Here is a 54,314-nt window from a genome sequence, read left to right on the forward strand (position 1 = left end):
CAGGAACGTGGAGTTGAGAAAGCGGTACAGCGACCGAGTGTCGTCGAGTTCGCCGGCAATCGTCGAGCAGAGGAAGATGCCGGCCCGGAATCCGTCCGCTTCCTGCTGTGAGTTAGCCGCGAGCGCCGAGAACTCCATCCCCATTCCGGTGAGGTCCGAGAGGTCGTCGACCGCCTTGATGTCGTCGCCGCTCGAACGCCCTGCAGCAGTGAGTATCGACGACCGGTCCCCGGCACCGTGTTTCGCGCCATCCAGCGACTGTTTGACCGCGCGGCCGCGGGTCTCTGTGGCGATGACGACGCTGCGCTCGCCGTCGGTGGGAGCGACGATGCGGGCGAACACCGATTCCAGCGCGCCCACGTCGTCGCCTGTCAGCAGGACGCTCGTGCCGCTTTCCAGCGGACCGACGGCGTCGGACACGTCGAACTCATCGGCCGAGAGGGTACTCATTGTGCAACCTCCGTTCGCTCGGCGTCACGAACGCTCTGTCGGAGTTCCAGGATTTCCATGGCTGTGGCGGCAAAGTCCTGCAGTTCGGCCTGCTCCTCTGCGTCGTAGCTCCGCGGCACGTGGTCGAGCAGACACACCTGCCCGATGACCTGCCCGTTGCTCGCGGTCATGTTCGCGCCGGCGTAGGAACGGATCCCGAGGTTCTGGAGCTGCTCGTTCTCGGCGAAGCGGGCGTCCTCCATGATGTCCTCGACGACCATCACGTCCTCCTGAAGCATGCTGTGCGTGCAGATGGTGTTCTCGCGGGTCAGGGTGTCCAGGTCGCCGCCGTGACAGGCCAGGAAGTTCTCTTCCTCTTCTTCGATGAGTCCGATGAAAGACACCGCAGCGTCGAAGTGGCTGGCAATGAGGTCCGTCAGGCGCTCGAAGCTGTCTTCGATTGGGAGGTCGTCTATATCGTACTTCGCGAGCGTCTCCAGCCGCTCGTCCTCGTCGTCCGGGCGGATGAAACTCGCCTGGGCGCTGTAGTCGATGACGTCGTTGACGACGAACGTCAGCCGATCTCGGGCGTCGGGGAGGCTGCGATTGAGGTATTCGACGATACTCTGCTCGAACGATGCCGTGTCTATCTCCGCAGGCTGAACGTCCGTAAACAGAACACAGGGGGTCTGGGGTGCGACGTCGCGGATCTCGCCGACGACTTCGAGACCGGTTCCGTCCGAGAGTTCGTACGCCGTAACCACGCAAACAATCGGTTCGGCTTCGAGCGTCTCCCGTGCCGCCTCGACCGTCGTCGCCGTCCGCGCCGTCAGCGACTCGTCGGCTTCGACCGCCGCCGCCACGTCGTCTACTCGTCCCTCAGTATCAACACAGAGAACTGTACGTGTCATAAGCTTGAATGACAAAGTAGCCACAAAGTAGTTAGTGTCTTATTATCAATGATGATTTTCGGCGACTGGAGTTCACCGCCGGTCAGTCCGGGCCGCCGTCGGACGAGCGCCGCCGAGCGCCCGTGCCGGCCGTCACCGCCGTCAGGTCGAACACGTCGCCGTCCAGCGGAACGCCGTCGTAGGGGTCTGACGCCAGCAAGAGCGCCCCGTCGAGGTCGAGGTAGTCGACGAGCGGCGCGAGGTGGACGGCGGCGGCGATACTGGCGTTCGACTCCACCATGCACCCGAGCATCGAGTCCAGGCCGTGTGCGTCGGCGGCGTTGAGCAGCCGCGTTGCGGGCCTGATGCCGCCGCATTTGACTAGTTTGGCGTTGACGATGTCACAGGCGTCAGCGACCCGTGGCACGTCTGACGCAGTCACACAGGACTCGTCGGCGGCGACGGGAATTGCAGTCGCGTCGGTCACGCGGCGAAGGCTGTCAATGTCGTCGGCTTCGACCGGCTGTTCCAGCATCGTCACGCCAGCGTCGGCGAGCCAGTCCGCCTTGTCGATAGCCTCCTGAACGGTCCAGGCGGCGTTGGCGTCAACGCGTATCTCGACGTCCGGGGCGGCATCCCGAACCGCGTCCAGTCGCGCCCGGTCGTCGTCGGTCCCGAGTTTGACCTTCAGGTGGCCGAAGCCGCTGTCGGCCGCCTTCCTTGCTTTCTCGGCCATCCGTTCGGGCGAATCGATGCCGACCGTGTAGGTGGTCGGCGGGACCGCGTCCGGGTCGAGGCCCCACTGGCGGTACAGCGGCAGATCCAGTTGCCGAGCGGCGAGGTCGTGGACGGCGATAGAGAGTGTCATCCGTGCGGCGGGCTGGTCCGCCGCTTGTTCGTCGAGTTCCCGCTCGATGCGTTGCTGGGCGTGGGGGTCGCCGATGCGGTCGACAGTCTCACAGAGTGTGGGGAGCGTTTCAGCCACTGACTCGGCGCTCTCGTCGTAGTACGCTGACGGCGTGACGGCTCCGACACCCGTAGTTCCCTCGTGGGTAAGTTCGACCACGACAGTCTCGCTGGTCTCGCTGGTCTCCCGCGAGATGCCAAATGGGTTCGACAGCGGCAGTTCGAGGCGGTCGACGCGCCAGTTCATAGGATAGCGTCCAGTACCTCGTCGGGGACGCCGTGGCGGACCGGGTCGGTCGCCGGTGCGTCCAGAGCGTCACTGTACCCTGCGACAGCATCCGCGGCCGCACCGTCGTCGAGGTGGCGCGTGTTCAACATCCCCGCAACGACAGATGCGTCCGAGATGGGCGCGGCCAGGCGCTCGTAGATGTCGACATACTCGGAGAGCGGCGGGAGATCGAACGACTCGTAGCCGTGGATGGCCTCGCGGCCGGCCTCGTGGCACATGACGAGCGCGTCGGGGACCGAGCCGTGGAGGATGCTCGTCGTCACGCCCGAATAGGCCGGATGGGCCAGCGCACCCTGCCCTTCGACGACGAGGAGGTCCGCCGCCTGTGCTTCTTCGACCAGCCGCTCGACCGCGCCGGCGGCGTAGTCGGCGATGACGCGGTCGATGACGATGCCCCAGCCGGTGATGGCGATGCCGGTCTGGCCGGTCGGGACGACCGCGGCGTCGAGGCCGCGCTCCCGGGCGGCGTCACGAATCTCGAACGACGCAGTCATCTTCCCCGTCGAGCAGTCGGTCCCAACAGTCGTGACGACTGTCGCATCCACGTCGCCGGCGGTGCCCGCCGCCACGGTCAGGTCTTCGGGCGGCTTGCGGAGGTCGTGCAGTTCGGCGTCGTGTTCCGCGGCGAGGCGGGCGAACTCCTCGTCGTCGGCCAGGAAGTCGTGCAGGCCCGAGTACACGTCGCAGCCGCGTTCGAGCGCTGTGCGAACGTCTTCTCGCCAGGACTCGTCGAACTCACCGCCGATGGGAGAGATGCCAATGACGAGCGCGTCCACCTCTGGCGCGTCGGCCATCGACGCGACAATGGGGGCATCCTGTACGTCCGGGAGCGCCTCGTTGACGCGCTGTCCGGCCCGCTCGCGGTCGACGAGGGCATGTACTGCTCGGTCACCGTACCGCAATAACCCGACGGCCGTCTTGGCCCGGTCGGGAAAGGCGTCGTGTGTTAAAATGGCTACGGCCATAGCCGGAGAGAGTCCCCGCCCCGCGAAAAAGCTACGGAACCGTCGCCGGCGGAACTGCGACGAGCGCCCCGGAGCTACGGCACGCGCAACCGAACAGTCCACAGTGACCGAACGGCGTCGTCCAGTGCCTCGGCCGGCTCCCCGGTCGCGTCGACGGGCTTCGTCGCCGTCGCGAGGTCCTCGAACTCGTGGATGACCGACCCCTCACCGACGACGTACAGCCGGTCAGGCGACACCTCTTCGATAGCGGCCCGACAGCGGTCGAGGTGGGAGTCGATCTGCTGGTCCCGGAGCCGCTCGAACCGGCTCTGTGAGAAGCCGCCTTTGGAGTGCTGGCTTTTCAGCTCCGAGTCGAAGCCGTGGAACGCCGTCCGCTCGCGGCCGTCGTACTCGCCCATGGCGAACAGGTCCGAGCGGACCAGCGCGACGACGTGTTCACCAGTCGGTTCGAACCACGACCGCTCCAGCCGAACGGTGTCGCCCCACTCAGTGAACGGCGACGGCGGCGCAGGGACCGACAGGCACGCCGACAGGAGGCCGGCGTCATCCGTCACAGCTAGACACGGCGCGGCGCTGGCGACCAGCGATGCACGGTCGCCGAAGGCATCCCGGACCGGGCCGGGCAGGGAGCGCTCCGCGTCGACATAGGCGGTAAAGACGCCTTCCGGCTCTGTCTCAAAGGATTCCAGCCGGTCGAGTACGTCACTCAAGCGCGCCCGACTGAGCGCTTCCTCGGCTCGGAACGTCGATTCTCCCTCCGCGTCTTGGAGCCGTTCGACCCGGTCCTGGAGTTCGGCCACGCGGTCCTCCAGCCGATTGACCTCGGCCTCGGCCCGCTGGCGCTCGGTCGCTGCGTCAGCACGGCGCTCCTTCTCGGCGTCGAGCTGTCGTTCGAGGTGGTGGTTCTCCTCCTCGAGTTCGGCTACCCGCTCTTTCAGCGACGCTCGTCCCAGCAACCGGTCAAGCATCGACTGGATGGGGGACGGGGACGGGCTTAAAAGTGACTTCCCGGACCGCAACTACGTCGAAGCGTTACCACTCAGTCCGGCGGTTCGTCGTCATCTCTCAGCGAGGCGATGATGAGTCTCCTGATGCCTCGCCGAAGGCGACCGCCGGCCGCGGGTTGAGAGATATCCAGATCGGCGGCGACATCGCTGAGCGTCGCGTTCCGCGGCTCTTCGAAATACCCGGTTTCGAGTGCGACGAGGAGCGCCTCCCGCTGGCTGTCAGTCAGCCCTGCGTCCGTGTTCCCCAGACTGGCGTACTCGTTCACGCGCAGCAGATCGATGTCGATGTCGTTCTCTTGAGCGTAGTCCCAGAGCCGAGCGAGAGCCGTCCGTTCGGGCATCCATACCGTCAGTATCCACGCGCTCCCGTCGTTTTCCATATCGAGGATAACCCCGTTCGCGGCGGAGATGACGGGGGAGAGAATCTTTGCTTCGTCCGTGTACTCGAAACTGTAGATGGCCTCGTCGTCTCTGGTTTCGATGACGCGTTCGAACTTGCCGACAGTGCTGTCGTTCCGTAATCCGTCCTCAAACTGCTGGAAGTCGGACGATTCGATGTGGTAAAAGAACTTGCCCGACGTCGGGTCCGTGCCCGCTTCAGACACGGACCTGACTTTCGAGCTCCGGTCGTGGGAAACGGTCTGTGTGAGGACGATGTCAGGGTGTTCGGCTCGGACGACCGCCTTGATATCGGTCATTTGTCTGTAGAGTGGTGTGGGTGTGCCAACGCGTGCAGTTGTAATGGTGGAGACGCTCGGCGGAACTCTGTCTCAAATCCCTGTTACTAGATGGGGGTAGTCGTGCGCTAATTTAACTGAGTCGGTTGATCGTGTGGTCTGAGTACAGGCGCCTGATCTCTGTGTCTCGTCCGTTCGGTCCGAGCGGGCTACTCGCCCGGTGAGCCAGCGGGTTCCCATACGGCGGTGTCACCGGTTCAGACGCGATGGGAGAACAGCAGCGCCCAGAGACGTTCGGGCCAGCCGGCTCCATACGCCGGGGATACCCCGGCGGGGAGGTAGAATTTGGATTCAGTAGCGCGATCCCGCTCCTCAGCGTGGTTTCGCTGTGACATACATGTGAAGGGAGGCTCCCGAACCGCATTGCTCTGTAGCTTAAGCGTATAACCTACTTATCCCACGTTTCAAAATTCCGGTCCGTCCGGTACCAGTGAAAACCCATCAAATCGGGGTTTCAATCGCTCAGACGGCAGTGTCAGGGAGTGTCGGCGCGCCCTCTGAGAGAGAGAGCAGTTGTGCGGCGTGGTCCGCTTTCGCCAGAAATACTTCTTCGAGGCTGGGCGGGTTCCGGACGTTGGCGTCTTCGAGCATCGGTTCGGGAACGACGAGTGTGTCCGCCGGGACCTGTTCGTCCCCGTGGACGGCAAAGTGCTGGGAGCCGAGTTTCATTACCAGCGGATAGTCTGTGCGTTCGACCCCTTCGCCGGAGGCGTACAACTGTTCGTTCACTCGTTCGTGCTGCTCGCGACACATCGCGGCCGCCGCGTCATCTCTCGGTTCGATGTAGAGGCGGCCGAGGTAGTATCCGCGCGAAAACTGTTCGAACATCGGTGCAAGTGTATGTGTGCCATTCACATACATAAGTGTTCGCCGGCAGCCTTTTGCCGCCGTGCAAACAGCGGCAACTCACAGTCGATGACCCGATAGCGACTCCCGTCCGACAGGGCTTTGCCGCGAGCGGTCCCGAGTCGACCCATGAGCGAGCAGCGGGGGCCATTGCCACGTCGGTACGCGCGGTACTATCTGGAACAGACGCCGAGCCTCGTGTGGCTGCTGGTCGTCAACGCCGTCGCAATGCTCGTCGGTATCCGGTATTATGTCGAGACGATGCCCGAGGTGTCGACGTTTCTCTGGCCGCTGTACGCAGATTCACCGGCCGCACTATTCCTGATGACGCTGTCGGTGGCTACTCTCCTGCCGTTCCTCGGCAAATCGCTCGACGAGGTCCCGCTGACGGTGCCGCTCGCGTACCTCCACACGATTGCGCTGGTCTGGCTGGTCAAGATGGGGCTGTGGACCGTCGTGGCGTTAAATATCGGCTTCGACGCGTACTTTCCCGCGCCGTGGGCGTATTTCGGCATCATCATCACCCACCTCGGTTTCGTCGCCGAGGGGCTGTTAGTTCCTCACTACGCCCGGACGACGAGGGGCGCGCTGGTGACCGCGCTGGTGTTGGCCCTGTGCAACGACGTACTCGATTACGGCTTCGGATATCATCCGCCGTTGCGATACGACCCGGGTCTGGTGTTACCGCTCGCCACTGTCGCGCTATCGGTGCTGTCGGTTGGACTCGCCTGGCGACTGCTTCCAATGGAAAAACCGACGCAAAGGACATCTTAAACACTCTTGGACTATTTGAAGTTGTTTCATTCGTTTGTGAACAACACGAACGAAGGCGTTTCTTTTTGACGTGGGAGGGTCGAAGTAGAACTAGGAATGAGTCCACGCCAGGCCACGCTCCTCACAGTGCTGGTCTTCGTCGGGACTGTCGCTATCGGCCTCCCAGCCGTGACAGCGCAGGAGACCGCAACGGAGACAGTGGCCACGCAGAACGAGTCTGCCAGCGGAATGGGAACGCAACTCACGGCGTTCCTCCAGTCGAACGCTGCCGCCGCGAACGATACGGTCAAAAACGGGATGTGGCGGTCGACATACAACCAATCGAACGGCACTGAACGAGCCGAACTGGTCACAAAGCGAGCGGGCTCGCTCGAACGCCGGCTCGAACGGTTACAGGAGCGCAACGCCACGCTCGAACACCGATACGAGAACGGAAGCATCAGTGAGCAGGCCTACGTGGCACAGCAGAGCCGACTCACCGCGGAGATTGCGGGCCTGCAGACTGCGATTAACGATACCGATGCGGCGGCCGAACAGACCGGTGTAAACGACACCGCGCTGGAGCGGTTGAAACAAAACGCAAGCAAGCTGTCCGGTCAGCAGGTCGCATCGATTGCTCAGGGTATCGCCGGACCGCCGGCGACTGCCGGCCCGAGTGAGCAGGGACCGCCTGATGACGCCGGAGTCAACCGAAGTGAACAGGGCCCGCCCGAAGTCGTGGGAGCCAACGAGAGCGACCGAGGACCGCCCGGCGATGCCCCCGGACAACAGGGGAACGGTAGCGAACGAGGCCCACCTGACGATGCCCCCGGACAGCAGGAAAACGAGACCGAGAGCGGCCCACCCGCTGACAGGGGTACCGACGGCGATAGCGAGGGGTCCGACGACGCGGCCGAGAGCGAGGGAAACGGGTCTGACAGGGGGTCGGAGCGGGGCAACGGGAACGAAAACGGGGAGCGTGGAGCGTCCGGCACCGAGGACAGCGACGGGAACGACAGCGGTGACGATGCCGGGAACGGCGCTGGTGGCGAGAGCGGCTCTGATGCGGACGAATCCGGAGATGACGGGGCCGACGGGGATGCAGACGATGCGAACGATGGGGGCAACGACGAGGGAAACGATACCGGGAGCGAGCAAGGCAGCGACGGGGATGACCAGGGCAACGACCAGGCCGGGGACCAGGGAAACGGTGACGAGGGTGACCGGGGAAACGACCAAGGCAACGACGGGGAGACCAACAAAGACGGTAACGAAGGCGAACAAGGGAACGACAGCGGAGAGGGGCAGGGAAGCGGTAGCGGAGACGACCAGGCCGGGGAGCGAGGAAACAACGGAGACGACGGTGGCAACGACGGCGGTGACCAAGGAAACAGCGGCGGAAACGACCAAGGCAGTGACCGAGGAAACAGCGGCAATCAGGGCAACGGGAACGGCAGCGCGTAGGGCACGTGGCGGACCTACCCGGTAGCTGAGCGGGTGACACACCAGCAAACCGCCCGACGAGAGTCATACTTTTGAACCGTGACCCGCTACCTACGTATCGATGGACTCCGCCGAGCTACTCAATCTCCTTGGAAACGCCAATCGCCGGCGGATTCTCAAACTACTCGCACACAAACCCTGCTACGTCACCGAGATCAGCGAGTACATCGGCGTTAGTCCGAAAGCCGTCATCGACCACCTACAAAAGCTCGAAGACGCCGGCCTCGTCGACTCCCGGACGGACGACCAACGCCGAAAGTACTTCTCTATCGCCCGGAACCTCCGTCTGGAGGTCCGCGTCTCTCCGTACGAGTTCGGTACCAAAAGCGCCTATCCAGCAAACCCCGAGTTCGAGATGCCTTCCTGTCGCCACCTCTCGATAGACGTGGGGGCCGCATCCGACGGGGACTTTCACGACCTGGCGCGCGAACTGGAGCATCTCCAGCAGCTAGAGAACGAACTGTCGCTGGCCCAGCGATGGGTGCAAGCCCGCATGACCGACGTACGGGACCGCATCGACTCCGGCTTCGAGAACGGCGACGGACGACTGTACGCAGAACTGGTCAGCGGGCTCGCAAACGGTATCGATACCGTTCCAGCGCTGGCCCGAGAGATTGAGGCCCCACCCGAGATCGTCGAGGAAGCGCTCACGCGGCTGGCGGAGGACGACGTGGTCGAACGGACCGACGACGGCTGGGAAATCGTCTGAGCGAAACGGTGTTTCAGAGAGTGGCCCGTCTCAGTCCGCGTTCGAACCGTACGAACTTGGGACTTCGACCGAGAGTTGTTCTGAGAGCAGGTACGTCACAGACCCGACAGCGACCAGTCCAGCAGGGAGTGCAATGTACGCCGAAACGCCGTAGCCGGCCAGCAGGAACAGCCCGGTTGCGACGATGCCGGCCAGCACTGCGTAGGGAATCTGAGTGTTCACGTGGTCGACGTGGTCGCTCGCGGCGAACATGCTTGACATCACTGTCGTGTCGGAGATGGGCGAGCAGTGGTCGCCGAACAGCGCGCCGGTCAGGATCGCTGCGATAGCTGGGGCAAGCGGCGCGCCGAGGGCGTGTCCGAGCGGTATCGCGACAGGGAACAGAATACCCATCGTCCCCCAGGACGTGCCGATGCTGAAGCTGATAATGACCGCGCTGAGGAAGATGATGGCGGGCAGCATCCCGGCCGTGATAATCCCCTCACTGATGGCGACGACGTAGGGACCGACTCCGAGTGTCTGGCTCACGGCACCGATAGACCACGCGAGCGAGAGCACCGCAACGGGGAACATCACCATTTTGAATCCCTCAAAGATGGCGTCGCTCACTTTATCGACCGCAATCCGTGCGTGTCCGACCAGAATTGTCAGAATGACCAGACAGGCCGAGAACGAGGCCCAGACGATTGCGTCAGCGGTGGCCGCGTTCGACAGTGCGTCGGTGAGACTCCGGCCAGCGAACCCGCCGCCAGAGTAATACAGCGAGAACCCAGTCACGGCCACGAGTGCGGCGATTGGCGCAGCGAAGTACCACCACCGCGGCTCGACGTGGTCGGGCGTCACGATATCGTCCTCTTGCGTTTCCATGAGTGGGTCCGCGTTGTCACCGAGGACTTTGCCCTCTTCCTTTGCTCTGCGTTCAGCCTTCGCCATCGGACCGAAGTCCAAGTCTGCGATGACGACGATGAAAACCATCGCAAGTGCGAGCAGGCTGTAGAACCGATAGGGAATCGGTTCAAGAAACAGCAGGAACGCGCTTCGCTCCACCCCAATCGTGGTGAGTTGCTCAGCGATGAGTCCGACCTCGAACCCGAGCCATGTCGAGACGACCGATATCGACGCGGTCGGTGCAGTGGTGGAGTCAAGGATGTACGCCAGCTTCTCGCGGCTGATGTCGAATTTATCCGTGATCGGGCGCATGACCGACCCGGTAATCATCGTCGAGGCGTACGAGTCGACGAAGATAGTCATCCCCAGTAGTGAGGTCCCAAGCGCCGCCTGCCGGCGGGTTCGAATACGCTTGACCATCTGTGACGCCAGCGCGTTCATGCCGCCGGAGAGGAAGATCATCCCCAGCATTGCCCCGATGAGGAACGTGAACAAGAGCAGTTTGACGTTAAACGGCTCGGTCACGTTATCCACAACGAACTGGAGGCTCCGGGCGGCTCCAGCGGCCGGATTCCAGCCGACGAGCACCGTCGCACCGATCCAGATGCCTGCAAACAGCGAGAGGAGTACTTGGCGAGTGAGCAGCGTCAGTACAATCGCGAGCATCGCCGGAAACAGGCTGATAAGCCCGTATGTCTCTGGTGCCATACGTTCCGGTCCGGGGATTTACATACGAGAGTTATAAGAGTTGTCAACTCAAGATATTGTGGTTAAAGGAGGATATAAGACAGCAGATAGTCACACTAGCGTTTAGTTTTTGGGCAATCACACACATCATAAACATATTCGACGAGACGGAGACAATCGGTTGGACGCAAAAACGTCCGTTCACGCCGAAATCGTAGCGGCCCGTCTCCCACAAACGAGAGGCCAACAGGGGTATCGACAGCGCTTGTCCGATACCTCTATTGCAGCCCGGGCGACTGGACGGGAAATACACTGCAGCAAATGCAGCAAGCATGGTCACGGCACGGCCCGACACTGTCGCCTGAAGAGCTACAGGTCTCTCGTCAGCCCACTGCGAAGGTCTCGGCCGAAGTAGTGTCCAACGAGCGCGAGTACGAGGCCGACCCCACCGGCGATGGCGAACAGTCTGGTACCGTTCAGTCCCGCAGCGAGCTGTGGGAGGAGGGACAGAACGGCCGTCGCGCCGCCGCTGACACCGCCCGCCAGCCCCAGTTCGGCGTATCGGCGCTCGCTGGCGAGCAGTCCGTAGACGAATCCGCCGAGTACGATGCCGAGCAGTTCGGTGAACGGCACGAGCGGTATCAGCCCGCCGAGCACCATCCCGCCGCCGACCGCGCCGAAGGCGAACAGCAGCGCCCGCAGTGAAAAGTAGCTGCCGCTGTCTGTGGTGGACGGTTCGGTGACAGACGACGCCGTGTCGCGTGCTTCCCCGACAGCAACGTCCGTCTCTACCGACTCCGTCGTGCCGACATCGACGCCGAGGTCACCGTCCGACTGCGCGTCCGCGTCGCGGGTCCGTTCCTCGGTTCGTTCGGCCATACAGAGTATGGGGCGGCGAGTAGTATGGTCCTTTTGGGGGCCTGTCGGCAGTCAGGGAGACGGCGGTGTGTCGCTCAGACACCGAGCCAGTCGTCGCTGCGAACCGAGTAACCGTTCGACCGGCAGAACTCCGATGCCCGTCGGCGCACGTCGCGAGACTTCGGTAGCGTCTCGTTCTCGTGAACCCGCTCGATAATCCAGTCGGCGACGGTCCGGATGCCCTCGTCCTCGTCATCCGCATCGATAGCTTGCAGCGCCCGGAACGTCCGCTCGTACCCGTCGCGCTGAGAGGCACCGAACGACGCACCCTGATACTTGTCGACGGCCTCCACGATCCGTTTCATCGCCCCCGCTACGGTCGGCCGCTGGACTCGGATCCGGACCTCGGCTGGCGAGTCGAACGACTCGACCGCTGCATCCGGCACGAGGTCCGCAACGGTGTGCGTTCCCTCGGCCGACTCGATCTCGTGATCGCCAACCGCATCGACCACTGTCGCCGCTGCTGCCGGGAATTCGAGCGTTTTGAGTGCAGTCTCGAAGGACGCGAGTTCCGTCGAGTCGACTGGCGGCTCAGGCTCGTCCGCGCGCGCAAGGTCCTCGGCGATAGCGCGCTCGCGCTGGCGGCGCTCCTCGTTTCGAGCCTGCGCTTCGCGGCCGTTCTTGTTGTCTGCCATACGTGTTAGAAGAATGTCGGACGAGATAACATTGTGGTTTGGTAGCGTGTATATTGGTCGTCCGGAGCTGAACTGCCCCAGACACTGGAACCGCCCCGTCGGCAGAGCCGGCGTGCGACCGAGACCGCTCGCCGAAACGAGTGGGTTCAAGTCCCACCGGCGGAAAGTGCCGCGCATGAACGCAGGCGACCGGGTCCGCGTCGAGCGCGCGGCCCAGACATACGAGGGCGTGTTGCTCCCGTCGAGTACGCCCGACCACCTCGTCGTCAAGCTCGACGGCGGGTACAACGTCGGTATCGGCCGCGAGGACGCATCCGTCGACGTGCTTGAGTCGGACGTGTACGACGTCGAGAGCGCACAGGACGAACAGAGCCAGTCGGCAATCGAATTTGACGACGACCTCCCGACGGTGTCGCTCATCTCCACCGGCGGGACCATCGCCTCGACCGTCGACTACCGCACCGGCGCGGTGACGGCCCAGTTCGACGCCGAGGACGTGCTGCGAGCGGTCCCGGACCTTGCCGGGATGGCGAACTACCGCGGCCGCGTCGTCGCGAATATTCTCTCGGAGAACATGACCCCGGCCGTCTGGCAGGACCTTGCGCAGGCAGTCCACGAGGAGATCGAGGCCGGCGCAGACGGCATCGTCGTCATGCACGGCACGGACACGATGCAGTACTCCGCGTCGGCGCTGTCGTTCATGCTCGACACACCGGTTCCAATCGTGTTTACTGGCAGCCAGCGGTCGGCGGACCGCCCGTCCTCGGACAACGTGATGAACGCTGTCTCGGCCGTCGAGGCTGCGACGAGCGACTGTGCGGAGGTGCTGGTCTGTATGCACGCGGACGAGTCCGACGACCGCTGTGCGCTCCACCGCGGCACCCGCGTCCGGAAGAACCACACCTCGCGCCGGGACGCCTTCGAGACAGTCGGCGCGAAGCCGCTTGGCGAGGTCGACTACGACATCGACGGCGAGAGCACAGTTACGTTCCACCGCGAGTACACCGAACGGGACGCCGCCGACCTGGCGCTGCACGACGACATCGAGACCAACGTGGAACTCCTGAAGTTCTCGCCGGGGATGGACCCGTCGCTGCTCGAAGCCGCTGCCGAGGACAGCGAGGGCGTCGTCATCGAGGGAACGGGGCTTGGCCACGTCAACACCGACTGGATCGGGACCATCGAGGAACTGGACATCCCGGTGGTCATGACCAGCCAGTGCCTCGAAGGCCGGGTCTGTGACCGCGTCTACGACACCGGACGGGACCTGCTCGACGCCGGCGTCACCGAGGGCGAGGATATGCTCCCCGGCACAGCGAAGGTCAAGCTCATGTGGGCGCTGGCAAACAGCGACGACGTGGCCGATGCCATGCAGGAACCGCTGGCCGGCGAGATTCAGCAGCGCTCGACACCCTGGTTGTAGCGCTGGGACCGGCACAGCAGTCACGATGTGGCTCCGTCCCCGGAGCGCCTCTTTTTTGTCGTCGGGGGCGAGTCTCACGGTATGTCGCCGACTGTTCGGACGGCTCGTCACGACGACTACGAGGCTATTGTCGACCTGACCAGCGATGTCTGGGCCGACCGCGCGATGGCTGATTACATCCCCGACGTGTTCCGCGACTGGGTCGACGACGACGGCCCGAACCGGAAAACCCTCGTCGTCGACGTTGATGGCCACGCCGTCGGCATCGCGCAGGCCGTCATACTCACCGAGACCGAGGCATGGTTCCAGGGGATGCGTGTCGACTCGGCGCATCGAGGAAAGGGACTCGGGTCGCTGCTGACCGACCGCCTCATCGAATGGGCGGCCGATGCCGGCGCGTCAGTCGGTCGAAGCATGGTGTTTTCCTGGAACGAGGCCGGGCTCGGCCAGTCGCTGGCTGCTGGCTTCGAAGCGGTCACGTCGTTCCGCTGGGCACACCCCGAGCCGGCCGACGAGACGCCCGAGATGCCTGTCGGAAACGACCCCACGACAGCGTGGCGCTACTGGCAGGGTAGCGACGGTCGGGACGTCCTGTCAGGGCTCGCGCTCGACAGCGGAGAGAGCTGGGCGCTCTCGACGCTGACGCGGGAACGGCTCGACCGACTGGGGACTGAGCAGGCGGTCCTGACCGTCGGCGAGCGGCCACAGGGGATGGCGTGTCGCGTCCGGACGACCGACGCTGACGGCGACCGGCTCGCAGAGTACGCGGTCGGGGTGTGGAGCAACGTCGACGCTGCGCGGGCCCTGTTCGATGGGATCGCTGCCGATGCGGCGAGACTCGGCGTCGACGGGACACGGGTCCTCATCCCCGAGACACCGCGTCACGTGGCCCAGGCCGCGTACGCCGGCGGAGACATCAGCGAGTGTCCGGACTACGTGTTCGAAATCCCAGACCTCAGAGAGTTATCATAGTCGATAACGCGGACACAACACTCATTCAAATACTTTCCATACCATGGGTAGATGAATCTGATCGGGAGTTCTCCGGCATTTCTCGGGTACGTCGCGGCATACACCCTCGCGGCAGTCGGATGCAGTGTCGGGCTCTACAGAGCGGCCCGGATGGAAGACCCCGATACCCGTCGCGGGATGGTTGGACTCCTCCTCTGTAGTGGCGGCTGGGCGGCGCTGGAACTCGGCTTCCTGATCACGCCCGGGACGCTGGGATACGCGTTCTATCTCGGCAGCCTCGTCGTCGGGCTCGCGACGGTCGGGGCGTGGCTATACTTTTGCTCGGCGTACACCGGGCGGGAATTCCACCGGAACCGACTGTACCGAGCGGTCGCTGTCAGCGTGTATCTCGCTGTCGTTGCGGTAAAGCTGACCAATCCGTTTCACGGGTTCTACTTCGCCACGCAGTTCGTCGCCGACCCGTTCCCGCACCTGGCGATTACACACGGCGTGTTTCACTGGGTGGTGACGGGACTCTCCTACGCGCTCGTGACCGTCGGCTTCTTTATGCTGTTCGAACTGTTCCTCGAAGCGGACTACGACACCCGTCCGCTCGGGATTCTTGTCGGTATCACGGCGATTCCGGCAGTCCTCGACATCGTCGGGTACGTCAGCGACCTCCTCCTCGATATCAATCACGAACCGCTCGGCGTGGCGCTGTTCGCGCTCGGTGTCCTCTACGTGTACGACGAGGCGTTTCTCGCCGTGCAGCTGACCGATGGCGTCGACGAGGCAGTCGTGTATCTTGATGATGACGGCTGTATCAAGGAGACAAACGGCAAGGCACAGCGGCTTTTTCCGGCCCTGTCCGGGAGCCGTGGACAGAACCTCGAGACGGTGCTGCCGGCCGTCACGGAGATCCTGCAAACGGACGAGCAGATTCTCGAACGAAACCGTGATGCCGGAGCGGAGTACTACCTCGTCAGCGACACTTCGTTTTCGCTGGGACAGGTCGATATCGGTCGGATGGTCGTGTTTACCGATGTGACCGAAAGCGAACGGCGGCGCCGTGAACTGGCGCGGCAAAACGAGCAACTTGAGGGGTTCGCCACTGCAATCAGACACGAGCTTCTGAACACGCTCCAGATAATCACCGGCCGCGTCTCCGTCGCCGGGGACGCCCTGAATCGCGGCAACGTCGGTCTGGCGAAAGAATCACTCCAGTCAACGTCTGAAACAGCCGAACGGATGTCCGAAATCGTCAACGGACTCGCGACGCTGGCTCGTCACGGCCAGACAATCGACGAAACGACGGCTGTCGACCTCATGCCAATCGTCGACGGGGCCTGGGAACGTGCCGACACTGACGGCCTCACTATGGCGGCCGACGTGGAGGGACAGGTCATCGCTGACCCGACACGCCTGCGGGACCTCTTCGAGAGCGGGTTCACGTTCGCGGCACACAACGACGCGTCCACGGTCACCGTTTCCCGGGAGGCCGACGAGATCGTCATCACCGACGACGGAACCCCGGCGGGCCAGACAGCGTCAGAGGCCTTTTTCGAGTACGGCGGCGCGATACCGGACGCCGCAGCCGGGATGACGCTCCCGAACTTGCGGATGCTTGCCCGGACTCACGGGTGGGACGTGACACTCGACACCGAGTATCAGGACGGCGTTCGCGTCGTCATCTCGAACGTGACGGTGCCGGGACCGCTGGAAAACTGAGCCCGCCGCCGAGCCGTATCAGCCGCCACTGACCGGCGGAAACAACGCAAGTTCTGTCTCCTCATCGACTGCCGTCGCCAGCCCATCGCCGGCTGCGAAGGGGTCTTCGCCGTCGACGAGCACCCGGATGTGGTCGGCCAGCTCCTCGTTTTCGTCAAGCACCTCCTCGGCGAGCGCCGGTCGCGTCGCAAGCAGCGCATCGAGCGCCGTTCCGACCGTGGCGTCCCCCTCGATATCGACGCTGACCGACTGGCCGTCGGCCGCGTCTCGGAGGTGTGCGAACAGTTTCCACTCCATAGCTGTACTCCGGGCGTCCGGCAAAAGAGGGTTCCGGACTGAGGTGTGTCCGGTCGGCTCGGGGGCGGGAGACAGCCAGCGTGCATCCGGCGGGACCGACACCCCCAGTTCAGTTTCGGTTCTCTGAGTCCTCACTAGCGGTCGATTCGTCGTCTGCACCGTCTCTGTCCCCCGTCGGCGCGTCGGAGTCGGTCGAATCGCTGTCGTCGGCCTCGGCGGCGGCAGACTCGTCGGCAGCCTCGCCGATCCGCTCTTCAGGGTCCCACACCTCGACGGTGTCGTCGCCGTCGTCTGCCGGCAAGTCGTCGAACGCTTCCTCGGCCGGCAGGTCGTCGCCTGACTCCTCCGTGTCGACGTTCCGGAGTGCCTCCAGCGGGTCGTCGTCCGGGGACTCGCCGCTGTCGGCGGGGTCTACCATAGCCTCGGGTTCGGCGTCTGCCAGAGAGTCCGCTCCGTCGCTGGTCGCCACCGACTCATCCTCAACAGCGGTGTCGGTCGGTTCGTCGGCAGTGGCGGTGTCAGCCGTGGTTGTGTCCGCGTCAGCGTCCGTCGTGTCATCAGCATCAGTCTCGACCGTGTCGGCATGCGTAGCGCTGTCGTCAGCGGTGGCAGCGGTCGTATCAGCCGCCGTTTTTTCCGTCCCGCCAGTCTGCTCGTGGCCACCAGTGGGTGCGGACGCATCTGGCTGGTCATCGGTATCGCCTTCCGGTTCGTCCGTCGCAGCCGCCGTCGTGGCCGGTTCACCGCTCCCCTCCGTGGCCTGTTCCAGCCGCCGCAACGCGTCCGGGGTAGCGATTGCGTAGATTGTGTCACCGGCCGCGAGGACGCGTTCGCGAGACGGGATTGTCTCCGGCGCTGTGTCGTCACGGGTGATCGCGACCACTGACAGTGCCAGACTGCCGACCGGCGCGCCATCGAGCGGGCTCCCCGGTTCGACGGTGGCCGTGCCCATCGTCTCGTCGGCCGCCCGGAGCAGCGAGGCGAACTCTCGGTCCGAGCGGTCCTGTACCGGGAGCGTGACCAGTTTGTACTCGGTCTGTGGGTCGAGCTTGGGCGTGTCGGCAGCGTCGATAGCAACCGTCACCACGTCGTCGGCGACGCCGCGGAGTTCACCGGTGAGTACGCGTTTCGATGGCGCTTGCTCCCACACCTGAACGAGGTCACCGGCGCTCGCAGCATGGGCCGGGTCGGCCCGAATCGCGACGGCGTTCGTCGAGGGGGGCAATGTCGGGCCGATACCAGCCGCCCGCGAACCGACGGCGAGGTAGTCGACAGTCCCGTCGTCGGCCAGTTCGACGTCGACGTGGCCGACGCCGTAGTCGGTCTTGAGCCGGCCGACCAGCCGCTCCCGGAGTTCGTCTTTCGTCAGGCGGCGGGGGAAGAGAAAGCGACGGTTCGCGAGCGTCTCTTTTGTCTCGTCGGGCATCGGGTCGTAGCCGATGATGTCGTCGATATCTTCGGGAAGGCGAACCGACGTGACGCGGCCGACGGTCTGGACGATCTCGCTCACGTCAGCATCGATGTTTCGGCCGCCGGTTGCCGCAAAGAGGTCGACACCCAGTCGGTCTCCGATGCGCATGCCGCCGTAGGCCCCGACGCCGCCGGCGAGGAACGCGGCGAGGTTCAGCAGTACCGCGCCGGCCGCAAGCACGTCCTCGTCGCCGAGGATGACCTCGCTGAGCGCGGTCGTCGCGCCGATGACGAGGACGACGGCGGTCAGCCCGAACAGGAGCGCCAGCCCGGTCTGAATACGCTCACGGACGTACCAGCGGTAGAAGACGGCGATAGCACCGGCCGGCGTCGCGGCGAGGATCGTAATGGCGAGGAGCCAGACGACGCCCTCGACCAGCGTCCGTGACACCGTCCCCAGTTGCAGGTTCGCACCGATCTGTGCGAGCAATGTCGGGCTGAACGGCGTCATGCGACCGCCTCCGCGAAGGCGTCGAGGTCGGTGCGACGACCAATCGCGTACAGTTCGTCGCCCGCCTCGACGACTGCGTCGCCGCGTGGCGCGACCTGCCAGCCGTCCGGCGTCCGGATGGCGGCGATGGCAACGTCGTAGGTCTCCCGAACGTGAGCGTCCCGGAGCGTCGTCCCGTCGAGCGGGCCGTCGGTGCGAACCGTGAGTCGGCGAAAGCGGTTGCCGGCCCGCCGGAGCAGAGAGACGAGTTCGTACTCCCGATGTGTGCCGCGGGGTTCGACCACGACCTTTGGCCGGGCTGACCGCAGGAGCGGTTGCACGTCGGTCCGCGTGACGGCGACCGTGAGCCGGCCCTCGCCGCCGTCGGTCGTCGGTGCCCGGACCGGCGTCGGAGGTGCGTCGGTGTCGGCGATCTCCGGTTCCGTCGGCGTCTCGGCGGGCGTCTCGTCGGCCACCGGGTCCGACCGGGCACTGACGACAGTCCCCCGTACCTGTGCGTCCTCAGTCAGCACGGTCACCTCGTCGTTGCGGGCCAGGCCGGTCGGCAACAGCGCCTCAACCGAAACGGCGTGGCGATTATCGCCCACGCGCTTCGATAGCCCGGAAAACGGCGGTGCGGCGACGACCGTCGCCTGCCCCTGTTCGTCTATCGAGACGGAGGCGTCGCCGAGGTCGAACTCCGATTTCAGCCGCTCCTCCATCCGGCGTTCGAGTTCGCCGATGCGGAGGTCGGCCGGGAACCGCCACTCCTCGTTTCGGATGTCGGCACGAAGCGGCTCCGAAAGCGGCGGATACCCTTCCATATCGGCCACGTCGCCGACAATACGGATCCGGACCTCGTCACGGCCACCGACGAATTCAACCACGTCCGCGGACAGTTTCTTCTCTCGTAGTCCCTGCAAAGAGAGCCGCTTCGGGAACGTCGCCCCGAGCTGGTCGCCCTTGCTGTGTGCGTACAGCGACACCATCCCGACGAGGATGATTGCAGTGATTACTCGCTCGGCGTTTGGAGCCTGCGTAATCGACTTATCAGCCAGTGCCATGAGGCCGCCGCTGACGCCGGCAAGTGCAATTGCCAGCACGACGACACCGAACCCCGGCACGGTAATACCGGTGAAATACTTGAAACTGAACCCCAGCGCCCACGACACGAGCGCCGGTATCACTCCCACCAACAGCCCCAGATAGATTCCCATCAACACCTCGACCGGGAGTGAAGCCATGTCCACATCCTGCGTGGCCGGTAGTAAATCGCTTCCGGCCCGCGGACAGTACATTTACACCGACTGATGTAATCTGGATGGGTATGGACAGACCGCGGGACTGGTTTGGGGCACGTGCGACCATCGTCTTGCCGGTGCTGGTAGCGGTGCTTTCGTTCGTCACTGGTGTGGTCAACATCAGTGCCGTGTCCATCAGCGGGCCGCTCGGGGACCTCATTCCGCGCAGCATCCAGCGGACTGCCGGGTTCACCGGCGCACTCACGGGGTTCACGCTCCTCGTCAGCGTCGTCGGACTCCGGCGCCGCCTGCGAATCGCGTGGTACGCGACCGTCGTCTTGCTCCCCGTGGCGGCGGTACAGGGGCTTGTACAGAACTCCGCGGTGTCGATTCCGTTCGTCGGCTCCGTGCCGAGTTCGGCGGTGTCGATTCCGCTTGTCGCCCTCTCGCTGCTCTCGCTCCCGACGATGCTACTGAACCGACGGCGGTTCGACCGACCGATCGACCTCTCGACGGCGCAACTGGCCGCTGGCGCGGCACTCCTCGGCTCGCTCATGTACGGGACGGCGGGGTCGTACGCGCTCCGGGACGAGTTCGACAACCTTTCGACGGCGACCGATGCGTTCTATTACACGCTGGTCACGGCCAGTACTGTCGGGTACGGCGACGTGACCCCACAGAGCCAGCAGGCGAAGCTGTTCGGGATGTCCGTGGTCGTCCTCGGGACGGCCAGTTTCGCCATCGCGCTGGGATCGCTGCTGGGCCCCGCAATCGAGAAGCGGCTTTCGGAGGCACTCGGAAACATGACTGACGCACAACTGGACCTGCTTGAGAACCACGTGCTGGTACTCGGCCACGGCGACCTGACGGAACCGATTATCGAAGAACTGACCGGCGAAATCGATTTCGTTGTCATCACGCCGGACACGGAGACGGCCACCCGGCTCCAGCAACAGGACATCGCCGTCCTGACTGCGGACCCGAGCGACGAAGAGCCGATGCAACGGGCCGGTATCGAGGACGCCGCCGCCGTCGTCGCGGCGACGAACGACGACGCGCAGGACGCGCTGGCGATACTGACGGCCCAGACGCTCAATCCGGCGGTCAACATCGTCGCCGCGGCGACGGACCGCGAAAACATCGAAAAGCTTCGGCGAGCGGGCGCAGACACGGTTATCAGCCCTGCAGTACTGGGCGGCCATCTTATTGTCCAGTCCGCGCTGGGCCGCGAGGGGATGGAGAACATCGCCGATCACCTACTTGACGTGAACGACGAGGACGACGCAGATATTTAGGGTCGCCCGCGGTCGACGATAGCGACATCCGTTTCCACGTCCTCCAGCCGTTCGAACGTCGGTGGCGAGATGAACCGCGACGCCTTGCTCCGGTCGCGGCTCGCCCCGATCATGACAAGGTCGTACTGCGACGCCGTATCGGACAGAAACGTCTGGATATCCGTCCGGGGAACCCGCGTCTCGAACGCACCCTCGTACGGTTCAATGAGGTCCGCAAGCATCTCTTCGGCCCGGCGGCGGTCCCCACGGGAGCCGATACAGGTCGCGACGGCGACCCGCCCGCTTCGGCCGGCCAGTCGCGTGGCGAAGTCGACCATATTATGGGCTACGTCGCTGACAGTCCGGACCGGAACGATGACTTGTTTCCAGCGGGTCCGGTCGCTCCGGGATCGGTGGACGACGACATCGCTCTCACTGCGGAAGAGCCGCTGTAAATACGGCGTCAGCGCCCCGTGTTGGCTTTCGTAGGGTGCGACAACGAGGTCGCAGTTGGTTTCGACCGCAGTTTGCAGCGTTGTCTTCGCCGGTGATCCGTTGTCGCTCGCGACGACGACCTGACAGGAGACGCCCGTCCGCGTCTCGATCCGGTCGGCGTGGGTCTCCAGCCAGTCGATCTCCGCTTCGAGGTCCGTCTGCTCGGGCGATGCCGTGGCGGTCGCCGGGTCGCCGCCGTCGCCGATTGGGCGGGTTTCTGTCGATGCCGGCTCGGACCCGTTCTCGGACCGGATGTCCAACTGTATCGTGTCCCGCGTGAGGGATTGCTGGGTCGCGGCGGCGTCGGCGTCCGAAACCATGTCGAGCAGGACGACCTTGCCGGCCTCGTGGGCGGCCGCGAGCCGTGCGCCGAGCATCGCTGTCTGGCCCGCCGAGTCGCCGCGCATCGGGACCAGAACGTGGTCGTCACCGGACATCGACTCGTACAGGTACGTCGCTCGCTGTTCGTAGAACTGCTCGCGCCAGATGACGAAGAGGACCGCCACGAGCAGGCTGGCGGCGAAGATGCTGGCGACGAACGCCGCCCGCTGGTTCGGTTCGACCAGCAGCGCCAGCAGGGCGGTTGAGTACGACGACGGCTCCTCGATGTCCAGCGGCCAGGTGACCACGCCAGTCGCGAAGACGGCGAGGCCGGCACCGAGCGCGTTGACGCCGAACTGACCGCCCGGCGCTGAGAGATAGCTGTTCGAGACCGCGAGCGCGCCCAGTCCACAGACCGCGCCGATGGTGAGTCCCGCGACGAACCGCTTCGGGTCGGAGTACTTGCTCGTCGGGTCGACAAAGAGCGTGTACGACCCCGCCGCGAGCGGCGGGAACAGCAGGAAACTCAGTCGTGGGACGGCGTTTGCCAGCGTCGTTACCAGCACGATAGCGAGCGGGACGAACACCAGCATGGAGAGGTGGACGAGGTTTTCCGTCACCTCGGCCCACCGCCTGAAGTCCTGCAGTTCGCGGCGCTCGACCCGCCGGAGTCGCCTGGCCGCCGCGTGGAGTCGCTTCCGGAGCTGGTCGAGCATACAGTTTTAGACGGGAGAACATTTGTTAAGCCCTCCGCCGGGAAGTAGCGGGGTTAGCTGCTCATGCGCGTTCAGCGGCGGCAGTGCCTACAGCGACGCGGCCGCCGTCAGACTGATTTCGATGGCGCGCTCGACGTTGTTCTTGGCTTTCTCGGGGAGTTCTTCGCCCTCGGTTTCGCCCTTCTGTGTCCCCTCGACGAGGTTGCCGTCGACGGTACAGATAGCGCCCGAGCGCAGGCCCTTGCGACGACACAGCGAGAACAGCGCGGCGGCCTCCATCTCGACGGCGAGCAGGCCGGCGTCCTCCCAGTCGTTGATGTACTCGTCCGTCTCCGCGTAGAAGGCGTCGTCCGTCGCGATGGGGCCGACGTGAACGTCCTCGTCGTTTGCCTCGGCGGCGTCGACCAGCGACGAGAGCACGTCGTAGTCAGGGACGGCCGGGACGGACTTGGATTCGTAGCGCTGGGACGTTCCCTCGTCCTTGGCAGCGCCGTTGGCGACGACCATATCGCCGATTTCGATGCCTTCCTGAAGCGCGCCGGTCGTTCCGACGCGGATGAGCGTCTCGACGCCGACTGCCTCCAGTTCCTCGACGGCAATGGCCGTCGACGGCGACCCGATACCGGTCGAACAGATGGTTAGCTCGCGGCCGTCGTAGGTCGCGTTGACGAGTTTGTACTCGCGGTTCTCGGCGACGACCTCGTGGTCGTCACAGAGGCCTGCGATGCGGTCGACGCGTCCGGGGTCACCCGGCACGAGCGCGATGTCTGTCAGGTCACCCGGTTCGACGAGTAGATGCGGCTGTTTCGCCATACCGGCCAGTCGCACGGAACTATTTAGTAGTCAGTGAATTCCCGTCGGTCGCAACAGTGAGGTAGGACGCCCGATAGGGGAGACGTATGGCAGACGATATCTCGCTGTTCGACAGACGGATGCGAGGGCCGGCGGGTATCGCCATCGCCGCCGGAGTCGTCCTCGGACTGCTGACCGGCTACACCGTCGGCGCGGGAACGCCGGACGGCCCCTCGTGGACCCTCGTCGTTCCGTTCGCGCTGCTTGCCACCGTCTTCCTGTATCTCGGGGCCTACAGAAACCTCTCGAAGCGGGCCGGAGACACGTAGCTCACATCCAGGCGACGAGCACCGGGATGAACAGCGCGAGCGCCGTCCCGAAAATAAACGCCGTGAGTGCCCACTGTCGAATGATCTCGTCTGCATCGTTCCGGACGCTGCCGCCGAATCGAGGCATGGCGATCCGCGCGAAAAAGTAGTAGATGAACGCTGAAACGCCTGAGACACCGACGAGGTGGGGTATCAACGGGACGCCGTTGAGCGAGAGCGCCGCTGGAAGGACAAACGAGAGGCCCGCAACGACCGCGCCGTACAACAGCGCCGCAATCAAGGCAGTACCGTGATGCACAGCGACGGCGAGGGGCCGACTCACCGCGGCCGGGTCGGCGCGAGTCAGTCCGGCCCCAGCGACGTACGCCGGCAGATACCCCCTGTCCTGTGTCACCATCGGGATGTTCAACAGCAGGCCGACGACCGCGCCGGCGACGACACAGACGGCCGCCCACTGCGTGATGGGGTATTCGAGCACGTGTCTCTCTTGCTCGCGATGCCCATGAGGATTGTGCCATCCGGTCAGGGCGGCGCGACCGGAGGTAGATATCCTCCGGGATCGGCTCACCTGACACAGTGCATCACGATAATATATATGTCGTCGTGTGAAAAAATGTTATAAGTTACACCATGACACAGCAACGGTACCAGAACGGAAAGCAGGTGATCAGACGCTGGGACGAAGTTTTCAGATCCGTCAGCGCCGAGCCGCGCCGGCAGCTCATCGTCGCATTGTTAGACGCCCACCCTGAGGCGACAGTCCCCCTCCCCGAGAGCGCGGTAAACCCTAATGTCCCGCAGGATCCGGAAATCCTTCGCCAGGAGCTGTACCACTGCCACCTGCCGCTGCTGTCCGACTATGGGTTCATAACGTGGCAAAAGGAGCCACTGGTTGCCGGTCGCGGCCCGCGGTTCAGTGAGGTTGCCACTGTGTTCGAATCGCTGCAATCGAATGCGACGGATCTTCCAGACTCACTCGTGTTCGGGTGTCAGCGGCTTGAACGGGAACGGCAAGAGGGGTTCGGCGATTCGGTTGCGGAGTAGCCCCACTCAGACCGGGCTGAACAGAAACAGGACGATGTTGTTCGTGGCCGGGCCGATGCCAACGGCAGTCACAAGCGCGAGCAAGAGACTTGCTTCGACGGGCTCCTCTTCGAGATAGTCGTCCAGCAGGAAGACGACCGCAACCGCCACGAGCAGTTTGACGAACACGAACAGCCAGCCTTTGCCGAGATACGACGCTGTGGGGAGCGTGCCAGCGAACTCCATGATGCGGGCCGGGATCGGTGTTCGCTCCGTGATGCCGATAACGTCGGCGCCGACCGCCGTCGAGACGCCGTCGAGCATATGCGCGAACACGACCGTCGGGGCCGCATAGCGCATCCGAACGACCACCGGTGTCCGCCACAGTGCGACTGCAAGCACCGTCACGGCAGTGACGACAGTTGCGACGACGACAGCAACGGTGGGCCAGATGAGTCCAAGCAGGCCGGACTCCAGTGCCATCACGACGGCGATGACAAGCAACACGGTCAGAAGCCCGATACCGATGTATCCCAGATTGCGCGATATCGTCTCGCTGTGGCCGCGTCGGACGCTGAACAGCGTCAGCGTGATCCAGACGACACCGAGCGTGACGAATGTCGTGAGATACACCGCCGGCGCGCCAAACAGCGGTGCGACCACGGGCCTGTAGGCCTCAATCGGTGGCTGATGGAACGCGTGGAGCGCGCCGCCGAGGGCCATCCACGGCGTCAGGGCGACCACGGTTCGTTGGTCGATCGGTGGTTCGAGGGCGTACAACAGCGCGGTCACCACGAGTGTACCCGCAAGAAGCGCCACCGTGTACTCAAGCGGCGGGAGCGCCAACCCCGAAGGCAGTATCATGTCCCCCACGCCGACTCCGATGAGGGAAAACCTTCCGAACGAGGCCGACGATATCGTCGCAGCCTGAGCGACAATCATCGAACAGCGAGTACGGGAAGACAGTAGCTCCCACCGCCTGCCGCCCGCCGTCTTTACGTGGGCACCACGTGTCACCCCGCGGTATGGACGAGATACCAGACCGCATCGAGCATACGGTCCTCGGTCCGACGACGACACCGAACGACGTACGAACCTGCCTCGACGAGGCGCTCCAGTACGGAATGCGGGCGTGCATCCCACCGTGGGCGCTCCCGCTTGCGACCGAGTACGCGAACGTCCCGCTCACAGCCGTCATCGACTTCCCGCACGGCCAGGGTCAGACCGACAGCGTCTGTCAGGCGGCAAAACTGGCCTGGGACGCCGGAGCCGACGAACTGGATATGGTGTGCAACGTTGGCTTGCTCAAGGCCGGCGAGGACGATGCCGTCCGGGACCACATCACCGAGATCGTCGCCAGCGTCCCAGTTCCTGTGAAGGTCATCGTCGAAGCGCCACTGCTCTCCGACGAGGAACTCGAACGGGTCGGGCAACTCGTCGCAGACGCCGACGCGGCCTACCTCAAGACCGCGACAGGGTTCAGCGAGGGCGGCGCAACGGTCCACGACGTGGAGATTCTCAGCAAATACCTCCCGGTGAAGGCCAGCGGTGGCGTCGGGTCGTGGACCGAGGCAAAGGCGATGTTTGAGGCCGGAGCCGAGCGAATCGGGGCCTCCAGCGGCGATACCATCGTTCGGGAGTGGCAGGCCGAAACGGCAGGCGAAACCGTGACCGAACCGGAAACAGACCCGGACGACACAGACACAGCTGACGGCTACTGACCGGTCCAATCCGTCGCCCTTTTGCCGTCCTGGCGATAGTATCTGGATGAATGGCCCGGTATCACATCGAGACGTACGGGTGCACCTCGAACAGAGGTGAGACCCAGCAGATCGAGCAGGCGCTCCGGGAGGGCGGGCACCACCCCGCTGACGGGCCGGAGTCCGCCGACGTGGCGATCCTCAACACCTGCACGGTGCTTGAAAAGACCGAACGCAACATGCTCGCACGGGCCAAAGAACTCGATAACGAAACCCCGGCGGACCTCGTCATCACGGGCTGTATGGCGCTCGCACAGGGCGAGGAGTTCCAGCGCGCCGACATCGATGCCGAGGTACTCCACTGGGACGACGTGCCCCAGTACGTCCTCAACGGCGAGTGCCCGACAATCACACCGGACACGGAGACGGTACTCAACGGCGTCGTCGGTATCCTCCCCATCGCCCGGGGGTGTATGTCGGACTGCTCGTACTGTATCACCAAGCAGGCGACCGGTCGCATCGAGTCGCCTTCGGTCGAGGAGAACGTCGAAAAGGCCCGCGCGCTGGTCCACGCCGGCGCGAAGGAAATCCGCATCACGGGCCAGGACACCGGCGTCTACGGCTGGGACCGGAACCAGGGAACGAGTCTGCTACCGGAGCTACTCGACCGCATCTGCTCCGACATCGACGGCGAGTTCCGCGTTCGCGTCGGGATGGCGAACCCGAAGGGCCTCCACGGCGTCCGCGAGGAACTCGCGGCGGTGTTTGCCGAACACGACGAACTGTACAACTTCATCCACGCGCCGGTCCAGTCCGGTAGTGACGACGTACTGGCCGACATGCGCCGCCAGCACGCCGTCTCGGAGTATCTGGAGGTCGTCGAGACGCTGGACGACAAGCTGGACTACTGGACGCTATCGACGGACTTCATCGTCGGCTTCCCGACCGAGGAGCCGGCCGACCACGAGCAGTCGATGGCGCTGCTTCGCGAGACCCGCCCCGAGAAAATCAACGTCACGCGCTTCTCGAAGCGGCCCGGCACCGACGCCGACGACATGAAGGGCCTCGGCGGGCAGGTCAAGAAGGACCGCTCGAAGGAGATGAGCGAGGCGAAGATGGAGCTGATGGCCGAGGCTTACGAGGAGATGGTCGGCCGCACCTCGTCGGTGTTGCTCGTCGAGGACGGCACCGACGAGTCGCTGGTGGGCTATGACGAGGCCTACCGGCAGGTCGTCATCGCCGACGCACAGGAGCGCGGGCTGGCGGTCGGCGACACGGTCGACGTGGAGATTACCAGCCACAACACCGTGTACGCCTTCGGCGAACCGGTCGAACGGGCGCAGGTCGCGGACTGAGCGGGTCGGCAGCCCAGATTTTCAGCCAGAACGACCGGCTGCTCAGTCGCCGCTGTAGGCCTCGCGGAGGAACGTCACCGCCGCGCCGAACATTGCGAGATTCCCGAAGAAGGCCAGGCGTTCGCCGCCACGGTCATCCGGATCGGCGTTCCAGAAGTCGTGCATCGTCGGCGTGACGACGGCCAGAAACGTTGCGACCGCACCGGTCGAAACCCGTGGGAGCCGCCAGAATGCCGTCCCCAGCCCGCCGACCAGCATCATCCCCGATGCCAGCGGGGCCAGCAGGTCCGGCGCGGGGACGCCCGCTGACTCAGCGTACTCGATAGCGTCCTCCATGTCACGGAAGTCCTCGGCTGCCTGCAGAGCGACGCCGAAGCCGAACAACAGTCGTCCAAGAGCGAGCCAGCTACGTGATGAGTCGTCACCCATATGCTATCGGATGGCACGGCAACTACTAAAACGTCACTCCAGATCGGCAAGCCGCTCTACTTCTTCGTCGTCTTTCCACTCCCCGAGTTCCTTCGGGTCGACGTGGATGAACGCGTCGTCGACCTCCGGAAGCTCCTCGATGGACTTGATGACTGCCGTCTCGATGTCGTGGGCCTCGAACAGCGTCAGGTCGCCTTCCACCTCGATGTGGAGGCTCACGTCGATTTCAGGGCCGACGTAGTGGGCGATGACATCGTGTGCGCCGCGGACCTTCGGGTGGTCGAGCGCGCGGCGGAGGATTTCGCGCCGGAGGTCCTCCGGCGGTGCGCCGCCGACGAGATACGTGACGTTTTCCTGGACGACCTCGATGCCGGTGTAGATGATGCCGATGGCGACGACGAGTGCGGCCAGCGGGTCGGCGATAGGGTAGCCGACCATCGCACCACCGACGCCGACCAGCGCCGCGCCCGCGGTGAGGATGTCGTTGCGGTTGTCCTTCGCCGTCGCAATGAGCGCCGGGGAGTTACGGTTCGTGCCCGCGCGGAGACAGTAGCGGTAGAGGGCGTACTTCGCGACGGCCGAGAACGCGAGCACGAGTACGGCAGCCGGCCCCTGTGTCACGGCGATGTTGCCAGTCAACAGGGCGGTGCCGGCGTTCCAGAGGACGAACCCGCCAGCGGCGAAGATACCCGCGGCGACGAACAGGGAGACGAACGGCTCGATACGTTCGTGGCCGTGGGGGTGCTCGAAGTCCGGCGGGCGCGTCGTCAGGTACAGCCCAGCAACGATGACAAGCGAGTAGGCGGTGTCGGCGGCGCTGTTGATCGCCTCGGACTGGACGGCGAAGCTTCCGGTGGTGAACCAGACGCCGGCTTTCAACAGCACGAGGAGAAGGTTGACGCCGAGAACGAGCAGCCCAACCCGCCTGAGCGTCGCGCGGCGTGACATTGCTCCCCCGTTGTCGGGCCGCCGTCAAAGCCGCTTCGACAGCGGCGCAGTTCCCGGCGGGGGTACGGCCGCCTCAGTCGATTCGGACAGCCCCGTTTTCGGGAACGGTTGTTCCGTCCTGTGACGCAAACGCAGTGTAGAGCCGGTCGTACGTCTCTTCGACGGCTTCGACGATGACTTTCGTGTCACTGATGACCGGCATGAAATTGGTGTCGCCGTTCCACCGCGGGACGACGTGAGTGTGGAGGTGGTCGTCAATCGAGCCGCCGGCCGCCGAGCCGCCGAGATTCAGCCCGGCGTTAAACCCGTCCGGGGACAGCGCAGTTTCGAGAGCATCGATGGTCCGCTGTTTCAGTCGGGCGTGGTCGAGCAGGGTTTCGTCGTCGAGGTCACCGTAATCGCCGGTGTGGGTGTGAGGAATGACCATCACGTGCCCGGGGTTGTACGGGTAGTTGTTCAGGAGGACAAAGGCGTGGTCGCTTCGCGCCACGAGGTTGTTCGCCCGGTCGTCGTCCTGTGCCTGAAACGCACAGAATACGCAGTCGACATCGGAGTCTGGCCCTTCGCGTTCGACCCACTCGATGCGCCACGGCGCAAACACCTTGTCCATACCCCTGATTGTCGACCCACCAGCAAAAACGACAGGACTGATACGCCAAAGGTAGTATATAAAAGCGTTGGCCGTTCATGCGGAGAGACCGGTTTCTGTGGCTGTAGGACAGTCGTTAAACGTTCTCGTCGCATCTGTGGCCGTAATCGACTGAAATCGGTCGCCGTCTGGTGATAAACAGTGCTGAACGGACCAGAACTGAAGGTGGTTTTTATACTCTCTACCCGGCTTGTTTCAGATGGATGGCAGCGATAAACGACGGCGTCGACATGGCTGAACACTGTTCGACGTGTGACCGTGAGACACCACACGCCGTGCGTGTCCAGATACAGACGGAGTCAAATAAACGCGAGAACGCGGCGTTTTCCCGAGAGCCGTACCGGGTCAGCGAGTGTCAGATCTGTGGCACAACCACGTCGACGCGGATGAACAACGCCTGACCATCCCACACACCCCACCCTTTCCGTACGCCACGCGGTCTCTGGCTGCGTGGCTACACACACCCCCACCCCACCGTTTCCATACGCCACGTGGTCTCTGACTGCGTGGCCACACACCCCCCACCCACCCGTTTCCATACGCCACGCGGTTTCTGACTGCGTGGCCACACACCCCACCTTTCATACGATTCTCAGAACGGTAGCACTGCTGCTCGAAAACAGTAGTCCGGTATCACCCGCGGGTTCGAGGTTGGCGTCCGCTACCGCGAGCGCGTCGTCACTTCACAGCCGTCCTCGGTGATGATGACGGTGTGTTCCTTCTGACTGACGTACGCGTCGTCCTGCTCTTTGAGTACTGGGTAGCCGTGGACGATGTCCTGCTGTTTCAGGCGGCGAAGCGCCATCTCCGCTCGCGGCGAGTCGAGCCACCGGGCGGCAAACGGCAGTGTGCGGTACTCCTCGGTGATCTGTTCGAGGACCTGTCGGGCCTGTCGGTTCCGGACCGACCCCTCGCGCTCGAGGGCGAAGATCTCCTCGTCAGCCCCTTCCTGTACCTTGCCGCGGCCGTCGGTAGCGAACGGTTCGATGGCGACAACGTCGCCCACGTCGAGCGTCGCACCCTGTGCCACTTCGCGGTTCGGAATATTCGGCGACGTGTGCTGCTCCCAGTGGCCCAGTCCGTGGCCGGTGAGGTTCACGACGGGGTTGTAGCCGTACCCCTCGATGACATCCTCGACGGCTGCACCGATCTGCCCCACGTCGACACCCGGGCCAGCAACGTCCAGCGCGGCGTCTAGGGCTTCCGCGGGGGCTTCGGCGAGTTCGGCCTGTCCGGACAGATCGACCGTCACCGCGGTGTCGGCGAGCCACCCGTCGACGTGGACACCGATGTCGAGGTTCACCATCTCCTCGCCGAAGGTGGCGTCGTCGTCGCGCTCCGGCGTGGCGTGGGCCGCCTCCTCGTCGATGGAGATGTTCACCGGAAACGCCGGCTTGCCGCCCAGTTCCCGGATCTTGTCCTCGGCCCACTCGGCGATTTCGAGATGGGAGACGCCCACCTCGACGCGTTCGGCCGCCTCGTCGCGCACCTGTGCCAGAATTTCGCCCGCTTCGCGGCATTTCTCGTACTGCTCGGAATCGAAGTCCACGTCAGTCATGCACGCCGGTTAGTCGGTGGCGGGCAAAGGGGTTTCCCTCTGGCTATCTCCGCGCGGTCTGCATTGCGGCGGTGTTCCGTTCAGCCCCGGTATGGCCAGCACGGTCGAGAACGATCACGCCAGCACGCCCGCCGGTCGCGTCCTCGAACTCGGCGATAGCTTCTTCAGCAGCCTGCCGCGGGCCGTACGTGTCAAGCAGTTCGACGGCGCGGCGAGCCAGCCCGAATCGGGCGATGGCCTCTCCTTCGCCGGTCGCGCTCGCACCACCGCGGTCGTCCGCATAGAAGCCAGCCCCGATCTGGGGAACGTCACCGACCCGACCCGCCAGCGCAAACCAGCGCCCGGCGGTCGAGGTCGCCGCCGCAAGCCGATCCCCGTCTGTCGCAACCGCGCCGACAGTGTCAGTGCCGCTGAAATGCTCGCGGACCCAGTCGAGATGGTCGGCAGGGCCACCGTCGGGCGGGTTCGCACGCTCGTATCGCTGTCGGGTCTCTGCGGTCGTGAGGTCGCGACCGGTTTCGACGCCGGAGCCCGCCGCAAACTCGACAGCCTCGTCGCCGGCAAGGAGGACGTGTGGCGTCTCAGTTGCCACAGCACGGGCCACGTCCGTAGCGTGTACAACGCCAGACATTGCACACGCTGCCCCGGTCTGACCGTCGCGGGTCATCAATCCGGCGTCAGTCCGGACTTCGCCGTCACTCTGGACGGCCCCACCGACGCCAGCGTTGAACGCCGGGTCGGATTCGAGGGGCCGAAGCGCGGCCAGCACCGCATTCATCGGATGCTCCGCCTCCGCTGCCTGTTCAGCGGCGTCTGTGAGGGTTTCCTGCCGAGTCGCCGGTGACTCCGGTGGACTGCCCGCGCCGCCGTGGACAATGACGTGCATATAGCCCCGTTGACACACGAACGGCATATCACCTCCGCATGGCGATAGTGACGTGCCGGCGTGCGGTCGTGACCTTTCTTTACGCACTGTGTTACCACGTCTGAGGCAAAGCGGCACGCCTTTAGGGGCGACTGTCAATTGGCGGAATATGGGCTACGACTACGACAAAGTGGAGGTTCCCGACGAGGGACAGCAGATTCAGGTCACGGAGGACGACGAACTCGACGTTCCGGAGAACCCGATCATCCCGATCATCCACGGGGACGGTATCGGAACGGACGTCGGTCCGGCCGCACAGAAGGTGCTCGAAGCCGCCGCGAACGCCACCGGTCGTGACATCTCCTGGATGCGCGTCTACGCCGGCCAGTCCGCCCGGGACAAGTACGACGAGAACCTCCCTGATGACACCGTCGAGGCCATCAAAGAGTTCAACGTCGCTATCAAGGGCCCGCTGACGACACCAGTCGGTGCTGGCTTCCGCTCGCTGAACGTCGCGCTCCGCAAGACGCTCGACCTCTACGCGAACGTCCGCCCGACCTACCACATCGATGGCGTCCCGTCACCGGTCAAAGACCCCGAGGAGATGGATATGGTCACCTTCCGGGAGAACACCGAAGACGTCTACGCCGGCATCGAGTGGGAAGCCGGCACCGACGAAGTCGAGGAGGTCAAGGAGTTCGTCGAGGACGAGATGAACTTCAACGAGACCATCCACGACGGCCCGGTCGGCATCGGCGTCAAGCCGATCACCGAGTTTGGGACCAAGCGCCTCGTCCGCGAGGCCATCGACTACGCCCTCGAAGAGGACCGCGACTCCGTCACGCTGGTCCACAAGGGCAACATCATGAAGTTCACCGAGGGTGCCTTCCGCGACTGGGGCTACGAGGTCGCCGAAGAGGAGTACGGCGAGAACGTCATCACCGAGGACGAGCTGTGGGACGAGTACGACGGTGAAGCGCCCGACGACGCGCTGGTCGTCAACGACCGCATCGCCGACAACATGCTCCAGCAGCTCCTGACCCGCACCGACGAGTACGACGTCATCGCGACGATGAACCTCAACGGGGACTACATGTCCGACGCCGCCGGCGCGCAGATCGGCGGGCTCGGCATCGCCCCCGGTGCGAACTTCGGCTCGGCCCGCTGTCTCGCAGAGCCGGTCCACGGCTCCGCCCCGAAGTACGCCGGCGAAGACAAGGTCAACCCGACTGCGATGATCCTCTCCGGCCGCCTCATGCTCGAATACATGGGCTGGAAGGACGCTGGCCAGCTTGTTCGTGACGCCGTCGAGGAAACCATCTCCTCGGGCAACGTCACCTACGACCTCGAACGCCAGATCGAGGGCGGCACGAAGCTCGCCACCAGCGAGTTCGCCGAGAAGGTCGTCGAGAATATCGAGAAGCTCGCATAACCGAGTCACGCAGACTACCCGAAATCTACTTTTTTATCACGCCCCCAGTCCGAGACTGGCAAGACGGGCAGAGATACTGTCAGGAGAACGGGGCCGTAGCTCGGGAGTCGTTTTTTATCTGGGGATCCGGTCCGAGAAGCGTTACTCGGTCAGCGGCAGGACCACGCCGAACACGAGCGGCGCGAGGAGTCCGACGAGAATACCGAGCAGTTCCATGTCGACCAGCAGCGTGTCGCCCCAGGCGGGAAGGGTCCCGAGCACGGCGCTTCCAGCGATCTCCCCCGCAATGCCGAGGAGGAACAGCCCTGCCCCGAGCATGAACCCGCGCTTTGCGAGGGTCGCGTAGTCCGCGTTCCAGTTCTGGCTCATACAGGTCCGTTCTCGTGGGCCTACTAAGCTCTCTCGGATCGAAAGAGCTACAAGCGGTTTGCAGTGATATCCGGGCACACATGGCTACAGAATCGATTCCGGAGCTACTGGAACTCCTGCTCTCGACGCTTCTCGCAGTCGGACTAACCGTCGGCGGGGCACTCACCGAACAGGCCGCCCTCGCCGACCTGTCCGGCGGCATCTCGGCGTTCGCTGCCTGGGAGGTGTACATGGGGCTGGTCCTCCTGTACGCCGGCTATACGCTCACCTCGCGCCGAGTCCTGCCCGCATTCGGTAGCGCCTGAGCGTGGTCTTTGCGGGCGGCCGGTCATTCCCGAAGCGACCGCTGGGTCGTATTTGCGACCCACTCCGGCTGTGCTACTGTCGTTGACCCCACATTTTGTAGCCGCATCTCCTGTGTGACACGGACCAGCTGGTCGCTTCGTTGAGCGTCGAAAACCAGCCGAAACGCCGAAACGGTGCCGTCGTGATTGACGCGGAGCCGGACGGAGACGTTGTGAGGCTCACTCACGAACAGCGGCGTGCGGAGTCTGTCGGGGTTCGTGAAACGAGTCCCGACGAGGGCGACGCCGGCGTCACTCCGGTCGGCAACGGAGAGATCGACGGCTCCCCCGATCCCACGGATCGTCCGACGCTCCGAGAGGTCCGAGACCGGGCCGTCGTCGCGGACTGGCCACGTGACCTGATTCCGCCGGTTCGCTCGATTGTCGTACCGGGCCGCAACGATGGAGCCGTTGGTCCAGTAGTCGATGCGGGTCGTGAACGTGTTCAGTTCCGTGCCGTTCTGCCGGAACTGCCCTGCATACGTCTTGTTCGCCGCGACGTAGCGCGTGTGGTTGGTTCGCCGGAGCACCGTTCCGTTGCTGTCGGTGACTCGCTGTCGAGTGACCAGCGTGTAGTTCGTCGTCGCAAGCGTCCGCGCGTGGGCGCTGGCCAGCGTTGATGGAACCACTGCGTCGTCGCTCACGCCCGGCGGATAGCCGGCCCCATCGGTCGGCACCGCTACCGGCGTGACCGTCTCGGGGCTGTCCGGCTGGACGAACCCCGAGCAGCCGGCGAGTACGAGCGCGAGCGCCACAGCGGCAGCCATTGCCCGCGTCATTGGCACTCATACGGATGCAGGAGTCAAACAGTTGTGGTTAGTTTTGCCAGTCCGGGTTCGGTCTGGGCGGACTGAACACGTCGATGCCGCGGACGGGCTCCTCACCGTCGTTGCGCGCCTCGTGTGGTTCCTCGCTCGGGACCACGTAGGAGTCTCCGGGGCCGATGACGTACTCCTCCCCGTTGACGTGGAAGGTAAAGGTCCCTTTCACGACGTAGCCGACCTGCTCGTGGCGGTGGCTGTGTTCCGGGACAGCCGCGCCGGGCTCGATATGGAACTGCTGGACGCTCATCTGTTCTCCGACGGCCAGCTGTGTCAGGTGCACGCCGTCGACTGCTTCGACTGTCTCACAGGCCGCCTGTGGCACTTCTTCCATGCTCGGCTATGTCTGGTCCACCGCACCTAAGCCTTCGTCCCCCGGCATCGAACGTCGGTGGATTCAGTACCGTCCGGCCCTGACAGAGAGGTATGTACGCGGTCGTCGGGTGTAGCGATTGCAGCGCGCTGTGGGTCACCGAGGGGCGGCCGGAGACGACGCAGTGCCCGCGGTGTGGCACGCGCCGGAAACACGAAAAGCGCCGGAAGTTCGTCGAGACGGACGACGAGGCCCACGCCCGCGAGGTCCGGGCGTCGATGCTGGCGAACCGGCAGGGGGAGGGCGACGCCTTCGCGGAGCTGGATTCCTACGCCGAGATGGAGCGACAGGTCGACGACGCGGGTGTGGACGACAAGACGTATCTCGAAGATTCGGGGGTCGACACTGACGCCGTGTCGGCGGCCGCCGACCGCGCCGAACAGGGGGCGGCCAGCGGGTCGAGCCGCAAGGAGACCGTCCTGAGCGCGTTGCGGAACCTTGACCAGCCGACCGAGGCCGATGTCGTGGCTTACGCCGAGGAGCGTGGCGTCCCGGCGTCGTACACCCGGAAAGCACTGCAGAAACTGGTTCGGGCGGGCGAGGCATCGGAAAGCCGGGGGCAGTACCGGCTCCTATGACCGCGACACTGGATTTCGAGCCTGGCCCGGTCGCCGTCGGGACACTCGTTGGCCTCTCGGGATTGCTGTTCTTGCTCACGCCGGTCGTCGAACCCGTCGCTGTCGGCTCGTTGCAGGTGAGTCCCGTCGCGCTGTCGGCGGTCGTCCTCACACTCGGGTTCGCGCTGGGCACGGTCGTGTTCGCTCGCCGGGGCCGGCGACTGTTCGCTATCGCCCACGGTATCTTTGCCGTGGCGTGGGCCTTGCTTGTGCTGGGTCCACTACTCGGACAGGAGGCGCTCCTGCTCGCCGGCGTCGTCGTACTCGTCGCGGGGGCCGGCTTTCTGGTGAGTCAGCGTCGGCAGTGAGAGTGTCCCGCCGGGAAGCCGATCCTACCGCCCGAGGTCGGCGTGGGCCGAGGAGAGGTGGCGCGAGGACAGCGCCGCAAGCAAAGAGAGTTCACCGGCTAGCGCACCGGCGGCGATGACCTCCGCAAGCGCGTCGGCGTTGCTCCCGGCAGGGTCGCCGCCGCCGCTGTACCCCAGTACATCCAGCGCCTCGGACTGGGTCGGGAGCCCCGTCCCGCCGCCGACGGTGCCGACCTCCAGCGACGCGATGGTGACCGAGGCGTACAGCCCGTCCTCGCGGGCGTCGACCGTCGTGATGGCGTTGCTCCCCTCGACGACCTGCGCGATGTCCTGCCCGAGCGCGAGGAAGGCCGCGGCGACGACGTTGGCGGCGTGGGCGTTGAACCCCAGCGCGCCAGCTTTGGCGGAGCCGACGAGGTTCTTTCGGGTGTTCGCTTCGACGATGGCGTCGGAGGTCGTATCGAGTCGGTCCTCGACTTGCTCGTGCGGGATGAGAACGTCGGCGGCGACAGTGCGGCCCCGCCCCTCGACAGCGTTGATCGCGGCAGGCTTCTTGTCCGAACAGAGGTTGCCCGAGAGCGCCACGAGGTCGGCCGGCGTCTCAGACTCGACAACGTCGCAGGCCGCCTCCGTGGCGATGGTGGCCATGTTCATCCCCATCGCGTCCTTGGTGTCGTAGGAAAAGCGCAGGAAGACGCTGTCGCCGACAACATACGGCGTCACGTCTTGCAGTTCGCCGTGGCTCGTCGTCTCTTCGGCGGCCTCGGCGAGCGTGTCGACGTGTTCGCGAACCCAGGCCGACACCTCGCCGGCCTCGGCCACGTCTTCCACGCGAAACACCGGCGCGCGCGTCATCCCTGATTTGAGGACGCGAGCGGTCGCGCCGCCAGCGTTTCGGATGGTCGAGACGCCGCGGTTGACCGAGGCCAGCAGCGCGCCCTCGCTGGTCGCCAGCGGGAGATGGTGGTCGCCGGAGGCGGCCCCGCCGTCGACGGGCAGCGGGCCGACGACGCCCATCGGGACCTGCGCCGCGCCGACCATGTTCTCGATGTTGCTCTCGGCGTCGGCGGCGTCGAAGGTGTAGTCGCCGACCGCAGAGAGGTCCGCGCCGGTCTCCTCGGCCAGCAGATGCCTGCGGGCCGCCGCTGCAGTGTCGGGGTCGGCGTGGTCTTCCAGTTCGTAGCGCCGCAACTCACCGTCACGAACGCGCTCTGCGAGCGCGATAACGTCGGAGTCGGTCATACTGACCGGTGTGGCTTCGGGACTCCTAACAGTTGCTCTTGGCGGGCCAAGGGTTTTGCAGTCGCCGTTCGGGGGTTCCATATGGTCGACCGCGTATTCACGAACTGTGAGGTGCGACCGCTGTCCGGCGACGAGCCGGCGTCTGCGGTCGCAGTACAGGACGGCACGGTTACCGCCGTCGGCGACCCGGACGAACTCTCGACGGCGGGTGCCGAGACCGTCGACTGTCGCGGTGGGGTCCTGTTGCCCGGCTTCGTCGACGCCCACACGCATCTGGACATCGTCGGCCGGCGTGCAGTCGAGGCAGACCTCGCCGGGGCGGACGGCCCGGCCGACTGCATCGACCGGCTGCTGGCGGCCGACGACGGCGAGGGGTGGATACTCGGCTTTGGCTACGACGAGAGCGACTGGGACGGGGACTTGCTGCGGGCGGCGACGCTGGACCGGGTGAGCGCTGAGCGCCCGGTTGCGGCCGCGCGCGAGGACATCCACACGGTGTCGGTAAACCACGCCGCGCTAGACGTACTGGACCTGCCCGACGACGGCGTTCGGACCGAGGACGGAGCCCCGACTGGCGTGCTCGTCGAGGAAGCCGCCGAGGCCGTCTTCGACGCTATCGCGCCCGACTACACACAGACCCGGGAGTACCTGCTGGCCGCACAGGAGGTGGCGCTCTCAGAGGGGATCACCGCCGTCCACGACATGGTGCGGCAGTCACACGCCCCGCGGGTGTACCGCGACCTAGACACCGAGGGCACACTCTCGCTGCGGGTCCGACTCAACTACTGGGTTGATCACCTCGATGCGGTCAGGGAACTCGGACTGGTAACGAACCACGGGAGCGACCGGGTCCGGACAGGCGCAATCAAGACGTACATCGACGGGTCACTCGGGGCCGGAACCGCGCGGCTCCGGGACCCCTACGCCGACGGTGACGGCGTCGGCGAGTGGCGGACGGATCCGGACGCCCTCCGGAGACTCGTGTCAGAAGTCGACGACGCGGGCCTCCAGTTCGCCGCCCACGCCATCGGCGACGCGGCCATCGACGCCCTGCTTTCGGCTATCGAGTCAGTCGACGCCGCGGACGAGCGCCATCGCGTCGAACACGCCGAAGTCCTCACAGGCGAGTTAGTGGAGCGATTGGCTGCGTCGCCGCTGGTCGTCTCGGCCCAGCCGAACTTCCATCGCTGGGCAACATCGGGCGGCCTGTACGACGAGCGCCTCGGCGAGCGTCGCGGGCTTACGAACCGCTTCCGCGACCTCGTTGATGCCGGCGCACAACTGGCCTTCGGGAGCGACTGTATGCCGCTCTCACCGCTGTATGGCGTCCAGCAGGCCGTGACCGCGCCGGAACCGAGGCAGCGCCTGACAGTCGACGAGGCGCTCCGGGCGTACACCAGCGGTGCTGCGTACGCGGGCTTCGACGAGGATCGGATGGGTACGATTACGCCGGGCTCGGTCGCGGATTTCACCGTGCTATCGGCCTCTCCGTGGGCGGTGCCTGACGGCGAAATTTCGGATATCGCAGTTGCGTTGACCGTCAGCGACGGCGACGTAGTGTTCGACGCCAGCGACTGATTCGAACAGACAGCGGTATCGAATCAGCCTATTTTTGCCACTTAATAACATACAACATGATTCGACAATACGGAATATAGAACCGGAATGGTCGCCAAATCCGGATATCCAAATCGATACACCACCAATCCCGGAAACAGAATTGTAGTTGCCACCAATTTTGCCAACAGAACTTAGTCGGCCACCAATACTCCCTATACAATTTTCTTTACCACCAACTTGCTTCTTTGAAGATAAAATCTTTTCACGAAGTAGTTCCGAAGTGTGAGTACCCACAGGTGGATACATCGTGCCCGAAATGGAAACCGCCGCGTTCGAGACGGACCTCAGCCTCTTCAAGTACGACAACCTCGAGCAGCTCCCGCCGGCGTACCGGGACCTCGAAGCAGCCGAGCGGACTGAGCGCATCGAGAGCGCGCTCGCCGAACTCGGTGACGACGTGGTCATCCTCGGCCACAACTACCAGCGCCAGGAGATCGTCGAACACGCCGACTTCATCGGTGACTCCTACCAGCTCTCGAAGGAGGCCGCCCAGTCCGACGCCGACTACGTGGTTTTCGGCGGTGTGACGTTCATGGCCGAGTCGGCGGATATCATCACGGATGACGACCAGTCCGTGATTCTCCCGTCGATGGAAGCATCCTGTCCGATGGCTGGCATGGCTGAAGCGCTGCAGGTCGACGCCGCGTGGGCGGAACTGACCGCGGCGACCGACGAGGAGATCATCCCGATCACGTACATGAACAGCTACGCCGACCTGAAGGCATTCTGTGCCGAGCAGGGCGGGCTGGTCTGTACGTCCTCGAACGCGCACAAGGCCTTCGAGTACGCCTTCGAGAAGGGCGATAAAGTCCTGTTCCTCCCCGACAAGCACCTCGGCGAGAACACGGCCCACCGGCTCGGCATGGCCGACGAGACGGTCGAGTGGGACCCCTGGGACGTCGAAGGGACTGACGCCGCCGACGCCGTCGAAAACGACATTATTCTCTGGGAAGGGTACTGCCAGGTCCACGAACGCTTCCGCGAACACCACATCGAGTCCATCCGCGAGGACTACCCCGACGCGAACGTCATCGTCCACCCCGAATGTCGTCGCGAGGTCGTCGAGGCCGCCGACGTGGCCGGCTCTACCTCGACTATCTGTGAGTCCGTCGCCGAGGCCGACACCGGCGAGACGTGGGCCATCGGCACCGAGATTCACCTCACGCACCACCTCCAGCGGTGGCACCCCGAGGTGAACGTCGTGCCGCTGTGTGGCGACGCCTGCATGGACTGTAACGCCATGCGCCAGATCGACCCGAACTACCTCGCGTGGGTGCTGGAGGAACTGGTCGAAGGCCGCGAGCGCAACGTCATCGAAGTCGCGCCCGAGGAGAAGGAGCTGGCACAGGTCGCGATGGACCGAATGCTGGAGATCTAACCATGACAGGAGACCCGATTACGACTGACGTACTCGTCATTGGTTCCGGTATCGCCGGACTGGCGGCAGCGCTCGCTGCGGCCCGTGAAGACGACGACGTGACGCTCGCCACGAAGGCGACTCGCCCGGAAGGGTCCTCTTCATGGTGGGCACAGGGCGGTATCGCCGTCTCCCGAGATACCCCAGAAGAGTTCAAAGCGGACATCATGGCCGCTTCGGACGGTACCGCCGACCCCGACGCCGTCGACGTGCTGGTCGAGAACGCCAACGGGGCCGTCGAAGACGTGCTGCTGGAGACGCTAGACGTGGAGTTCGACCAGAACGGCTCGGGCCACGACTTCACCCGCGAAGCCGCCCACAGCGAGGACCGCATCCTCCACGTGGACGCCTCGACGGGCAAGCACATCCACGTCCCCTTCCTGAACTACATCGACGACCACGACGGCGTGGAGATTCTGGACGATACCGCCGCGCTCGAACTCATCCGTCACGAGGGCCGGGTCCACGGCGCGATGCTCGAATCCGACGGCGAAGTGGACCCGTATTTCGCCGGCAGCGTTGTACTGGCGACCGGCGGCATCGGCGACCTCTACCCGCGGACGACCAACCCCGAGAACACGACCGGGGACGGCATCGGGATGGCCGCCCTCGCCGGAGCCGAGGTCGAGGACATGGAGTACGTGCAGTTCCACCCGACAGCCTGTACGCTCGATGGCGAGCCACCCCGTGGCTCGGACGGAGGCGGTGGAACCGCCGGAGCGGGCGATATCGCGTTCCTCGTCAGCGAGGCCGTTCGCGGCGAGGGTGGCCTGCTGCGCAACGGCGAGGGCGAGCGGTTCATGCCAGACTACCACGCCGACGCCGAACTCGCGCCCCGCGACGTAGTGGCCCGGGCGGTCAAAGCCGAGCGCGAGGCCACCGGCGAGGTCATGTTGGACGTCTCGCCGCTGGATTTCGACGCGGAGTTCCCCAGCCTCGCGGACCGCTGCGAGGAGCACGGTATCGACTGGGAAACCGGCATCCCGGTCGCACCCGCCGAGCACTTCCTCTGTGGCGGCATCAGCGTCGACGACCGCGGCCGGACGACGCTTGACCGACTGTACGCCGTCGGCGAGTGCTCCCGGACCGGCGTCCACGGCGCAAACCGACTCGCCAGCACGTCCCTGCTTGAGGGGCTGGTCTGGGGTCTGCGTGCCGGCGAAGACGCCGCCGGGGCCGAACCGGAGCCGATCGAAGCGCCGGAGCTACTCGAACGGGACCCGGACCTGCCCGAGCGGTTCGCCCGCGACAAGTTCCAGCGGCTGACCCGCGTGATGGACGAGAACGTCGGCGTCGAGCGCGACCCTGCGGACCTCCAGCGCGCGATGGCTGTCCTCCGCCGGCTCAAGGGCGAAGTGGACGCGTACGTCCGCACTCGAACCAGCCGGTCCCTGTACGAACTCCGCCACGCGAGCGTCACCGCCCTGTTGATCGCGCGCCACGCCGCCGAAAACGAGGAAAGCGTCGGCACGCACAACCTCGTGGGCGCGGGCGAGGACCCGCGGGAGTCCACGGCTGACTGATGCTCACCGACAGCGACATCGAGCGGTGGCTCCGCGAGGACGTAGGCCACCACGACGTGACCAACGACGTGCCCGGCACGACCAAGGGGCGTCTGGTGGCCAAGGAAGCCGGCGTGGTAGCGGGTCTCGACGCCGCCACCGCAGTGTTCGAGTATCTTGGCTGTGCGGTGGAGACACCGGTCGACTCCGGGGCTACCGTCGACGCCGGCGACGTAGTGCTTCGCGTCGACGGCCCCGCGCAGTCGGTGCTACGCGGCGAGCGCGTCGCAGTGAACGTCACCGGCCACGCTGCAGGCGTGGCGACGAAGACCCGGGCCGCCGTCGATGCGGCGGAATCGGCTGCGACGGACTCCACGCCCCGCATCGCCGGCACGCGAAAGACGACCCCCGGCCTGCGTGGCGTCGAGAAGCGGGCGGTAGTGGCCGGCGGCGGCGACACACACCGGCTTGACCTCTCGCACATGGTGATGGTCAAGGACAACCACATCGCGGAGATGGGACTTGTCGAGGCCGTCCAACACTTCCGCGAACGGGCCTCCTTCGCGACGAAACTCGACGTAGAGGTCGAAGCTCCGGCGGATGCGCCGCGGGCCGCAGAAGCCGGCGCAGACATCGTCTTGCTGGACAATATGACCCCCGCCGAGACCGAGCGCGCGGTCGACCTCGTGGCGGCGGCAGACGCCGATGCACTCACGGAGGCCAGCGGCGGCATCACAGTCGAGGACGTGCCGGCGTACGCCGAAACGGGCGTGGACATCATCTCGATGGGGTCGCTGACCCACTCTGCGCCAACGCTCGATTTCTCGTTCCGGACGGGCTGAAGCTGATCAGTCCGGCCGACTCGACGACGAGTCGGTCCTGAGTTCGGGCGGGAGTTCGAGTTGCTTGATACCGGCGCGGTCGTCGATTCGGAACCGGTACAGCGCCGTGGCCTCCGTCTCGGCCGCGCGTTCAAATACGTCTGGCTTCCAGGAGGTGTCGATCTGCGCTTCGATTGCCCTGCGTTCGTCGTCGGTGACTCGCTCGATTGTCCCCGTCAGCAGGACGCTGCGCCAGTTGAACGTCGTCTCGATGTCGTAGACGAGAAATCGGGCAATAGCAGCGTCGTCGCTCGCCGTCACTTTCCGGCTGTCGGTACCGAGGACGTAGACGAAGTAGAGCGCGGCGTCGCCGTCGTACCAGAAACTGAGCGGGCGCAGTAGCGGCGCGGAGTCGGTCGGGACACCGAGCACGCCGACGCTTTTCCGTTCGAGGGTCTTTTCGATGTCTTCGCTGTCCATCTGGAGCATCCCGAAGTCTTCCAGTTCGGCAACTGTCATGTCTCAGATTGTCGGCAAATAATCATAAATACACAGGGGATTGGCGCAAGCTTCCGATACCGGGGCGTCGCGTCCGTCCACCCGGCGCTTTTGTGTGGGCACAACGCATCCTTACCCATGCCAGACGCAGTCCGTCGGTGTCCCGAGGACGGCTTCTTCGAGGGGAACACATGCCCGGTCTGTGACGGAGCGGGAACCCAAGTTCTCGACGGTGGACGGCGACGACAGCTCTCGAAGTTCGTCTCGGGCGCGCTCAGGCATTTCCCCGAAGATGCAGGCATCGAGGTAGACGAAGCGGGGTGGACGGACTTCGCGTCCCTGCGCGATGCAGTCAAGCGACGGTACGGCTGGGCCGATGGTGAGGCACTGGCCAGCGTCATCGCCACGGACCCGAAAGGGCGATTTGAGCGGGTGGAAGCCAGTGACAAATCGAGCGCAGCGGCCGCTGGCGACCGTGTCCGGGCGGCGTACGGACACTCTGTCGACGTAACGCTCGACGGGACCGATGACCCCGTTCCGTCGACGCTGTACCACGGAACCGCCCCGCAGAACGCCGATTCGATACGCGAAGCCGGGCTGAAGCCGATGAACCGCCAGACGGTCCACCTCTCGGACTCCGTCGCGGCGGCCCGCGAGGTAGGCCGTCGCCACGCTGACGACCCCGTCGTGTTCGTCGTCGACGCCGCAGCGATGCAGGCCGACGACCGCCGGATTGTCAAGCGCGGGACCGAGACGTACACGACTGCCCGCGTGCCACCGCAGTATCTCTCACTGCCCGAAAACTAGCGTGGTTGCGCCGCCCGCTACTCGACCAGCGGCGTCCCGGTCATCGCGTCCGGCTGGTCGATGCCCATGAGCATGAGCATCGTCGGCGCGAGGTCGGCCAGCGTCCCGCCGTCGCGTGCAGTCCGTCCGCCAGCGGTCCCGTCGGGCGACAGATAGATGAACGGGACGGGGTTGGTCGTGTGGGCCGTGTGGGGGTCCTCGACGGTCCCCATGTCGTCAGCGTTGCCGTGGTCGGCACAGATGAGGGCGTGGCCGCCGGCGGCTTGAATGGCCGCTACGAGTCGGCCCAACTGCTCATCGACGGCCTCGACGGCGGTCACCGCCGCGTCAAAGTCGCCGGTGTGGCCGACCATATCGGGGTTGGCGAAGTTCAGGACCAGCGCGTCGGGATTATCAGTTTCGATGAAATCGATGGCGGTGTCAGCCAGTTCCGGCGCGCTCATCTCCGGTTGGAGGTCGTAGGTCGCCACGTCGGGGCTGTCGACGATCTCGCGGCTCTCACCCTCGAACGCGACCTCACGGCCGCCGTTGAGGAAGTACGTGACGTGGGGGTACTTCTCCGTCTCGGCCAGCCGAATCTGGGTCTGTCCGGCTTCGGAAAGTACCTCGCCGAGCACGTCCTCGGGCTGGTTCGGCGGGAAGGCGACCGGCAGATCGAACGTCTCGTCGTACTGCGTCATCGTCACCAGCCGGGTGTCGGGCGGCTCGGTGTCGGCCCCCCAGTCCTCGGGGCGGATGTCGCCGAGCATCCGGGTGAGCTGTCGGGCGCGGTCCGAGCGGAAGTTGAAGAATATCACCGCGTCGCCGTCTTCGAGGCCGGCGTGGTCGCCCACCGTTGTCGGCTCGATGAACTCGTCGGTGGTGTCGCGGGCGTAGGATTCGGTGGCTGCCGTGACGGCATCGTCGGCGTGGTGGTCGCCCTCGCGGTGGACGATGGCGTCGTAGGCCCGGCGGGTCCGCTCCCAGTTTTCGTCGCGGTCCATCGCGTAGTACCGGCCGCAGACAGTGGCTACGTGGCCCGTACCGTGTGCCTCGGCGTGGGCTTCGAGGTCGGCGAGGTAGTCCTCGCCGCCGGTCGGCGAGGTGTCACGACCGTCGGTGAAAGCATGGGAGACGGCGTCGGTCCCGCGCTCGCCGGCGAGTTCGATGAGCGCGTGAAGGTGGTCCTGATACGAGTGGACGCCGCCGTCCGACACGAGACCCATGAAGTGGACCCGGCCGCCGTGGTCCTCGGCGTACTCGAAGGCCGACAGAATCGTTTCGTTCTCGAAGAAGGGGGGGTCCTGTGCGGCGTCGTCGGGCGGCGATTCGCCACGCGAGCGAGCAATACTGTCGCTGACGCGGGCAGAGTCCTGCTTGACGACGCGGCCGGCCCCGATGTTGAGGTGGCCGACCTCGGAGTTGCCCATCTGCCCCTCAGGGAGGCCGACGCGGCGGCCGTGCGTGGTAAGCGTCGACGCTGCGCCTGCGTCTCGGTAGCGGTCGAAGTTCGGCGTGTCGGCGGCGGCGACGGCGTCCCGCACATCGTCGTCCGGGTTTAGTCCCCAACCGTCCAGAATGATGAGTCCGACGTCCATACCCGGTGGGTCACGCGACCGGCGTAATACACTGTCGGTCAGCGCCGAACGTGACGGTCGATAATGCGAAATACGGCAGTACTGGTGGTGCTATACCCCTGCTATCGTTGCTGGTATCGGGAACCCTGAAATTAAGAGGGTGGCCCGCCTTCGGTCGGGCATGACTCGGAACATTCTCTCGGACGATCTGGCCGACGCAATCGTTACGACAGCCCGGACGGCGACGGGCGACTCGCTCCGGTCGGTGACGTATTTCACACGTGCGAACTTCGAGCAACTCTACCTGCGGGACGACCTCGAACAGGACGCCGACCTCAACGACTTCGTCGGCCACGAGTGGCAGGGGTACAAACAGACCAAGAACGCCTACCAGGAGTCCGAGCTGGGGGACTACCGCTTTACCGTCCGCGCGTTCTCGAATGGCTACCTCCTCCGGGCGACGACCGAGCGCCAGGGCGTTCTCATCACCACGGACGGCCTGACGATGCAGTCCTACGAGGAGATCGCCGAGGCTATCGAGCGACTGCTCCGCGAGGAATCGGGCAAAGAGTAACCGCCGAATCGACGGGTGACCAAAGTGTTATGCCCCTCCCGGCGAACCCACGGGCATGACGCTGGACCCGGTGCACGTCGACGGCATCGCCAAGCTCGCCGGGCAGGTACGCGAGACCGTCGAGACGAGCGATCAGGAGGCGGCCGCCGAGGCGGTGTGGGACAGTTTCCTCGACCCGCTGTGGCAGGACGGAACGAAGATTCTGGAGCCACTGGACGAGCAACGCCGCCGGAAGGTTCCGATTGAAGACATCGCGCTGGTGGACCCGCCGTTCCCGACCCAGCACGGCCTGGATTCGGGCACCATCAACCCCACGACGTTCAAGAACGGGCTGGTGCTTGACGTGGCACAGGCGGCGATGGGCAGCGTGCCCTCGGACGTGGAACTGCATCGCGGCCGGACCATCATCATGGCCGTCCACTCCAACGACGCGACGCTGGGATTCGACGGCGACTGGCAGGGCGGGGACCGCGGTTACGCCAAGCGACGAGTCCTCGACGTGCCACAGGTCGACCGCTACGAACAGCGGGTCGTCCACGCGCTGGCGCTGTACCTCGCAGAGAGCCAGCACGCGCTGACCAACGCCGACGTGGTCGAGGACCTGTTCATCCTCGACGGCCCCATCTACCCGACCGGCGTGCTCCGGTGGGCCGACCGCGACACCGAACTGGCCGACCTGCTCGCCGAGGACGACCGGCCCAAGACGGTGGTGAACAACTACGTCGACCTCGTCGAGCGGTTCGTCGAGCGGGACGTGCCGATGGTGGGGTTCATCAAAAACTCCTCGACGAAGGCCCTCACGCGGGCGCTGCGGCGCAAGACCAACGCCCCGTGGGTGAACGATACCGCCTTCTTCCGCCGGATTCTGGAACGGCGCGATGATGAGGGCGAGCGACAGACCGACTGTCTCACTGCGACAAACTGGTTCCGGTCGCGGGGCGGCACCGACGGTATCATGGCCGCCGACGGCGACGCGCTGGGCATCGAACGGTCGCTCGACCCCGAGGCCTACGAGGTGACGTTCTTCGTCCTCTACGACCCGCGTTCGGACCTCGTGTTCCGCGTCGAGGCCCCGTACGCGTTCACCAAAGAGCCAGAGTGCCGGGCCAAGCTCACACGGCAGATACTCCACGACGTGGCCCGAGAACAGGGGCCGCCACTGGCTATCGGGAAGGCCGACGAACTCGCCAAAATAGACCGGCAGGGCAGCGAGGAACTCACCCGCCGCATCGAGCGGACGTTCGAGACTGACCGCGAGCGAGAGTACAACGATATCCGGTGGGGAGCCGTCGAGGAATCGTTCTGAGGCTATCCACGGCGGGCGAGGACGATAGCATAGAGGAGGACGAGCAGCCCAGCGAGTTCCGTGATGGTACTGGGGATCGGAAAGACCACTCGCGGGACGACTTGCACGGCACCGAGAGTGACGAGATACGAGACGAAGGTGAGGAGGCTGATACCGACGGCGAGTGCGAGCATGGAGCGGGTCCGCTGGCGACGGTAGCCGACGAGCGCCAACGCGGCGATTAACAGCCCTACGCCCATCTGTGCGAAGTGTATGGCAAATTTCACGGAGACCCACATCTCGTCGGCGAGTCCGAGGAACTCCATCAGAGTCCCTCCCAGAGGTCGACTAGGGCGTCGGCGAACTCGTGTGTCGAGGACTCGACGGAGAGGCTGACGTCGAAGGCCCCGTCGGTAAGACACACGGTGAGTTCATCCATCTGTGCCTCGTACACGTCGGGGTGATGGCCGTCGTCCGCAAGTTGCGTTCGAGCGGCGACGAGGCCGCAGTCTTCGAGGGCGTCGAGGCGGCGGTACACGGTCGAGAGGGACATATCGCAGTCGTTGCTGAGTTCAGTTGCTGTCATCGGTCTGTGACTCGTGGCTGCAAGGAGCGCGCGAGCGTATTCGTCGTCGAGGAGGGCGAACACCTCGGTCGGGGACAGGTCCTCGGCCACGCGCAGTGGGTTCGCCCGTCACCGTGGTATAACTCACCGGTCGTTCGCTGACCCAGAAAACGGACGGTCGGTTACAGCGGACTATGTATCTACGCCGTCTCAGCCTGCTGAACCGTCACGTCGACCGTCTCGCCGGCCACGCCGAGCCGGGCGAACTGCGTGCGGACGTGTTCCTTGGCCGCCTCGATGGCCGCATCGCGCGTCTCGAAGCCCCGCGGCATCGGGGATTCGAAGGCGATGCGTATCTCGCGGCCGCCGATGGACTGGACCTGCCCGCCGCTCTCGACCTCGTAGAAGGCGTCACAGACCCACACGTAGGGCGTCCCCTCGTCCGGCGCGCCGTTGAACTCGGGTGGCTCCTCGCCCGGTTCGTACAGCGTCCCGGTCAGCGCCGTCCCGCCTGCCGTCCCCCGAATAAGCAACATACTCACGTGTAGGGGTCCCAGCGGCAAAAGATTCTCCCCCGGGTCAGGGCCGGCAGTCGACCACGACAGGCAGGTGGTCGGACCCGTAGTGGTCGTCGTCGCGGTCGGCGATGACCGCCCTGGTGTCGACAGCTACGTCCTCGCTGACGAACACGTGGTCGATGCCCATCTCGGGGAGCAGGTCGTGGAAGTCGGTTCGGCTTGTCGTCGGGCCGTGGGTGACGGTCGCTGTGTCGCGGGCGTCAACGAGCGTGCGGCCGTCCGGGAGTTCGTGTCCCGCGGCGCGCTCGTAGGCCGGTTCACCGACCACGCAGTTGAAGTCACCCATCAGCACCGCGGGCGCGTCCCGAGCGACGGAGTCGAGATGGTCGAGCGCCAGTTCGATGCCCTCAGTTCGCGCGGCGGTTCCCTGATGGTCCAGATGCGTGTTCAGACACAGCAAGTCCTCATCGGTGTCGCGGTCGCGGAGACGCGCCCAGGTCGCCACGCGAGGATAGGCGGCGTCCCAGCCGACGCTGCTCGGCTCGGCCGGCTGTTCGGAGAGCCAGAACGTGTTCGTGGCGACACAGTCGAAGCGCTCGGTCCGGTAGCCGATAGCCGTGTGCTCCCCGCCGGCGTCGACGGGGTCACGTGGGTCACCGACCCACTCGTAGCCGTCCAGCAACACCTCTAGCTCCCGAAGCTGGTGGGCCATCGCCTCCTGAAGCCCGATAATAGCGGGGTTGTGATACTGAATTATCCCCGCGACCAGCCGCCGCCTGTGAGGCCACCCGTCTACCCCATCCCCAGCGGTGTCGTACCGCACATTGAAAGACATCACCCGCGTCGGCTTCATATGCGTTCGTTGACAGCCACCCGGGTAAGGTTTCACATTCATACTGCTGGGGAAAGGTGTTAATCCCCGGCTACCCTGAACTGGAGTATGTCCGACCTCGGGGATTTCACTGATTTCGACGGCGACGACGCGGCGGCCGACGACGAGGCCGCACCGTCGTCAGAGGCGACCGACGACGGCGACCGGGCTGTCGACGCGGCAGGGGGCACCGACCCGACAGCACCAGCCGCGGATGATGACTTTGAAGATATGGACGTGACGCCGGCGGGAACAGACACCGGCCTCGGCGTCCTCTCGGCGGCGAACGGGCTCCGGATCAGCGAGGAAGCGGAGGAAACGGTCCTGCGGGCGTACGTCACCGCGCGGAACCGCTCACGCCTCCGTATCGGAACGTATCTGCTCGTCCCATATCCAGGGGGAGAACGCCTGTTCTGTCGTATCAAGGCGCTGGAGTACGCACAGGAGTTTCACGCCGACGACGCGACCGAAATACACGCCCGGCGGGCGATGCGCGAGCGCGGCATCGACGAGCGGGACTTCAAGTTCATCGCGGAACTGGAGCCGGTCGCGGTGCTGTACAGCGACGGCGGCGAACTCAAACGGCGGATGACCGACCGGGTCCCCAAACCCGAAACTGTCGTTCGAGAGGCCACCGACAAGTCCGAAATCAAGACCGGCCTGAAGATTCCCGAGGACGGCGTCTTTCTGGGCCACCTCGCCGTCGGTGGCGAAAAGGTCCGCACCGCCGCCGAGCCGCCGACCATCGACTACCGGCTGAAAGACGACTACGTGGCCGGCGACCCGCTCGTGTTCCGGCACACCCTCGTCGCCGGCGGCACCGGGTCAGGGAAGACCCACAGTTCGAAGAACGTCCTGCGGCAGTATCTGGGCCGGACCTACGAGATGGGCGACGGGCGCACGCCCGAACTCGCCGTCGTCCAGTTCGACCCGCAGGACGAGTACGCCCAGATGCACGACGACAACCCCGCGATGACCGACGAGTTCGAGCGGCGCTGCGAGCGCGAGGGCGTCGCCTACGGCGGCCACGACGACACCGTCGCCTTCGTCCCGAAGGTCGCGGGGGCCGACTACAACGCCAGCCACCACCGCGCCGAGCAGGTGGAGTTCACCATCCCGTTCTCGCTGGTCCACGACAACCCCTGGCTCATCGCCGGGTCCAGTCTGAACGACAACCAGTACGGCGCGCTAGTGAACACGCTCCTCCCGCGGTTTGAGCGCGAGTACGGGGACAACGGCACGTACAGCGACTTCCGGACCTTCCTCGGGGACCCCGCGCTCAAGGAGGAACTGGACGAGGCCGGCGACGTCCACGAGGCCACGTTCGACGCCGTCAAGCGCCGCGTCCAGGGCTTCGGCGCGGTGTTCGATCAGGACGCCCGCCCCATCACCGACCAGATTTCGCAGTTCGTCCGCGACGGCGGGCTGACGGTCATCCCGACGTACCATATCACTGACTCCCGGACTGCATCGACCATCGTGCTGGCCGTCTCCAGCCTGCTCATCGACCAGAAGCTCTCGAACGACCCGGACTACGACCGCATCAAGGAGACGCCGCTCGTCCTGGGGATGGACGAGGCCCACAACTTCCTCACCGACGCCGACAGCGTGCAGGGCCGCAAGGTCATCGGGAAGTTCACCGAAGCCGCCAAACAGGGCCGCAAGGAGCGTCTGGGCCTGTACCTCATTACGCAGGACCCACAGGACATCGCCGACCCGGTGTTCAAGCAGATCAACACGACGATGGTACTCAACCTCGGCGACGAGGACGCCATCTCGGCGGTGAACATCCCGAGCAACCTCGAATCGAAGGTCCCCTACATGGAGAAAGGCCAGCGGGTCGTCTACTCGCCCGACAACTCCGAGCCGGTGGAACTCATCGGCCTCTCGACGTGTGTGACTCGCCACGGACGGGACTGACAGACCGCAGACCAGCGCACCGATTGCAGCGGGCCGAAGATTCAAATCGGCCCCAGCGGAAGTGGTCGTATGGCGAAGCGAATCCTCGTTCCGGTCGACAGCTCAGACCAAGCATCGGTAGCCTGTGAGTTCGCAGCCGAGGAACATCCGGACGCGACCATCGTTCTCTTACACGTCATCAACCCCGCAGAGGCCGGCTACAGCGCGGAGGCATCGATCCCCTCCTTCTCTGAGGAGTGGTACGAAAAACAGAAAGCCACAGCAGAGACCCTGCTCGACGAGCTTGAATCGGAAGTGACCGAAGCCGGTGTCGAGTCTGTCGAACACGTCATCGAGGTCGGGCGACCGACGAAGGTCATCGTGGAGTACGCGGACGACCACGACATCGATCAGATCATCATGGGGAGCCACGGCCGCTCGGGGATGTCCCGTATCCTGCTGGGCAGCGTTGCCGAAATCGTCGTCAGACGGGCATCTATTCCTGTAACCGTCGTCAGATAGCACTACGAGTGCCGGACGATATGGACGTCGTACTGCGGGTCTTCGGACACCGGTGAGCCGACACTACAGACCGGCGTCGACACCCGTCCAGCGTTCTCACTGCCGATGAACACGACTGAGGCCCCTTCCTCGTGAGCGACTTCTCTGATCGTCCGGGTGATATCTGTCGTCGTCGATGCCATCGAACTCACGTCGTCTGGGACCTCGTAGCGGAACGACGCCGTCGGGGCGACCGACTCGGCTTGCTCTCGCATCCGGTCAGCGATAGCTTCGATGTCGAACTCTTCGGCATCGTCGACCCAGCCTCGTTCACGCGCGTACGCCGCATTGTCCGGGATAACAGCTAATGCAGTGACATCCTCATCGCGGTAGCCCGCGAACTCCATCGCCCGCGTTAGCGCGGCTTTCGACAGGGCCGAGCCGTCGAAGGGCACGAGTAGTACCATATCCCACCTGTCGCCCGGTTGTGATTTATTGGTTCCGCAAGCCGACAATATACGGGCGAAACCGCGTCTGGGGGAGTGGAGTCCATCGGTAAGCCGAGCGAACAGGTCGGCAAGGTGTCTGTAACTAACTGTGTGGAATGTGGTCAACTACCATGGAGTCCCTCGAAGACACGCTCAGGTATCCCATGGAAGACGACGACTGGACTACGACAGTACTCATCGGCGGCGTCCTCAGCCTCCTCTCGTTCCTCGTCGTTCCAGTCATACTCGTGTACGGCTATCTCGTTCAGGCAGTCCGTGAACGTGCCGACGGAGCAACACAGCCACCGGCCTTCGAAGACTGGGGCGAACTGCTCGTCGACGGACTCAAGGCATGGGTCATCAGCATCGTGTACATGCTCGTCCCGCTCGTCGTGTTCGGGGTGACCGTTGGCGGCAGCCTGTTCGCGATAGCGACTGGGACCCGTGCCGGAGCGGGCGCGGGCCTGGCCGGCCTCTTCGGCGGGCTGGTGATATCGTTCGTCCTGTCGCTGGTATTTGGCTACGTGGCGACGGCAGCCATCATCCACTTCGCCTGTACCGGCAATCTCGGAGCCGGGTTCGATTTCGGAACGTTGCGGACGCTGGTCCTGTCCCCGGAGTACGCGACACCGTGGCTGGTCTCGATTGCACTGTTCATCGCCGTCAACGTCGTAGTGAACTTGCTCAACGTGATTCCGTTCATCGGTTCGCTCGTCGCCGTACTTCTCAGTCCGTTCGCCACGTTCTACGTGCTGGTCGTGGCGACGGACCTCTGGGCCGGCGGCTACAACGCGGCTCTCGATGAACGTGACGAGCCGGAGTCGGTCGGGACGGCGACGGCTTAGAAGATGTTTGCCTGCTGGTAGACCGAGATTCCGTCGTTCGTTATCTCGTAGGGTTTCGTCTCCCGCGAGTGGTTCGCGTTCCGGATTTTCTGGATTTCGACAGCGAGTCGCGTCTCACCGGTGTCTGACCGGACGTACTGCAGGATGAACACGGCGTCGGTCAGGTATTCGATGATACCGTGTCTGGACGCGAAAGGGTTACTCTCGCTGGCCTCGGAGACGAGCATCGTCGTCACGCCAGCCTGTTTCAGCGACCGAGTGAAATCGAACACTTCAGTTCGTCTCCGGGATTGATCGTCGTACATCATCTCCAGCAGGGAGACGGAGTCAAGTACCAGCCGGTCAGCGCCGAACTTCTCGATGAGCGCCGGCAGCTCACCACGAATGTTGTCAAGGCTATTTGCCATCTCGACCGGGTCAAGGTCAACGATCGCTAGCTGGCCCTGTTCTTCGTACTCCTCGAACCCCCAGCCGCGGTCGCCGGCGGTGTCCAGTATCGCGTCGTGAGACTGTTCAAGCGTCAGAAACACCGCGTTCTCCCCGTTCTGGAGGCCGTGATGAAGGAACTGCAGCCCGAACGTCGTCTTCCCGGTTCCGGCCGAACCGATGGTGACGATGAGGTGGCGCTGTGGAACGCCGCCCTGAATCATCTGGTCGAGACCCTCGATACCGATGTCGACCCGCGGGATGTCAGACTCGAACTCCTCCTCGAAGTCGCTGCCGCTGTCACCGCCACCGCTGCCGGCAGACTCGAACGCGGTGGCGAAGTCGTCGTCGAAGAGCCCGCCGCCGTTGTCGCCGGCGGATTCGGCATCGGCAGACCCAGCCTCACTGTCGAAGGGGTCACCGCTGTTGTCGTCGAACGGGCTGTCTTCCCTGCCAGAC

General features: G+C 64.7%; 60 protein-coding genes (2 of these 60 only partly in view). 26 read left to right on the forward strand and 34 right to left on the reverse strand.

The window, feature by feature from the left end; translation table 11 throughout:
* From AMS69_RS00895 to AMS69_RS00925, 7 genes are all read right to left on the reverse strand, one after another.
* On the reverse strand, positions 1–450 hold the 5' portion of the coding sequence (locus AMS69_RS00895) for a DUF7504 family protein (RefSeq protein WP_053966219.1). The gene continues 201 nt to the left of window position 1, outside the view; 450 of the gene's 651 nt are visible here — the first part of the coding sequence; the start codon lies at positions 448–450; the stop codon falls past the left edge of the window.
* Complete coding sequence (locus AMS69_RS00900; protein WP_053966220.1) at positions 447–1,340, reverse strand: GAF domain-containing protein; 894 nt, start codon at positions 1,338–1,340, stop codon at positions 447–449. Before AMS69_RS00900 ends, AMS69_RS00895 begins: the two co-directional genes overlap by 4 nt.
* An 82-nt stretch (positions 1,341–1,422) precedes the next feature.
* Positions 1,423–2,472: a dipeptide epimerase gene (locus AMS69_RS00905; protein ID WP_053966221.1), complete on the reverse strand. Its 1,050-nt coding sequence runs from the start codon at positions 2,470–2,472 to the stop codon at positions 1,423–1,425.
* Positions 2,469–3,479, reverse strand: coding sequence for a DUF1611 domain-containing protein (locus tag AMS69_RS00910; RefSeq protein ID WP_053966222.1), 1,011 nt, complete (start codon positions 3,477–3,479; stop codon positions 2,469–2,471). The genes AMS69_RS00905 and AMS69_RS00910 overlap by 4 nt, the downstream gene beginning before the upstream one ends.
* A gap of 74 nt (positions 3,480–3,553) precedes the next feature.
* Complete coding sequence (locus tag AMS69_RS00915; protein ID WP_053966223.1) at positions 3,554–4,447, reverse strand: Vms1/Ankzf1 family peptidyl-tRNA hydrolase; 894 nt, start codon at positions 4,445–4,447, stop codon at positions 3,554–3,556.
* Positions 4,448–4,518: 71 nt separating this feature from the next.
* On the reverse strand, positions 4,519–5,184 hold the full coding sequence (locus tag AMS69_RS00920) for a helix-turn-helix domain-containing protein (RefSeq protein WP_053966224.1): 666 nt from the start codon (positions 5,182–5,184) through the stop codon (positions 4,519–4,521).
* A gap of 501 nt (positions 5,185–5,685) precedes the next feature.
* Positions 5,686–6,051, reverse strand: coding sequence for a DUF5802 family protein (locus tag AMS69_RS00925; RefSeq protein WP_053966225.1), 366 nt, complete (start codon positions 6,049–6,051; stop codon positions 5,686–5,688).
* Positions 6,052–6,198: 147 nt separating this feature from the next.
* Between AMS69_RS00925 and AMS69_RS00930 the strand changes: the two genes are divergently transcribed.
* The 3 genes from AMS69_RS00930 (at position 6,199) to AMS69_RS00940 (ending at position 9,034) form a co-directional block, all read left to right on the forward strand.
* Entirely contained in the window at positions 6,199–6,843 is a 645-nt protein-coding gene (locus AMS69_RS00930) for a DUF1405 domain-containing protein (protein ID WP_053966226.1), read from the forward strand.
* A gap of 96 nt (positions 6,844–6,939) precedes the next feature.
* Positions 6,940–8,286, forward strand: coding sequence for a hypothetical protein (locus tag AMS69_RS00935; RefSeq protein WP_053966227.1), 1,347 nt, complete (start codon positions 6,940–6,942; stop codon positions 8,284–8,286).
* A 100-nt stretch (positions 8,287–8,386) separates the two neighbouring features.
* Positions 8,387–9,034 (forward strand): ArsR/SmtB family transcription factor, encoded by a 648-nt coding sequence (locus tag AMS69_RS00940; RefSeq protein ID WP_053966228.1) that lies wholly within the window; start codon positions 8,387–8,389, stop codon positions 9,032–9,034.
* Positions 9,035–9,064: 30 nt separating this feature from the next.
* On the opposite strand, the gene AMS69_RS00945 is transcribed toward AMS69_RS00940, so the two are convergent.
* The 3 genes from AMS69_RS00945 to AMS69_RS00955 all read right to left on the reverse strand — a co-directional run bounded on the left by AMS69_RS00945 (position 9,065) and on the right by AMS69_RS00955 (position 12,162).
* The gene (locus tag AMS69_RS00945; RefSeq protein ID WP_053966229.1) at positions 9,065–10,630 is read right to left on the reverse strand and encodes a Na+/H+ antiporter NhaC family protein; all 1,566 of its coding nucleotides are present in this window, start codon (positions 10,628–10,630) and stop codon (positions 9,065–9,067) included.
* Positions 10,631–10,978: 348 nt separating this feature from the next.
* Complete coding sequence (locus tag AMS69_RS00950) at positions 10,979–11,488, reverse strand: hypothetical protein (RefSeq protein WP_053966230.1); 510 nt, start codon at positions 11,486–11,488, stop codon at positions 10,979–10,981.
* Positions 11,489–11,562: 74 nt separating this feature from the next.
* The gene (locus AMS69_RS00955) at positions 11,563–12,162 is read right to left on the reverse strand and encodes a DUF5789 family protein (protein ID WP_053966231.1); all 600 of its coding nucleotides are present in this window, start codon (positions 12,160–12,162) and stop codon (positions 11,563–11,565) included.
* Positions 12,163–12,337: 175 nt separating this feature from the next.
* Between AMS69_RS00955 and gatD the strand changes: the two genes are divergently transcribed.
* The 3 genes from gatD (at position 12,338) to AMS69_RS00970 (ending at position 16,264) form a co-directional block, all read left to right on the forward strand.
* Complete coding sequence (gene gatD / locus AMS69_RS00960) at positions 12,338–13,585, forward strand: Glu-tRNA(Gln) amidotransferase subunit GatD (RefSeq protein ID WP_053966232.1); 1,248 nt, start codon at positions 12,338–12,340, stop codon at positions 13,583–13,585.
* Between the two features lie 81 nt (positions 13,586–13,666).
* Positions 13,667–14,557: a GNAT family N-acetyltransferase gene (locus tag AMS69_RS00965; protein ID WP_053966233.1), complete on the forward strand. Its 891-nt coding sequence runs from the start codon at positions 13,667–13,669 to the stop codon at positions 14,555–14,557.
* Between the two features lie 51 nt (positions 14,558–14,608).
* Complete coding sequence (locus AMS69_RS00970; protein ID WP_077067741.1) at positions 14,609–16,264, forward strand: sensor histidine kinase; 1,656 nt, start codon at positions 14,609–14,611, stop codon at positions 16,262–16,264.
* 18 nt (positions 16,265–16,282) lie between these two features.
* Here AMS69_RS00970 and AMS69_RS00975 read toward each other — a convergent pair whose 3' ends face one another.
* From AMS69_RS00975 to AMS69_RS00985, 3 genes are all read right to left on the reverse strand, one after another.
* The gene (locus AMS69_RS00975; RefSeq protein ID WP_053966234.1) at positions 16,283–16,561 is read right to left on the reverse strand and encodes a ubiquitin-like small modifier protein 1; all 279 of its coding nucleotides are present in this window, start codon (positions 16,559–16,561) and stop codon (positions 16,283–16,285) included.
* 109 nt (positions 16,562–16,670) lie between these two features.
* Complete coding sequence (locus tag AMS69_RS00980; protein ID WP_053966235.1) at positions 16,671–18,482, reverse strand: TrkA C-terminal domain-containing protein; 1,812 nt, start codon at positions 18,480–18,482, stop codon at positions 16,671–16,673.
* The gene (locus AMS69_RS00985) at positions 18,479–19,759 is read right to left on the reverse strand and encodes a potassium channel family protein (protein WP_053966236.1); all 1,281 of its coding nucleotides are present in this window, start codon (positions 19,757–19,759) and stop codon (positions 18,479–18,481) included. The genes AMS69_RS00980 and AMS69_RS00985 overlap by 4 nt, the downstream gene beginning before the upstream one ends.
* A 29-nt stretch (positions 19,760–19,788) precedes the next feature.
* Between AMS69_RS00985 and AMS69_RS00990 the strand changes: the two genes are divergently transcribed.
* Positions 19,789–20,997: an NAD-binding protein gene (locus tag AMS69_RS00990; protein ID WP_053966237.1), complete on the forward strand. Its 1,209-nt coding sequence runs from the start codon at positions 19,789–19,791 to the stop codon at positions 20,995–20,997.
* Here the strand turns inward: AMS69_RS00990 and AMS69_RS00995 are convergent.
* Both AMS69_RS00995 and AMS69_RS01000 read right to left on the reverse strand, forming a co-directional pair.
* A complete protein-coding gene (locus AMS69_RS00995; protein WP_053966238.1) occupies positions 20,994–22,508 on the reverse strand; it encodes an HPP family protein in 1,515 nt (504 codons plus the stop codon). The genes AMS69_RS00990 and AMS69_RS00995 overlap by 4 nt on opposite strands.
* A gap of 87 nt (positions 22,509–22,595) precedes the next feature.
* On the reverse strand, positions 22,596–23,321 hold the full coding sequence (locus AMS69_RS01000) for a nucleoside phosphorylase (RefSeq protein ID WP_053966239.1): 726 nt from the start codon (positions 23,319–23,321) through the stop codon (positions 22,596–22,598).
* 86 nt (positions 23,322–23,407) lie between these two features.
* Between AMS69_RS01000 and AMS69_RS01005 the strand changes: the two genes are divergently transcribed.
* Complete coding sequence (locus AMS69_RS01005) at positions 23,408–23,629, forward strand: hypothetical protein (protein WP_053966240.1); 222 nt, start codon at positions 23,408–23,410, stop codon at positions 23,627–23,629.
* Between the two features lies 1 nt (position 23,630).
* Here the strand turns inward: AMS69_RS01005 and AMS69_RS01010 are convergent, their stop codons facing one another.
* Positions 23,631–24,107, reverse strand: coding sequence for a hypothetical protein (locus AMS69_RS01010; protein ID WP_202904504.1), 477 nt, complete (start codon positions 24,105–24,107; stop codon positions 23,631–23,633).
* A gap of 152 nt (positions 24,108–24,259) precedes the next feature.
* Between AMS69_RS01010 and AMS69_RS01015 the strand changes: the two genes are divergently transcribed.
* Entirely contained in the window at positions 24,260–24,673 is a 414-nt protein-coding gene (locus AMS69_RS01015) for a hypothetical protein (RefSeq protein ID WP_053966241.1), read from the forward strand.
* 6 nt (positions 24,674–24,679) lie between these two features.
* Here AMS69_RS01015 and AMS69_RS01020 read toward each other — a convergent pair whose 3' ends face one another.
* Positions 24,680–25,516 carry a DUF63 family protein gene (locus tag AMS69_RS01020; protein ID WP_053967006.1) on the reverse strand — a complete coding sequence of 279 codons (837 nt, stop codon included), beginning with the start codon at positions 25,514–25,516 and terminating at the stop codon, positions 24,680–24,682.
* Between the two features lie 161 nt (positions 25,517–25,677).
* Between AMS69_RS01020 and deoC the strand changes: the two genes are divergently transcribed.
* Together deoC and AMS69_RS01030 are read left to right on the forward strand one after the other, a co-directional pair.
* Positions 25,678–26,373 carry a deoxyribose-phosphate aldolase gene (gene deoC, locus AMS69_RS01025; RefSeq protein ID WP_053966242.1) on the forward strand — a complete coding sequence of 232 codons (696 nt, stop codon included), beginning with the start codon at positions 25,678–25,680 and terminating at the stop codon, positions 26,371–26,373.
* 50 nt (positions 26,374–26,423) lie between these two features.
* Positions 26,424–27,707 carry a tRNA (N(6)-L-threonylcarbamoyladenosine(37)-C(2))-methylthiotransferase gene (locus AMS69_RS01030; RefSeq protein ID WP_053966243.1) on the forward strand — a complete coding sequence of 428 codons (1,284 nt, stop codon included), beginning with the start codon at positions 26,424–26,426 and terminating at the stop codon, positions 27,705–27,707.
* A 42-nt stretch (positions 27,708–27,749) separates the two neighbouring features.
* Here the strand turns inward: AMS69_RS01030 and AMS69_RS01035 are convergent, their stop codons facing one another.
* From AMS69_RS01035 to AMS69_RS01045, 3 genes are all read right to left on the reverse strand, one after another.
* Positions 27,750–28,136 (reverse strand): DoxX family protein, encoded by a 387-nt coding sequence (locus AMS69_RS01035; RefSeq protein ID WP_053966244.1) that lies wholly within the window; start codon positions 28,134–28,136, stop codon positions 27,750–27,752.
* Between the two features lie 33 nt (positions 28,137–28,169).
* Positions 28,170–29,084 (reverse strand): cation diffusion facilitator family transporter, encoded by a 915-nt coding sequence (locus AMS69_RS01040; RefSeq protein WP_053966245.1) that lies wholly within the window; start codon positions 29,082–29,084, stop codon positions 28,170–28,172.
* Positions 29,085–29,157: 73 nt separating this feature from the next.
* A complete protein-coding gene (locus AMS69_RS01045; protein WP_053966246.1) occupies positions 29,158–29,694 on the reverse strand; it encodes an HIT family protein in 537 nt (178 codons plus the stop codon).
* A gap of 242 nt (positions 29,695–29,936) precedes the next feature.
* Here AMS69_RS01045 and AMS69_RS01050 point away from each other — a divergent pair, with 242 nt between their 5' ends.
* Positions 29,937–30,134 carry a DUF7835 family putative zinc beta-ribbon protein gene (locus AMS69_RS01050; RefSeq protein WP_053966247.1) on the forward strand — a complete coding sequence of 66 codons (198 nt, stop codon included), beginning with the start codon at positions 29,937–29,939 and terminating at the stop codon, positions 30,132–30,134.
* Between the two features lie 260 nt (positions 30,135–30,394).
* Here AMS69_RS01050 and map read toward each other — a convergent pair whose 3' ends face one another.
* Both map and AMS69_RS01060 read right to left on the reverse strand, forming a co-directional pair.
* Positions 30,395–31,291, reverse strand: a complete 897-nt coding sequence (map, locus tag AMS69_RS01055; RefSeq protein WP_053966248.1) for a type II methionyl aminopeptidase — start codon at positions 31,289–31,291, stop codon at positions 30,395–30,397.
* Positions 31,292–31,334: 43 nt separating this feature from the next.
* Entirely contained in the window at positions 31,335–32,177 is an 843-nt protein-coding gene (locus AMS69_RS01060; RefSeq protein ID WP_053966249.1) for an isoaspartyl peptidase/L-asparaginase, read from the reverse strand.
* A gap of 148 nt (positions 32,178–32,325) precedes the next feature.
* On the opposite strand from AMS69_RS01060, the gene icd reads away from it, so the two are divergent.
* A complete protein-coding gene (gene icd, locus AMS69_RS01065; RefSeq protein ID WP_053966250.1) occupies positions 32,326–33,588 on the forward strand; it encodes an isocitrate dehydrogenase (NADP(+)) in 1,263 nt (420 codons plus the stop codon).
* Positions 33,589–33,729: 141 nt separating this feature from the next.
* On the opposite strand, the gene AMS69_RS01070 is transcribed toward icd, so the two are convergent.
* Positions 33,730–33,957, reverse strand: a complete 228-nt coding sequence (locus tag AMS69_RS01070; RefSeq protein ID WP_053966251.1) for a DUF7860 family protein — start codon at positions 33,955–33,957, stop codon at positions 33,730–33,732.
* An 80-nt stretch (positions 33,958–34,037) separates the two neighbouring features.
* Here AMS69_RS01070 and AMS69_RS01075 point away from each other — a divergent pair, with 80 nt between their 5' ends.
* Positions 34,038–34,262: a hypothetical protein gene (locus AMS69_RS01075; RefSeq protein WP_053966252.1), complete on the forward strand. Its 225-nt coding sequence runs from the start codon at positions 34,038–34,040 to the stop codon at positions 34,260–34,262.
* Between the two features lie 23 nt (positions 34,263–34,285).
* Here AMS69_RS01075 and AMS69_RS01080 read toward each other — a convergent pair whose 3' ends face one another.
* Positions 34,286–35,080 carry a hypothetical protein gene (locus AMS69_RS01080; protein ID WP_053966253.1) on the reverse strand — a complete coding sequence of 265 codons (795 nt, stop codon included), beginning with the start codon at positions 35,078–35,080 and terminating at the stop codon, positions 34,286–34,288.
* Between the two features lie 37 nt (positions 35,081–35,117).
* Positions 35,118–35,456, reverse strand: a complete 339-nt coding sequence (locus tag AMS69_RS01085; RefSeq protein WP_053966254.1) for a cupin domain-containing protein — start codon at positions 35,454–35,456, stop codon at positions 35,118–35,120.
* A gap of 92 nt (positions 35,457–35,548) precedes the next feature.
* On the opposite strand from AMS69_RS01085, the gene AMS69_RS01090 reads away from it, so the two are divergent.
* Together AMS69_RS01090 and AMS69_RS01095 are read left to right on the forward strand one after the other, a co-directional pair.
* Positions 35,549–36,073, forward strand: a complete 525-nt coding sequence (locus tag AMS69_RS01090; RefSeq protein ID WP_053966255.1) for a DUF5817 domain-containing protein — start codon at positions 35,549–35,551, stop codon at positions 36,071–36,073.
* A complete protein-coding gene (locus tag AMS69_RS01095; protein ID WP_053966256.1) occupies positions 36,070–36,420 on the forward strand; it encodes a hypothetical protein in 351 nt (116 codons plus the stop codon). The genes AMS69_RS01090 and AMS69_RS01095 overlap by 4 nt, the downstream gene beginning before the upstream one ends.
* A gap of 24 nt (positions 36,421–36,444) precedes the next feature.
* Here AMS69_RS01095 and hmgA read toward each other — a convergent pair whose 3' ends face one another.
* A complete protein-coding gene (hmgA, locus tag AMS69_RS01100) occupies positions 36,445–37,662 on the reverse strand; it encodes a hydroxymethylglutaryl-CoA reductase (NADPH) (RefSeq protein ID WP_053966257.1) in 1,218 nt (405 codons plus the stop codon).
* Positions 37,663–37,743: 81 nt separating this feature from the next.
* Between hmgA and AMS69_RS01105 the strand changes: the two genes are divergently transcribed.
* From AMS69_RS01105 to nadC, 4 genes are all read left to right on the forward strand, one after another.
* Positions 37,744–39,240, forward strand: coding sequence for an amidohydrolase (locus tag AMS69_RS01105; protein WP_053966258.1), 1,497 nt, complete (start codon positions 37,744–37,746; stop codon positions 39,238–39,240).
* A gap of 298 nt (positions 39,241–39,538) precedes the next feature.
* Entirely contained in the window at positions 39,539–40,660 is a 1,122-nt protein-coding gene (gene nadA / locus AMS69_RS01110; RefSeq protein ID WP_202904516.1) for a quinolinate synthase NadA, read from the forward strand.
* A gap of 2 nt (positions 40,661–40,662) precedes the next feature.
* A complete protein-coding gene (locus AMS69_RS01115) occupies positions 40,663–42,222 on the forward strand; it encodes an L-aspartate oxidase (protein ID WP_053966260.1) in 1,560 nt (519 codons plus the stop codon).
* Positions 42,222–43,043, forward strand: a complete 822-nt coding sequence (gene nadC, locus AMS69_RS01120) for a carboxylating nicotinate-nucleotide diphosphorylase (RefSeq protein WP_053966261.1) — start codon at positions 42,222–42,224, stop codon at positions 43,041–43,043. The genes AMS69_RS01115 and nadC overlap by 1 nt, the downstream gene beginning before the upstream one ends.
* A gap of 6 nt (positions 43,044–43,049) precedes the next feature.
* On the opposite strand, the gene AMS69_RS01125 is transcribed toward nadC, so the two are convergent.
* Positions 43,050–43,541, reverse strand: a complete 492-nt coding sequence (locus AMS69_RS01125) for a pyridoxamine 5'-phosphate oxidase family protein (protein ID WP_053966262.1) — start codon at positions 43,539–43,541, stop codon at positions 43,050–43,052.
* A gap of 117 nt (positions 43,542–43,658) precedes the next feature.
* Here AMS69_RS01125 and AMS69_RS01130 point away from each other — a divergent pair, with 117 nt between their 5' ends.
* On the forward strand, positions 43,659–44,327 hold the full coding sequence (locus AMS69_RS01130; protein WP_053966263.1) for an RNA 2'-phosphotransferase: 669 nt from the start codon (positions 43,659–43,661) through the stop codon (positions 44,325–44,327).
* 17 nt (positions 44,328–44,344) lie between these two features.
* On the opposite strand, the gene gpmI is transcribed toward AMS69_RS01130, so the two are convergent.
* Positions 44,345–45,904, reverse strand: coding sequence for a 2,3-bisphosphoglycerate-independent phosphoglycerate mutase (gpmI, locus tag AMS69_RS01135; RefSeq protein ID WP_053966264.1), 1,560 nt, complete (start codon positions 45,902–45,904; stop codon positions 44,345–44,347).
* A gap of 160 nt (positions 45,905–46,064) precedes the next feature.
* On the opposite strand from gpmI, the gene AMS69_RS01140 reads away from it, so the two are divergent.
* Together AMS69_RS01140 and AMS69_RS01145 are read left to right on the forward strand one after the other, a co-directional pair.
* Positions 46,065–46,457 carry a DUF7522 family protein gene (locus tag AMS69_RS01140; RefSeq protein WP_053966265.1) on the forward strand — a complete coding sequence of 131 codons (393 nt, stop codon included), beginning with the start codon at positions 46,065–46,067 and terminating at the stop codon, positions 46,455–46,457.
* 55 nt (positions 46,458–46,512) lie between these two features.
* Entirely contained in the window at positions 46,513–47,763 is a 1,251-nt protein-coding gene (locus AMS69_RS01145; protein WP_053966266.1) for a DNA double-strand break repair nuclease NurA, read from the forward strand.
* 2 nt (positions 47,764–47,765) lie between these two features.
* Here the strand turns inward: AMS69_RS01145 and AMS69_RS01150 are convergent, their stop codons facing one another.
* From AMS69_RS01150 to AMS69_RS01165, 4 genes are all read right to left on the reverse strand, one after another.
* Positions 47,766–48,068, reverse strand: a complete 303-nt coding sequence (locus AMS69_RS01150) for a DUF7521 family protein (protein ID WP_053966267.1) — start codon at positions 48,066–48,068, stop codon at positions 47,766–47,768.
* Positions 48,068–48,418, reverse strand: a complete 351-nt coding sequence (locus tag AMS69_RS01155) for a winged helix-turn-helix domain-containing protein (RefSeq protein WP_053966268.1) — start codon at positions 48,416–48,418, stop codon at positions 48,068–48,070. The genes AMS69_RS01150 and AMS69_RS01155 overlap by 1 nt, the downstream gene beginning before the upstream one ends.
* An 89-nt stretch (positions 48,419–48,507) precedes the next feature.
* A complete protein-coding gene (locus tag AMS69_RS01160) occupies positions 48,508–48,843 on the reverse strand; it encodes a DUF7113 family protein (RefSeq protein WP_053966269.1) in 336 nt (111 codons plus the stop codon).
* Between the two features lie 43 nt (positions 48,844–48,886).
* Entirely contained in the window at positions 48,887–49,678 is a 792-nt protein-coding gene (locus AMS69_RS01165) for an endonuclease/exonuclease/phosphatase family protein (RefSeq protein WP_077067742.1), read from the reverse strand.
* A gap of 87 nt (positions 49,679–49,765) precedes the next feature.
* Here AMS69_RS01165 and AMS69_RS01170 point away from each other — a divergent pair, with 87 nt between their 5' ends.
* Together AMS69_RS01170 and AMS69_RS01175 are read left to right on the forward strand one after the other, a co-directional pair.
* Positions 49,766–51,616 carry an ATP-binding protein gene (locus AMS69_RS01170; RefSeq protein WP_053966271.1) on the forward strand — a complete coding sequence of 617 codons (1,851 nt, stop codon included), beginning with the start codon at positions 49,766–49,768 and terminating at the stop codon, positions 51,614–51,616.
* Positions 51,617–51,685: 69 nt separating this feature from the next.
* Entirely contained in the window at positions 51,686–52,117 is a 432-nt protein-coding gene (locus AMS69_RS01175; RefSeq protein ID WP_053966272.1) for a universal stress protein, read from the forward strand.
* A 2-nt stretch (positions 52,118–52,119) separates the two neighbouring features.
* Here AMS69_RS01175 and AMS69_RS01180 read toward each other — a convergent pair whose 3' ends face one another.
* Entirely contained in the window at positions 52,120–52,563 is a 444-nt protein-coding gene (locus AMS69_RS01180; RefSeq protein WP_053966273.1) for a universal stress protein, read from the reverse strand.
* 152 nt (positions 52,564–52,715) lie between these two features.
* Between AMS69_RS01180 and AMS69_RS01185 the strand changes: the two genes are divergently transcribed.
* Positions 52,716–53,429, forward strand: coding sequence for a DUF4013 domain-containing protein (locus tag AMS69_RS01185; protein ID WP_053966274.1), 714 nt, complete (start codon positions 52,716–52,718; stop codon positions 53,427–53,429).
* On the opposite strand, the gene AMS69_RS01190 is transcribed toward AMS69_RS01185, so the two are convergent.
* Positions 53,426–54,314: the 3' portion of a KaiC domain-containing protein gene (locus AMS69_RS01190; RefSeq protein ID WP_053967007.1), read on the reverse strand. The gene runs 221 nt beyond the window's last position; only the last 889 of its 1,110 coding nucleotides appear in the window; its start codon lies off the right edge, out of view; it ends in the stop codon at positions 53,426–53,428. The genes AMS69_RS01185 and AMS69_RS01190 overlap by 4 nt on opposite strands.

Origin of the sequence: Haloarcula rubripromontorii (assembly GCF_001280425.1) — an archaeon.
Lineage (GTDB): Archaea > Halobacteriota > Halobacteria > Halobacteriales > Haloarculaceae > Haloarcula > Haloarcula rubripromontorii.

Bases quoted from the DNA above. Each gene is read 5' to 3' on its own strand.
- AMS69_RS00900 (WP_053966220.1), bottom strand. From the start codon at position 1,340: ATGACACGTACAGTTCTCTGTGTTGATACTGAGGGACGAGTAGACGAC.
- AMS69_RS00905 (WP_053966221.1), bottom strand. From the start codon at position 2,472: ATGAACTGGCGCGTCGACCGCCTCGAACTGCCGCTGTCGAACCCATTT.
- AMS69_RS00910 (WP_053966222.1), bottom strand. From the start codon at position 3,479: ATGGCCGTAGCCATTTTAACACACGACGCCTTTCCCGACCGGGCCAAG.
- AMS69_RS00915 (WP_053966223.1), bottom strand. From the start codon at position 4,447: ATGCTTGACCGGTTGCTGGGACGAGCGTCGCTGAAAGAGCGGGTAGCC.
- AMS69_RS00920 (WP_053966224.1), bottom strand. From the start codon at position 5,184: ATGACCGATATCAAGGCGGTCGTCCGAGCCGAACACCCTGACATCGTC.
- AMS69_RS00925 (WP_053966225.1), bottom strand. From the start codon at position 6,051: ATGTTCGAACAGTTTTCGCGCGGATACTACCTCGGCCGCCTCTACATC.
- AMS69_RS00930 (WP_053966226.1), top strand. From the start codon at position 6,199: ATGAGCGAGCAGCGGGGGCCATTGCCACGTCGGTACGCGCGGTACTAT.
- AMS69_RS00935 (WP_053966227.1), top strand. From the start codon at position 6,940: ATGAGTCCACGCCAGGCCACGCTCCTCACAGTGCTGGTCTTCGTCGGG.
- AMS69_RS00940 (WP_053966228.1), top strand. From the start codon at position 8,387: ATGGACTCCGCCGAGCTACTCAATCTCCTTGGAAACGCCAATCGCCGG.
- AMS69_RS00945 (WP_053966229.1), bottom strand. From the start codon at position 10,630: ATGGCACCAGAGACATACGGGCTTATCAGCCTGTTTCCGGCGATGCTC.
- AMS69_RS00950 (WP_053966230.1), bottom strand. From the start codon at position 11,488: ATGGCCGAACGAACCGAGGAACGGACCCGCGACGCGGACGCGCAGTCG.
- AMS69_RS00955 (WP_053966231.1), bottom strand. From the start codon at position 12,162: ATGGCAGACAACAAGAACGGCCGCGAAGCGCAGGCTCGAAACGAGGAG.
- gatD (WP_053966232.1), top strand. From the start codon at position 12,338: ATGAACGCAGGCGACCGGGTCCGCGTCGAGCGCGCGGCCCAGACATAC.
- AMS69_RS00965 (WP_053966233.1), top strand. From the start codon at position 13,667: ATGTCGCCGACTGTTCGGACGGCTCGTCACGACGACTACGAGGCTATT.
- AMS69_RS00970 (WP_077067741.1), top strand. From the start codon at position 14,609: ATGAATCTGATCGGGAGTTCTCCGGCATTTCTCGGGTACGTCGCGGCA.
- AMS69_RS00975 (WP_053966234.1), bottom strand. From the start codon at position 16,561: ATGGAGTGGAAACTGTTCGCACACCTCCGAGACGCGGCCGACGGCCAG.
- AMS69_RS00980 (WP_053966235.1), bottom strand. From the start codon at position 18,482: ATGACGCCGTTCAGCCCGACATTGCTCGCACAGATCGGTGCGAACCTG.
- AMS69_RS00985 (WP_053966236.1), bottom strand. From the start codon at position 19,759: ATGTACTGTCCGCGGGCCGGAAGCGATTTACTACCGGCCACGCAGGAT.
- AMS69_RS00990 (WP_053966237.1), top strand. From the start codon at position 19,789: ATGGACAGACCGCGGGACTGGTTTGGGGCACGTGCGACCATCGTCTTG.
- AMS69_RS00995 (WP_053966238.1), bottom strand. From the start codon at position 22,508: ATGCTCGACCAGCTCCGGAAGCGACTCCACGCGGCGGCCAGGCGACTC.
- AMS69_RS01000 (WP_053966239.1), bottom strand. From the start codon at position 23,321: ATGGCGAAACAGCCGCATCTACTCGTCGAACCGGGTGACCTGACAGAC.
- AMS69_RS01005 (WP_053966240.1), top strand. From the start codon at position 23,408: ATGGCAGACGATATCTCGCTGTTCGACAGACGGATGCGAGGGCCGGCG.
- AMS69_RS01015 (WP_053966241.1), top strand. From the start codon at position 24,260: ATGACACAGCAACGGTACCAGAACGGAAAGCAGGTGATCAGACGCTGG.
- AMS69_RS01020 (WP_053967006.1), bottom strand. From the start codon at position 25,516: ATGATACTGCCTTCGGGGTTGGCGCTCCCGCCGCTTGAGTACACGGTG.
- deoC (WP_053966242.1), top strand. From the start codon at position 25,678: ATGGACGAGATACCAGACCGCATCGAGCATACGGTCCTCGGTCCGACG.
- AMS69_RS01030 (WP_053966243.1), top strand. From the start codon at position 26,424: ATGGCCCGGTATCACATCGAGACGTACGGGTGCACCTCGAACAGAGGT.
- AMS69_RS01035 (WP_053966244.1), bottom strand. From the start codon at position 28,136: ATGGGTGACGACTCATCACGTAGCTGGCTCGCTCTTGGACGACTGTTG.
- AMS69_RS01040 (WP_053966245.1), bottom strand. From the start codon at position 29,084: ATGTCACGCCGCGCGACGCTCAGGCGGGTTGGGCTGCTCGTTCTCGGC.
- AMS69_RS01045 (WP_053966246.1), bottom strand. From the start codon at position 29,694: ATGGACAAGGTGTTTGCGCCGTGGCGCATCGAGTGGGTCGAACGCGAA.
- AMS69_RS01050 (WP_053966247.1), top strand. From the start codon at position 29,937: ATGGCAGCGATAAACGACGGCGTCGACATGGCTGAACACTGTTCGACG.
- map (WP_053966248.1), bottom strand. From the start codon at position 31,291: ATGACTGACGTGGACTTCGATTCCGAGCAGTACGAGAAATGCCGCGAA.
- AMS69_RS01060 (WP_053966249.1), bottom strand. From the start codon at position 32,177: ATGCACGTCATTGTCCACGGCGGCGCGGGCAGTCCACCGGAGTCACCG.
- icd (WP_053966250.1), top strand. From the start codon at position 32,326: ATGGGCTACGACTACGACAAAGTGGAGGTTCCCGACGAGGGACAGCAG.
- AMS69_RS01070 (WP_053966251.1), bottom strand. From the start codon at position 33,957: ATGAGCCAGAACTGGAACGCGGACTACGCGACCCTCGCAAAGCGCGGG.
- AMS69_RS01075 (WP_053966252.1), top strand. From the start codon at position 34,038: ATGGCTACAGAATCGATTCCGGAGCTACTGGAACTCCTGCTCTCGACG.
- AMS69_RS01080 (WP_053966253.1), bottom strand. From the start codon at position 35,080: ATGACGCGGGCAATGGCTGCCGCTGTGGCGCTCGCGCTCGTACTCGCC.
- AMS69_RS01085 (WP_053966254.1), bottom strand. From the start codon at position 35,456: ATGGAAGAAGTGCCACAGGCGGCCTGTGAGACAGTCGAAGCAGTCGAC.
- AMS69_RS01090 (WP_053966255.1), top strand. From the start codon at position 35,549: ATGTACGCGGTCGTCGGGTGTAGCGATTGCAGCGCGCTGTGGGTCACC.
- AMS69_RS01095 (WP_053966256.1), top strand. From the start codon at position 36,070: ATGACCGCGACACTGGATTTCGAGCCTGGCCCGGTCGCCGTCGGGACA.
- hmgA (WP_053966257.1), bottom strand. From the start codon at position 37,662: ATGACCGACTCCGACGTTATCGCGCTCGCAGAGCGCGTTCGTGACGGT.
- AMS69_RS01105 (WP_053966258.1), top strand. From the start codon at position 37,744: ATGGTCGACCGCGTATTCACGAACTGTGAGGTGCGACCGCTGTCCGGC.
- nadA (WP_202904516.1), top strand. From the start codon at position 39,539: ATGGAAACCGCCGCGTTCGAGACGGACCTCAGCCTCTTCAAGTACGAC.
- AMS69_RS01115 (WP_053966260.1), top strand. From the start codon at position 40,663: ATGACAGGAGACCCGATTACGACTGACGTACTCGTCATTGGTTCCGGT.
- nadC (WP_053966261.1), top strand. From the start codon at position 42,222: ATGCTCACCGACAGCGACATCGAGCGGTGGCTCCGCGAGGACGTAGGC.
- AMS69_RS01125 (WP_053966262.1), bottom strand. From the start codon at position 43,541: ATGACAGTTGCCGAACTGGAAGACTTCGGGATGCTCCAGATGGACAGC.
- AMS69_RS01130 (WP_053966263.1), top strand. From the start codon at position 43,659: ATGCCAGACGCAGTCCGTCGGTGTCCCGAGGACGGCTTCTTCGAGGGG.
- gpmI (WP_053966264.1), bottom strand. From the start codon at position 45,904: ATGGACGTCGGACTCATCATTCTGGACGGTTGGGGACTAAACCCGGAC.
- AMS69_RS01140 (WP_053966265.1), top strand. From the start codon at position 46,065: ATGACTCGGAACATTCTCTCGGACGATCTGGCCGACGCAATCGTTACG.
- AMS69_RS01145 (WP_053966266.1), top strand. From the start codon at position 46,513: ATGACGCTGGACCCGGTGCACGTCGACGGCATCGCCAAGCTCGCCGGG.
- AMS69_RS01150 (WP_053966267.1), bottom strand. From the start codon at position 48,068: ATGGAGTTCCTCGGACTCGCCGACGAGATGTGGGTCTCCGTGAAATTT.
- AMS69_RS01160 (WP_053966269.1), bottom strand. From the start codon at position 48,843: ATGTTGCTTATTCGGGGGACGGCAGGCGGGACGGCGCTGACCGGGACG.
- AMS69_RS01165 (WP_077067742.1), bottom strand. From the start codon at position 49,678: ATGAAGCCGACGCGGGTGATGTCTTTCAATGTGCGGTACGACACCGCT.
- AMS69_RS01170 (WP_053966271.1), top strand. From the start codon at position 49,766: ATGTCCGACCTCGGGGATTTCACTGATTTCGACGGCGACGACGCGGCG.
- AMS69_RS01175 (WP_053966272.1), top strand. From the start codon at position 51,686: ATGGCGAAGCGAATCCTCGTTCCGGTCGACAGCTCAGACCAAGCATCG.
- AMS69_RS01180 (WP_053966273.1), bottom strand. From the start codon at position 52,563: ATGGTACTACTCGTGCCCTTCGACGGCTCGGCCCTGTCGAAAGCCGCG.
- AMS69_RS01185 (WP_053966274.1), top strand. From the start codon at position 52,716: ATGGAGTCCCTCGAAGACACGCTCAGGTATCCCATGGAAGACGACGAC.